Annotated in this window: 57 protein-coding genes (2 of these 57 running past the window's edge); 34 read left to right on the top strand and 23 right to left on the bottom strand. The window is 71.5% G+C overall.

What is annotated here, in order from left to right; all coding sequences use genetic code 11:
- The 3 genes in view from ACYVAQ_RS11315 to ACYVAQ_RS11305 are tightly spaced (each overlapping or abutting the next) and all read left to right on the top strand, a layout consistent with a single transcriptional unit that may run on beyond the window.
- Window positions 1-329: the 3' end of a glycosyltransferase family 4 protein gene (locus ACYVAQ_RS11315; protein ID WP_460789444.1), read on the top strand. 958 nt of this gene lie to the left of the window's left edge; the window shows 329 of its 1287 coding nt (coding positions 959-1287); its start codon lies off the left edge, out of view; it ends in the stop codon at window positions 327-329.
- Window positions 316-1113 carry a class I SAM-dependent methyltransferase gene (locus ACYVAQ_RS11310; protein ID WP_460789441.1) on the top strand — a complete coding sequence of 266 codons (798 nt, stop codon included), beginning with the start codon at window positions 316-318 and terminating at the stop codon, window positions 1111-1113. The genes ACYVAQ_RS11315 and ACYVAQ_RS11310 overlap by 14 nt, the downstream gene beginning before the upstream one ends.
- Window positions 1100-2245, top strand: a complete 1146-nt coding sequence (locus ACYVAQ_RS11305; RefSeq protein ID WP_460789439.1) for a prenyltransferase — start codon at window positions 1100-1102, stop codon at window positions 2243-2245. The genes ACYVAQ_RS11310 and ACYVAQ_RS11305 overlap by 14 nt, the downstream gene beginning before the upstream one ends.
- Window positions 2246-2248: 3 nt before the next feature.
- Here ACYVAQ_RS11305 and ACYVAQ_RS11300 read toward each other — a convergent pair whose 3' ends face one another.
- Window positions 2249-2881: a class I SAM-dependent methyltransferase gene (locus ACYVAQ_RS11300; RefSeq protein WP_460789437.1), complete on the bottom strand. Its 633-nt coding sequence runs from the start codon at window positions 2879-2881 to the stop codon at window positions 2249-2251.
- A gap of 130 nt (window positions 2882-3011) precedes the next feature.
- On the opposite strand from ACYVAQ_RS11300, the gene ACYVAQ_RS11295 reads away from it, so the two are divergent.
- Window positions 3012-5006, top strand: a complete 1995-nt coding sequence (locus tag ACYVAQ_RS11295; protein ID WP_460789434.1) for an acyl-CoA dehydrogenase family protein — start codon at window positions 3012-3014, stop codon at window positions 5004-5006.
- A gap of 6 nt (window positions 5007-5012) precedes the next feature.
- On the opposite strand, the gene ACYVAQ_RS11290 is transcribed toward ACYVAQ_RS11295, so the two are convergent.
- Together ACYVAQ_RS11290 and ACYVAQ_RS11285 are read right to left on the bottom strand one after the other, a co-directional pair.
- Window positions 5013-6206, bottom strand: a complete 1194-nt coding sequence (locus ACYVAQ_RS11290) for an MFS transporter (protein WP_460789432.1) — start codon at window positions 6204-6206, stop codon at window positions 5013-5015.
- A 48-nt stretch (window positions 6207-6254) separates the two neighbouring features.
- Complete coding sequence (locus ACYVAQ_RS11285) at window positions 6255-7496, bottom strand: alpha/beta hydrolase fold domain-containing protein (RefSeq protein WP_460789430.1); 1242 nt, start codon at window positions 7494-7496, stop codon at window positions 6255-6257.
- Between the two features lie 79 nt (window positions 7497-7575).
- On the opposite strand from ACYVAQ_RS11285, the gene ACYVAQ_RS11280 reads away from it, so the two are divergent.
- The 7 genes from ACYVAQ_RS11280 to ACYVAQ_RS11250 are packed head-to-tail and all read left to right on the top strand — an operon-like array spanning window position 7576 to window position 14232.
- Window positions 7576-8985, top strand: a complete 1410-nt coding sequence (locus ACYVAQ_RS11280; RefSeq protein ID WP_460789428.1) for a WS/DGAT/MGAT family O-acyltransferase — start codon at window positions 7576-7578, stop codon at window positions 8983-8985.
- A gap of 45 nt (window positions 8986-9030) precedes the next feature.
- On the top strand, window positions 9031-11238 hold the full coding sequence (locus ACYVAQ_RS11275; protein WP_460789426.1) for an acyl-CoA dehydrogenase: 2208 nt from the start codon (window positions 9031-9033) through the stop codon (window positions 11236-11238).
- Window positions 11235-11831 carry an FAS1-like dehydratase domain-containing protein gene (locus ACYVAQ_RS11270; RefSeq protein ID WP_460789424.1) on the top strand — a complete coding sequence of 199 codons (597 nt, stop codon included), beginning with the start codon at window positions 11235-11237 and terminating at the stop codon, window positions 11829-11831. Before ACYVAQ_RS11275 ends, ACYVAQ_RS11270 begins: the two co-directional genes overlap by 4 nt.
- A complete protein-coding gene (locus tag ACYVAQ_RS11265; protein WP_460789422.1) occupies window positions 11828-12226 on the top strand; it encodes a Zn-ribbon domain-containing OB-fold protein in 399 nt (132 codons plus the stop codon). Before ACYVAQ_RS11270 ends, ACYVAQ_RS11265 begins: the two co-directional genes overlap by 4 nt.
- A complete protein-coding gene (locus tag ACYVAQ_RS11260) occupies window positions 12223-12600 on the top strand; it encodes a MaoC family dehydratase (RefSeq protein ID WP_460789420.1) in 378 nt (125 codons plus the stop codon). Before ACYVAQ_RS11265 ends, ACYVAQ_RS11260 begins: the two co-directional genes overlap by 4 nt.
- Window positions 12597-13766 (top strand): lipid-transfer protein, encoded by a 1170-nt coding sequence (locus tag ACYVAQ_RS11255; RefSeq protein WP_460789418.1) that lies wholly within the window; start codon window positions 12597-12599, stop codon window positions 13764-13766. The genes ACYVAQ_RS11260 and ACYVAQ_RS11255 overlap by 4 nt, the downstream gene beginning before the upstream one ends.
- Window positions 13767-13776: 10 nt before the next feature.
- Window positions 13777-14232, top strand: a complete 456-nt coding sequence (locus ACYVAQ_RS11250; protein ID WP_460789416.1) for an MOSC domain-containing protein — start codon at window positions 13777-13779, stop codon at window positions 14230-14232.
- Here ACYVAQ_RS11250 and ACYVAQ_RS11245 read toward each other — a convergent pair.
- Window positions 14207-14716, bottom strand: a complete 510-nt coding sequence (locus tag ACYVAQ_RS11245) for a macro domain-containing protein (protein WP_460789414.1) — start codon at window positions 14714-14716, stop codon at window positions 14207-14209. The genes ACYVAQ_RS11250 and ACYVAQ_RS11245 overlap by 26 nt on opposite strands.
- Complete coding sequence (locus ACYVAQ_RS11240) at window positions 14713-16350, bottom strand: ABC-F family ATP-binding cassette domain-containing protein (protein ID WP_460789411.1); 1638 nt, start codon at window positions 16348-16350, stop codon at window positions 14713-14715. The genes ACYVAQ_RS11245 and ACYVAQ_RS11240 overlap by 4 nt, the downstream gene beginning before the upstream one ends.
- A 38-nt stretch (window positions 16351-16388) precedes the next feature.
- Between ACYVAQ_RS11240 and ACYVAQ_RS11235 the strand changes: the two genes are divergently transcribed.
- From ACYVAQ_RS11235 to ACYVAQ_RS11225, 3 genes are read left to right on the top strand one after another with little or no spacing between them, the layout of a single operon-like run.
- Window positions 16389-16787, top strand: coding sequence for an MmcQ/YjbR family DNA-binding protein (locus ACYVAQ_RS11235; protein WP_460789409.1), 399 nt, complete (start codon window positions 16389-16391; stop codon window positions 16785-16787).
- A gap of 13 nt (window positions 16788-16800) precedes the next feature.
- Complete coding sequence (locus ACYVAQ_RS11230) at window positions 16801-18525, top strand: sodium:solute symporter family protein (RefSeq protein ID WP_460789406.1); 1725 nt, start codon at window positions 16801-16803, stop codon at window positions 18523-18525.
- 10 nt (window positions 18526-18535) lie between these two features.
- Entirely contained in the window at window positions 18536-18814 is a 279-nt protein-coding gene (locus ACYVAQ_RS11225) for a hypothetical protein (protein ID WP_460789404.1), read from the top strand.
- Here the strand turns inward: ACYVAQ_RS11225 and ACYVAQ_RS11220 are convergent.
- From ACYVAQ_RS11220 to kstD, 3 genes are all read right to left on the bottom strand, one after another.
- Window positions 18783-19226 carry an OsmC family peroxiredoxin gene (locus ACYVAQ_RS11220; RefSeq protein ID WP_460789401.1) on the bottom strand — a complete coding sequence of 148 codons (444 nt, stop codon included), beginning with the start codon at window positions 19224-19226 and terminating at the stop codon, window positions 18783-18785. The two genes, ACYVAQ_RS11225 and ACYVAQ_RS11220, sit on opposite strands and share 32 nt — an antisense overlap.
- A 128-nt stretch (window positions 19227-19354) precedes the next feature.
- Entirely contained in the window at window positions 19355-20227 is an 873-nt protein-coding gene (locus ACYVAQ_RS11215) for a MaoC/PaaZ C-terminal domain-containing protein (protein ID WP_460789397.1), read from the bottom strand.
- Window positions 20217-21875, bottom strand: coding sequence for a 3-oxosteroid 1-dehydrogenase (gene kstD / locus ACYVAQ_RS11210; RefSeq protein ID WP_460789394.1), 1659 nt, complete (start codon window positions 21873-21875; stop codon window positions 20217-20219). The genes ACYVAQ_RS11215 and kstD overlap by 11 nt, the downstream gene beginning before the upstream one ends.
- 25 nt (window positions 21876-21900) lie before the next feature.
- Between kstD and ACYVAQ_RS11205 the strand changes: the two genes are divergently transcribed.
- The 12 genes from ACYVAQ_RS11205 to ACYVAQ_RS11150 all read left to right on the top strand — a co-directional run bounded on the left by ACYVAQ_RS11205 (window position 21901) and on the right by ACYVAQ_RS11150 (window position 33830).
- Window positions 21901-22716 (top strand): 2-keto-4-pentenoate hydratase, encoded by an 816-nt coding sequence (locus ACYVAQ_RS11205; protein WP_460789391.1) that lies wholly within the window; start codon window positions 21901-21903, stop codon window positions 22714-22716.
- Between the two features lie 2 nt (window positions 22717-22718).
- Window positions 22719-23663, top strand: a complete 945-nt coding sequence (locus ACYVAQ_RS11200) for an acetaldehyde dehydrogenase (acetylating) (RefSeq protein WP_460789389.1) — start codon at window positions 22719-22721, stop codon at window positions 23661-23663.
- Window position 23664: 1 nt separating this feature from the next.
- Window positions 23665-24750, top strand: coding sequence for a 4-hydroxy-2-oxovalerate aldolase (gene dmpG / locus ACYVAQ_RS11195; protein ID WP_460789385.1), 1086 nt, complete (start codon window positions 23665-23667; stop codon window positions 24748-24750).
- A 21-nt stretch (window positions 24751-24771) separates the two neighbouring features.
- Complete coding sequence (locus tag ACYVAQ_RS11190) at window positions 24772-25191, top strand: VOC family protein (RefSeq protein WP_460789383.1); 420 nt, start codon at window positions 24772-24774, stop codon at window positions 25189-25191.
- Between the two features lie 172 nt (window positions 25192-25363).
- The gene (locus ACYVAQ_RS11185) at window positions 25364-27016 is read left to right on the top strand and encodes a long-chain fatty acid--CoA ligase (RefSeq protein ID WP_460789381.1); all 1653 of its coding nucleotides are present in this window, start codon (window positions 25364-25366) and stop codon (window positions 27014-27016) included.
- 3 nt (window positions 27017-27019) lie between these two features.
- Window positions 27020-28489: an FAD-binding oxidoreductase gene (locus ACYVAQ_RS11180; RefSeq protein ID WP_460789378.1), complete on the top strand. Its 1470-nt coding sequence runs from the start codon at window positions 27020-27022 to the stop codon at window positions 28487-28489.
- A gap of 212 nt (window positions 28490-28701) precedes the next feature.
- Window positions 28702-29886 carry a 3-hydroxy-9,10-secoandrosta-1,3,5(10)-triene-9,17-dione monooxygenase oxygenase subunit gene (hsaA, locus tag ACYVAQ_RS11175; protein WP_460789376.1) on the top strand — a complete coding sequence of 395 codons (1185 nt, stop codon included), beginning with the start codon at window positions 28702-28704 and terminating at the stop codon, window positions 29884-29886.
- A complete protein-coding gene (hsaD, locus tag ACYVAQ_RS11170) occupies window positions 29886-30779 on the top strand; it encodes a 4,5:9,10-diseco-3-hydroxy-5,9,17-trioxoandrosta-1(10),2-diene-4-oate hydrolase (RefSeq protein ID WP_460789374.1) in 894 nt (297 codons plus the stop codon). Before hsaA ends, hsaD begins: the two co-directional genes overlap by 1 nt.
- Window positions 30776-31675, top strand: a complete 900-nt coding sequence (hsaC, locus tag ACYVAQ_RS11165) for an iron-dependent extradiol dioxygenase HsaC (RefSeq protein WP_460789372.1) — start codon at window positions 30776-30778, stop codon at window positions 31673-31675. The genes hsaD and hsaC overlap by 4 nt, the downstream gene beginning before the upstream one ends.
- 18 nt (window positions 31676-31693) lie before the next feature.
- Window positions 31694-32317: a flavin reductase family protein gene (locus ACYVAQ_RS11160; RefSeq protein WP_460789370.1), complete on the top strand. Its 624-nt coding sequence runs from the start codon at window positions 31694-31696 to the stop codon at window positions 32315-32317.
- Between the two features lie 75 nt (window positions 32318-32392).
- A complete protein-coding gene (locus tag ACYVAQ_RS11155) occupies window positions 32393-33361 on the top strand; it encodes a trypsin-like serine peptidase (RefSeq protein WP_460789367.1) in 969 nt (322 codons plus the stop codon).
- A 58-nt stretch (window positions 33362-33419) separates the two neighbouring features.
- On the top strand, window positions 33420-33830 hold the full coding sequence (locus tag ACYVAQ_RS11150; RefSeq protein WP_460789364.1) for a TetR/AcrR family transcriptional regulator: 411 nt from the start codon (window positions 33420-33422) through the stop codon (window positions 33828-33830).
- Window positions 33831-34234: 404 nt separating this feature from the next.
- Here the strand turns inward: ACYVAQ_RS11150 and ACYVAQ_RS11145 are convergent, their stop codons facing one another.
- The 6 genes from ACYVAQ_RS11145 to ACYVAQ_RS11120 form a co-directional block, all read right to left on the bottom strand.
- Window positions 34235-35587, bottom strand: coding sequence for a helix-turn-helix domain-containing protein (locus tag ACYVAQ_RS11145; RefSeq protein WP_460789362.1), 1353 nt, complete (start codon window positions 35585-35587; stop codon window positions 34235-34237).
- A gap of 71 nt (window positions 35588-35658) precedes the next feature.
- A complete protein-coding gene (locus tag ACYVAQ_RS11140) occupies window positions 35659-36600 on the bottom strand; it encodes an acyl-CoA dehydrogenase family protein (RefSeq protein ID WP_460789360.1) in 942 nt (313 codons plus the stop codon).
- Window positions 36600-37481: an acyl-CoA dehydrogenase family protein gene (locus tag ACYVAQ_RS11135; protein ID WP_460789357.1), complete on the bottom strand. Its 882-nt coding sequence runs from the start codon at window positions 37479-37481 to the stop codon at window positions 36600-36602. The genes ACYVAQ_RS11140 and ACYVAQ_RS11135 overlap by 1 nt, the downstream gene beginning before the upstream one ends.
- A complete protein-coding gene (locus ACYVAQ_RS11130) occupies window positions 37478-38620 on the bottom strand; it encodes an acyl-CoA dehydrogenase family protein (protein ID WP_460789354.1) in 1143 nt (380 codons plus the stop codon). Before ACYVAQ_RS11130 ends, ACYVAQ_RS11135 begins: the two co-directional genes overlap by 4 nt.
- Window positions 38620-40128, bottom strand: a complete 1509-nt coding sequence (locus tag ACYVAQ_RS11125) for a FadD3 family acyl-CoA ligase (RefSeq protein ID WP_460789351.1) — start codon at window positions 40126-40128, stop codon at window positions 38620-38622. Before ACYVAQ_RS11125 ends, ACYVAQ_RS11130 begins: the two co-directional genes overlap by 1 nt.
- A 51-nt stretch (window positions 40129-40179) precedes the next feature.
- Entirely contained in the window at window positions 40180-41592 is a 1413-nt protein-coding gene (locus ACYVAQ_RS11120; protein WP_460789349.1) for an MFS transporter, read from the bottom strand.
- 61 nt (window positions 41593-41653) lie between these two features.
- On the opposite strand from ACYVAQ_RS11120, the gene ACYVAQ_RS11115 reads away from it, so the two are divergent.
- The 5 genes from ACYVAQ_RS11115 to ACYVAQ_RS11095 are packed head-to-tail and all read left to right on the top strand — an operon-like array spanning window position 41654 to window position 45901.
- On the top strand, window positions 41654-42145 hold the full coding sequence (locus ACYVAQ_RS11115) for a winged helix-turn-helix transcriptional regulator (RefSeq protein ID WP_460789346.1): 492 nt from the start codon (window positions 41654-41656) through the stop codon (window positions 42143-42145).
- Window positions 42146-42176: 31 nt separating this feature from the next.
- Complete coding sequence (locus ACYVAQ_RS11110) at window positions 42177-43373, top strand: acyl-CoA dehydrogenase family protein (protein ID WP_460789344.1); 1197 nt, start codon at window positions 42177-42179, stop codon at window positions 43371-43373.
- Window positions 43370-44173: an SDR family oxidoreductase gene (locus ACYVAQ_RS11105; RefSeq protein WP_460789341.1), complete on the top strand. Its 804-nt coding sequence runs from the start codon at window positions 43370-43372 to the stop codon at window positions 44171-44173. The genes ACYVAQ_RS11110 and ACYVAQ_RS11105 overlap by 4 nt, the downstream gene beginning before the upstream one ends.
- Complete coding sequence (locus tag ACYVAQ_RS11100) at window positions 44151-44738, top strand: TetR/AcrR family transcriptional regulator (RefSeq protein WP_460789339.1); 588 nt, start codon at window positions 44151-44153, stop codon at window positions 44736-44738. Before ACYVAQ_RS11105 ends, ACYVAQ_RS11100 begins: the two co-directional genes overlap by 23 nt.
- Window positions 44735-45901: an acetyl-CoA C-acetyltransferase gene (locus ACYVAQ_RS11095; RefSeq protein WP_460789336.1), complete on the top strand. Its 1167-nt coding sequence runs from the start codon at window positions 44735-44737 to the stop codon at window positions 45899-45901. The genes ACYVAQ_RS11100 and ACYVAQ_RS11095 overlap by 4 nt, the downstream gene beginning before the upstream one ends.
- Here the strand turns inward: ACYVAQ_RS11095 and ACYVAQ_RS11090 are convergent.
- Together ACYVAQ_RS11090 and ACYVAQ_RS11085 are read right to left on the bottom strand one after the other, a co-directional pair.
- Window positions 45882-46520, bottom strand: a complete 639-nt coding sequence (locus ACYVAQ_RS11090; protein ID WP_460789333.1) for a PilZ domain-containing protein — start codon at window positions 46518-46520, stop codon at window positions 45882-45884. The genes ACYVAQ_RS11095 and ACYVAQ_RS11090 overlap by 20 nt on opposite strands.
- Window positions 46521-46551: 31 nt before the next feature.
- A complete protein-coding gene (locus ACYVAQ_RS11085) occupies window positions 46552-46920 on the bottom strand; it encodes a hypothetical protein (RefSeq protein WP_460789330.1) in 369 nt (122 codons plus the stop codon).
- A 183-nt stretch (window positions 46921-47103) separates the two neighbouring features.
- Between ACYVAQ_RS11085 and ACYVAQ_RS11080 the strand changes: the two genes are divergently transcribed.
- Entirely contained in the window at window positions 47104-48246 is a 1143-nt protein-coding gene (locus ACYVAQ_RS11080; RefSeq protein ID WP_460789327.1) for a choice-of-anchor P family protein, read from the top strand.
- Here the strand turns inward: ACYVAQ_RS11080 and ACYVAQ_RS11075 are convergent.
- From ACYVAQ_RS11075 to ACYVAQ_RS11060, 4 genes are read right to left on the bottom strand one after another with little or no spacing between them, the layout of a single operon-like run.
- Entirely contained in the window at window positions 48243-49310 is a 1068-nt protein-coding gene (locus tag ACYVAQ_RS11075) for an NAD(P)H-dependent flavin oxidoreductase (protein WP_460789324.1), read from the bottom strand. The two genes, ACYVAQ_RS11080 and ACYVAQ_RS11075, sit on opposite strands and share 4 nt — an antisense overlap.
- Complete coding sequence (locus ACYVAQ_RS11070) at window positions 49303-50082, bottom strand: CoA-transferase subunit beta (RefSeq protein ID WP_460789322.1); 780 nt, start codon at window positions 50080-50082, stop codon at window positions 49303-49305. The genes ACYVAQ_RS11075 and ACYVAQ_RS11070 overlap by 8 nt, the downstream gene beginning before the upstream one ends.
- Window positions 50079-50972 (bottom strand): CoA transferase subunit A, encoded by an 894-nt coding sequence (locus ACYVAQ_RS11065; RefSeq protein WP_460789319.1) that lies wholly within the window; start codon window positions 50970-50972, stop codon window positions 50079-50081. The genes ACYVAQ_RS11070 and ACYVAQ_RS11065 overlap by 4 nt, the downstream gene beginning before the upstream one ends.
- The gene (locus tag ACYVAQ_RS11060) at window positions 50969-51724 is read right to left on the bottom strand and encodes an enoyl-CoA hydratase family protein (RefSeq protein ID WP_460789316.1); all 756 of its coding nucleotides are present in this window, start codon (window positions 51722-51724) and stop codon (window positions 50969-50971) included. Before ACYVAQ_RS11060 ends, ACYVAQ_RS11065 begins: the two co-directional genes overlap by 4 nt.
- Before the next feature lie 65 nt (window positions 51725-51789).
- Here ACYVAQ_RS11060 and ACYVAQ_RS11055 point away from each other — a divergent pair, with 65 nt between their 5' ends.
- Together ACYVAQ_RS11055 and ACYVAQ_RS11050 are read left to right on the top strand one after the other, a co-directional pair.
- Entirely contained in the window at window positions 51790-52566 is a 777-nt protein-coding gene (locus ACYVAQ_RS11055) for an SDR family oxidoreductase (RefSeq protein WP_460789314.1), read from the top strand.
- Window positions 52563-53447 (top strand): SDR family oxidoreductase, encoded by an 885-nt coding sequence (locus ACYVAQ_RS11050; RefSeq protein ID WP_460789313.1) that lies wholly within the window; start codon window positions 52563-52565, stop codon window positions 53445-53447. The genes ACYVAQ_RS11055 and ACYVAQ_RS11050 overlap by 4 nt, the downstream gene beginning before the upstream one ends.
- A 114-nt stretch (window positions 53448-53561) precedes the next feature.
- Here ACYVAQ_RS11050 and ACYVAQ_RS11045 read toward each other — a convergent pair whose 3' ends face one another.
- The 3 genes in view from ACYVAQ_RS11045 to ACYVAQ_RS11035 are tightly spaced (at most 34 nt apart) and all read right to left on the bottom strand, a layout consistent with a single transcriptional unit that may run on beyond the window.
- Entirely contained in the window at window positions 53562-54185 is a 624-nt protein-coding gene (locus ACYVAQ_RS11045; protein ID WP_460789311.1) for a trimeric intracellular cation channel family protein, read from the bottom strand.
- Entirely contained in the window at window positions 54179-55192 is a 1014-nt protein-coding gene (locus ACYVAQ_RS11040) for a zinc-binding metallopeptidase family protein (protein ID WP_460789308.1), read from the bottom strand. The genes ACYVAQ_RS11045 and ACYVAQ_RS11040 overlap by 7 nt, the downstream gene beginning before the upstream one ends.
- A 34-nt stretch (window positions 55193-55226) precedes the next feature.
- Window positions 55227-55287, bottom strand: partial view of a transglutaminase family protein gene (locus ACYVAQ_RS11035; protein ID WP_460789305.1) — the final stretch only. 818 nt of this gene lie beyond the right edge of the window; only the last 61 of its 879 coding nucleotides appear in the window; its start codon lies beyond the right edge, outside the window; its stop codon occupies window positions 55227-55229.

Here is a 55287-nt window from a genome sequence, read left to right as displayed (position 1 = left end):
CGTCCCTCTACGAGGGCTTCTCGCTGCCCACCGCCGAGCTGATGGCGTGCGAGACGCCGCTGGTCGTCTCGCGGGCCGGTGCCATCCCCGAGGTCGTCGGCCCCGACGGCCTGTGCGCGGACGTGGTCGAGCCGGGCGACGTGGGCGCGCTCGTCACCGCGGTCGCCGGCCTTCTCGACGACCCCGAGCGCCGCGCCCGGATGGGTGCCGCCGGCCGGCAGCGGGTCAAGGAGCTGTTCAGCTGGTCGGCCGTCGCGGCCACGACCGCCGATGTTCTCGAAGACGTGATCAAGCAGTACCAGGAGGAGCACGCAGATGCTGACCGTTGATTTCGACCGACTCGGCCTGAAGGCCGGCGAGCGGGTCCTCGACATGGGTGCGGGCGCGGGCCGGCACAGCTTCGAGATGTACCGCCGGGGCGCTGATGTCATCGCCTTCGACATCGACGCCGACGAGCTCGAGGGCGTCCGCGACCTCTTCGTCGCGATGAAGGAGGCCGGCGAGGTCCCCGAGGGCGCCGAGGCCGACGTCAAGCAGGGCGACGCGCTCGCGCTGCCCTTCGCCGAAGGCGAGTTCGACCGGATCGTCTGCTCGGAGGTGCTCGAGCACATCCACGAGGACGTCGCCGCGATCCGCGAGCTGATCCGGGTGCTGCGGCCCGGCGGCACGATGGCGGTCACGGTGCCCCGTTGGCTGCCCGAGGTCATCAACTGGCGCCTGTCGGCGGACTACCACAACGCCGAGGGTGGCCACATCCGCATCTACACCGACCACGAGCTCATCGACAAGGTCACCAAGGGCGGTCGGTTCAACGACGGCACACCCGGCGACGCGATGATCTTCGAGGGCAAGAGCTACACCCACGGCCTGCACGCGCCGTACTGGTGGATCAAGTGCGCGGTCGGCGTCGAGAACGACACCCACCCCCTCGCCAAGGCGTACCACAAGCTGCTGGTCTGGGAGATCATGAAGCAGCCCAAGACCCTGCAGTACGCCGGCAAGGTGCTCGACCCGCTCATCGGCAAGTCGATGGTGCTCTACTTCCGCAAACCGGAAGGTGCTGGGGAGCGAAGCGACCGACAGCTGCCCGAGGCTGCCGATGACGACGCCTGAGTCGCACCAGCCCGAGGTCCCCCTCTCGCGCCTCCCGTACGTCGACGGGCTGCTCACCGCGCAGCAGGTGGCCGACACCGCCCACGCGATCGCAGCGATGCAGGAGTCGTGCGGCGCGGTGCCGTGGACGGTCGGCGAGCACACCGACATCTGGAACCACGTCGAGGCCGCCATGGCGATGCTCGTCGGCGGCCAGGTGACAGCGGCCGAGCGCGGCTACGACTGGGTGCTCACCATGCAGCGGTCGGACGGCTCGTGGCCGATGAAGATCGTCGGCGGCGAGGTCGAGGACGGCCGCGGCGAGAGCAACATGTCGGCGTACCTCGCGGTCGGGGTGTGGCACCACTGGCTGATCCGTCGCGACATCCGCTTCGTGGAGCGGTTCTGGCCCGCGATCCGCGCAGGGCTCGACTTCGTCACCTCGCTGCAGGAGCCGTGGGGCGGCATCCGCTGGACGCCGGTCGACGACTTCTGCCTGCTCACCGGCAACTCCTCGATCTACCACTCGCTCCGCGCGGGCGTCGCGCTCGCGGACCTGATGGACGACCCGCAGCCGGAGTGGGAGCTCGCGGGCGGTCGCCTCGGTCACGCCGTACGACGCCACCGCGACCTGTTCGCCGACAAGTCGACGTACTCCATGGACTGGTACTACCCGGTCCTCGGCGGTGCCGTCCGCGGCGGCGCTGCGCGGGAGCGGCTGGCCGAGCGCTGGGACGACTTCGTGGTGCCGGGCATGGGCATCCACTGCGTCGACACCAACCCCTGGGTGACCGGTGCCGAGACCTGCGAGCTCGCGATGGCGCTCGACGCGCTCGGCGAGCCCGCACGGGCGCGACGGCTCGTCGCCGACATGCAGCTGCTGCGCGAGAGCGACGGTCGCTACTGGACCGGCTGGGTGTACGACGACCCGGCCCGCCCCGCGCCCGCGGGCGAGCCGCGCAACGTCTACTGGCCGCACGAGCAGACGACGTACACCGCCGCTGCCGTGCTGCTGGCGATCGACGCGCTGGGGGAGACCTACGGGCACTCCACCCCGGGCTCGGGGATCATGCGCGGCACCTCGCTGGCCGCGCACTTCGACGAGATCGCGCTCGAGTGCGCGTGCGGGGCCGACGAGCGCGCCCAGCGCTGATCGTCAGCGACGACGCAGCACCCGCAGCGAGCCGACGGCCTCGACCTCCGCGAAGTCGCCGCTGGCGAGCGCGGGCAGGTAGATCCGCTCGTACGGCGGGCGCCCGCCGTCGGCCGGGTCCGGGAACACGTCGTGGATGGCGAGCAGGCCGCCCGGCATGACGTGGTGCGCCCAGCCCTCGTAGTCGTCGGTCGCCGGCTGCTCGCCGTGACCGCCGTCGATGAACAACAGGCTCAGCGGGGCGCTCCAGTGCGCGCTGACGGTGGTGGACCTCCCGACCACGGCGACGACGTGGTCCTCGAGGCCGGCGCGGGCGATGTTCTTGCGGAACTGGCCCAGCGTGTCCATCAGCCCGAATTCCGGGTCGACGACCGAGGCGTCGTGGTGCTCCCAGCCGGCCTGGTTCTCCTCCGAGCCGCGGTGGTGGTCGACGGTGAACACGACGCCGCCGACCTCGCGCGCGGCCGCGCCCAGGTAGATCGCCGACTTGCCGCAGTACGTGCCGACCTCGAGCACCGGGCCGTGCGGGAGTCGCTCCCGCGCGATCCGGTGCAGCACCGCGCCCTCGTCCTCGGGCATGAAGCCCTTCGCCGCGAGGGCGTGGGGGAGCAGGTCGGCGGGCATCTGGGACGTCACGCTGCGATTCTAGTAGAGTTAGAACACGTTCTAATCTCGATACACCGCCTCGTTCCTCGGCGGCACTCGATCACCGACTCGATCGAGTGGCCTCGTTCCTCGGCGGCACTCGACTACCGAAGGATGTGTCATGTCGATCGCGATCACCGACGACCAGGTCGAGCTGGCCGCCAGCCTGCGCAAGTGGGCCGGCAGCCTCGGCGGGATCGAGGCGATCCGCGCCGCCGAGGGCGACCCGGCGGCCACCTTCGCCGACCTGTGGTCGGCGGTGGAGGACATGGGCGTGCACGCGATCGCCGTACCGGAGGCTGCGGGCGGGGGCGGCGGCACGCTGCTCGACCAGGCGGTCGCGCTCGAGGCCTGCGCGTACTCCCTCCTGCCCGGTGGCCTGCTCGGTGCCGCGACCGGCGGGGTGCTGACCGGCGAGCCCGGTCGCCACGGCGTCCAGGTGTACGCCGGCGGCGTGGTCTGGGACGGCGGCGGCTCGCTCGGGCTCGACCTGAGCGCGCGGCACGCCGTCGCGGGTTTCGATACGTCGCTCGCTGGCGCTCGCTCCTCCTCGACCAGCGACCACCGCCGCCGGGTCGCCGTCACCTTCGCCGCGGCCGAGGCCTCCGGGGTCGCCCGCTGGTGCCTGGACACGGCCGTCGAGTACGCGAAGGTGCGCGAGCAGTTCGGGAAGCCGATCGGGTCCTTCCAGGCGATCAAGCACCTGTGCGCGGAGATGCTCGAGACCGCCGAGGCCATCACGGCCGCCGCCTGGGACGCGGCGAACGCGGGTGACGCCGGCGACGAGCAGCAGTGGGACTTCGCCGTCGACGTCGCGCTGGAGACCTGCTTCGACGGCGCCGTCGACATCGCCAAGGCCTGCATCCAGGTGCTCGGCGGGATCGGCTTCACCTACGAGCACGACGCCCACCTCTACCTGCGCCGGGCGCTGTCCCTGCGCTCCCTGGTGGGCGGCTCGGCAGACGCTGCCGAGCGGCTCACGGCGGCCGCCACCTCCGGCGTACGCCGGACCGTGGACGTCGACCTCGACGGACGGGACGAGCTGATCCGGGGGGAGATCCGCGCGACCGTGGAGAAGATCAAGATCCGCCCCGTGCACCAGCGTCGCGCGGCCCTCGTCGAGACCGGCTACCTGACCCCGCACTGGCCGGTGCCGTACGGCCTCGGTGCGGACGCCGTCCAGCAGGTCGTCATCGACCAGGAGTTGGCCGCGGCCGGGGTGGAGCGTCCCGACCTGGTCATCGCCGGGTGGGCGGTGCCGACGATCCTGGCGCACGGCAGCGATGCGCAGCGCGAGAGGTTCGTCCGGCCCTCTCTGCTCGGCGAGCTCGTCTGGTGCCAGCTCTTCTCCGAGCCCGGGTCGGGCTCAGACCTCGCCTCGCTGCGCACCCGCGCCGTCAAGGTCGACGGCGGGTGGGAGATCACCGGTCAGAAGGTGTGGACCTCGGTCGCCGAGCGCGCCGACTGGGGCATCTGCTTGGCGCGCACCGATGCGGACGTCCCGCAGCACCTGGGGATCACCTACTTCCTCGTCGACATGCGCGGCCCCGGCATCGAGGTGCGGCCGCTGCGCGAGATCACCGGCGAGGCGCTGTTCAACGAGGTCTTCCTCGACGCCGTCTTCGTGCCCGACGACTGCGTCGTCGCCGAGCCCGGCGACGGCTGGCGCCTCGCCCGCACGACGCTCGCCAACGAGCGCGTCGCGATGGCCAGCGCCCGGCTCTCCACGAGCGTGGAGCGGGCCGTCGAGCTGGCGGCCACCCGCGGCCTGGGCCCCGTCGAGCGGGTCGAGGTCGGGCGCGCGGTCGCGCTCGCGACGGTCTGCGGCCTGCTCGGGGTCCGCACGACGCTGCGCGCGCTGGGCGGCCACGGGCCCGGGCCTGAGTCGAGCGTGGCCAAGCTGCTCGGCGTACGGTCGCGACAGGACTCCTCCGAGCTCGTCGTACGGCTGCAGGGGGACGAGCTCGCCGTCCTCGGTGCCGTCGACAAGATCTCGCCAGGGCTCGCCGCCGACGTCTGGGAGCAGCTCAACACCCGCTGCCTGTCGATCGCCGGCGGCACCACGCAGATCCTGCGCAACGTCGCGGCCGAGCGGATCCTCGGGCTGCCGCGCTGAGCCGGGTCAGGCCGCGTCGGCGAGCGGGAGCGGCTCCTCGACCCGGGTCGCCCGGCTGGTCACGACCAGGCCCACGAGGCCGATGGCCAGACCGATCAGGCCGGCGGTGAGGAAGCCCCAGCGCCAGCCGCCGCCGTCCAGGGCCACGCCGATGAGCGGCCCCGCGGCGGCGCTGCCGAGCATCATCGCGGAGCCGTGCCAGCCCATCGCCTCGCCGCGGTTGGTCGCGGGGACGAGCTCCGAGAGCAGCGTCGTCATCGCGGTCATCGTGGGAGCGCAGAACGCGCCGCTCACGAACAGGATGACCGTGAAGCCGATCGTCCCCTGCGCGAGCGGTACGGCGATCGTCGAGGCGCCCAGCAGGAGCAACAGCGCCGTCGCGGACGGCCGGGTGTGCAGGGCGCCGTAGAGCAGGCCGCCGACGGCGGAGCCGAAGCCCCACAGCGCCAGCATCCAGCCGATCGAGCCCGGCATGCCCCACTCGCGGAGCGTGGCGACGGTGCCGAGGTCCTCGCCAGTGAGGATGATGACCGCGGCCATCGACATCGCCAGGACGGTGAGGATCGGCAGGGTCATCCGCAGACCCTTCCTGCCGGTCTCGACCGGGGTGGGAGCCGGGTGGGCGTGCAGGGAGGGGTTCACCCACCAGATGAGCACGGCGCCCGCGAGGGAGCACATCTCGCACGCGAACAGCGCGATCGACGTCGGCAGCGCCGTGGCCGCCAGCACGCCGAGGACCGGCCCGACCATGAAGGTCAGCTCGGTGGCGATGGAGTCGATCGACAGCGCGGTCGCGCGCTGGTCCTCGGCGACCGCGCCGATGAGCACGGCGCGGACGATGGAGAACGAGGGAACCGTGAACAGGCCGGCGAGCGCCGCCAGGCCGAGCAGCGGCCAGTAGCCGAGCCACGGAGCGACCGACCACGTCGCCGCGAGCACGAAGAGCGAGGGCGTGATGGCCCGCCGGACACCGAGCCGGTCGAGCAGCCGGCCGCGCCACGGGCCGCTGATGCCGAGGGCCGCGGCCTGGACGGCGGCCACGAATCCGGCATCGGCGTACGAGCCGTGCAGGTGGGTGACGACGTGCAGGGTGAGCGCGATGTTGCCTGCCCACAGCGGCACCCGGACGACCATGCCGAGGATGAGGATCCGGCGGACGGTGGGGATCCGCAGCACATCGGCGTACGTCACGAATCCCATGCGGGAAATCTTCCCGTGATATCGATGAAATCGCCAATCAATATGCGATCAGCTCGCGGGGGAGTGCTCCCGGGTCCAGGTGGCGTGGTGCCAGCTCAGGTAGCGGTCGATCGCGCGCACGATCGCCTGCGAGCGGATGGACGGGAAGACGTCGAACGCGTGCTGGGTGCCGGGCAGCTCGGCGTACGTCACCGAGCGCCGCGAGATCCGCTTCAGCTTGTCCACGAACGCGCGTGCCTGGCGTACGTCGACGAGCGTGTCGTTGGCGCCGTGGATGACGAAGAAGTCCGGCGCGTCCTCGGTGATCCGCAGCAGCGGGGAGGCGGCGGCGAAGGGCTCCGGGTCGTCGGCGTACCTCTTCTTCAGCACCCGGGGCGCCAGGAAGCTGTCGCGCATCGTGACCGCGCTGCGCAGGCCGGTCGCGCCGGCGAAGTCGTAGACGCCGTAGTGCGGGACCGCGACCTGGACCGTGGTGTCGGCCGACTCGAACCCGGGCTGGAACGTGGGGTCGTTCGGGGTCAGCGCGGCCAGGGCGGTCAGGTGGCCGCCGGCCGATCCGCCGGTGATGGCGATGTAGTCGGGGTCGCCGCCGTACTCGGCGATGTTCTCCTTGATCCACGCGATGGCCGCCTTGATGTCGACGACGTGCGCGGGCCAGTCGTTGCGCGGCGAGAGCCGGTAGTTCGGCGCGACGCAGACCCAGCCCTTGGCGGCGAGGTGCTGCATCAGCGGGATGCCCTGCTGGTCCTTGTTCCCGATCGTCCAGCCGCCGCCGTGGATCTGGAGGAGCACGGGAGCGCCCGAGGAGGGCGTGACGGCGGAGGTGTAGACGTCCAGCAGCCCGCGTCGTCCGTACGGCGCGTACTGGATGTTCTTGTGCACCTCGACCCCGGCGCGGCGGCCCTCGTTCGCGAAGCGGAACGGGTTGAGCAGCCGGCGCCACGAGGTGGCTCCGACCAGGTCGGTGGGAGGTACGTCGACGTCGAACCCGCTCGTGAGGCTGTCCTCGAGGGCGGTGGTGACGATCGCGCCGGCGCCCGTGCTCTGCCGGATGACGTAGCCCAGGCCGATCGCGGAGGCAGCCGCGAGAGCGAGGCCCGTCCGCGAGGCGCGGCCGCGCGCCACCTGGATCGCCGTGTCGGCGGTCAGGCCGGCCAGCACGTGCGGGGCGAGCTCGCTGGTGAGCCAGCCTGGGAAGAACCCGAGGGCCCCGCCGCGGTAGCCGGGGAGCGGCCGGATCGCGTTCGCGACGAGTGCGGCGTTGACCAGCTGGCGCCCGGTGAATCCCATGATCCGGATGCTAGCCCTTAGTGTTGACCCAGGTGGAACAGGTTCTAGGCCTGGTCACGACGCCCGAGGGGGATCCGCGATGGAACGGTTGTCGGGGCTCGACGCGAGCTTCCTCTACCTCGAGACGCCCGCACAGCTCATGCACGTGTGCGCGGTGATGGTGCTCGACCCGAGCACCATGCCCACGGCGTACCGCTTCGACGAGATGCTGGCCGAGCTCGACCGGCGGGTGGCGGGCGTGCCCGCGTTCAAGCGCAAGATCCGCTCGGTCCCGCTCGGCCTGGACCACCCGGTCTGGGTCGAGGACAAGAGCTTCGACATCGAACGGCACGTGCACCGGCTCGCGCTCCCCACGCCCGGTGGGTACGCCGAGCTGACGGACCTCTGCGCGCACCTGGCCTCGCTGCCGCTGGACCGCTCGCGACCGCTGTGGCAGATGTGGGTCATCGAGGGCTACCGCCCCGACGGCGAGGACGGCGCGGAGAAGGTCGTCGTCTTCACCAAGATGCATCACGCGACCGTCGACGGGGTGTCCGGCGCGAGCCTGATCTCCTACCTGTGCTCGCTCGAGCCCGATGCGGCGCCGCTCGCTCCCGAGGGTCTGTCCTCGCTGCGCGACCCGGGCCGACGCGAGCTGCTCGGCCGGGCCGTGCTCGGTACGGCGGCGCGTCCGGTCACGCTCGTCAAGGTGCTCAAGCCCTCGGCCGCCCTCGTCACGCGGACCATCGGCCGTGCCCGGCAGGGGACCGCCATGGCGGCGCCCTTCTCGGCCCCGCGCACCTCGTTCAACGGCACCATCACCGGCCACCGCTCGATCGCGGTGGCCGACATGGAGCTGGACGACATCAAGGCGATCAAGAAGGCGACCGGGACCACCGTCAACGACGTGGTGCTCGCGGTCTGCGGAGGCGCCCTGCGCGCCTACCTCGAGGAGCGCGACGAGCTGCCGGCGGCCTCGTTGCTGGCCACGGTGCCGGTGAGCGTGCGCGGCTCCTCGAAGCGAGCCGGTGGCGCGAACAAGGTCTCCGCGCTCTTCACCAAGCTCGGCACCGACGTCGAGGACCCGATGGAGCGCCTCGAGATGATGGCGGAGCGCAACCGCAACGCCAAGGACCACCACAACGCCATCCCGGCCGACGCGCTCCAGGACTGGGCCGAGTTCGCCGCACCGCGGACCTTCGGGCTCGCCGTGCGTGCCTACGCCAACCTGCGGCTCGCCGAGCGGCACCCGGTCGTGCACAACCTGGTGATCTCCAACGTCCCCGGCCCGCCGGTGCCGCTCTACTTCGTGGGCGCGCGCATCGACGCGCTCTACCCGCTCGGCCCGGTGTTCCACGGCGCCGGCCTCAACATCACGGTGATGTCGAACGCCGGTCAGGTCCACGTCGGCGTCATCGCGTGCCGTGAGTCGGTGCCGGACGCCGACGCGCTGATCCGGCACTTCCCCGAGCAGCTGGCGCGGCTGAAGGCGGCCGTCGAGACCGGGTGAGCCGTCCCGTGCGCGCGGTACTAGAACACGTTATAGTTTTGTCTCGTGGACAACGAGGCGATCAGCGCAGTCCGGAGCGTCGTGGCCGAGGTGCTCGACCGTGAGGCGGATGCCGCCTCCTGGTCGGCGTGGGCGGCCGCCGGGCTGACGGCCGCACCCCTGCCCGAGGAGTACGGCGGTGCCGGGCTCGGCCTGCCCGCGGTGGCGGTGCTGCTGCGGGAGAGCGCGCGGCGCGGCGTACGGGTGCCGGCATGGGAGACGCTGTGCTGCGCGGCGCTGACCCTGGCCGACCACGGCACCGACGCCCAGCGCAAGGACCTGCTGCCCGCGATCGCCGACGGTTCCCTGCTGGTCGCGCCTGCGCTGCGGGACGCCCACGGCGCCACCACGACCTTCGACGGCGCAGCCGTCACCGGCCGCAAGGTCGGCGTCACGGGTGCCGCGACCGCGGGCCGGCTGCTGGTACGCGCCGGCGACGTCGCCGTGCTGGTCGACCCGGCCGGACCGGGCGTCACCATCGTGGGGTCGTCCGCCAGCAGCGCCGAGCCGCAGCACACGGTCGTGCTCGACGGTGCGCCCGCCGAGGCGCTCGGTGACGGGTCGGGAGCGCGGCTGCAGGAGCTCGCGACCGCCGGTCTCGCGGTCACCGCGGCCGGCGTGCTCGCCGGTGCGCGGGACCTGACGGCCGACTACGTCAAGGGCCGCCAGCAGTTCGGGCGGGCGCTCGCGGAGTTCCAGGCCGTGAGCCTGCAGATGGCCGACGTGTACGTCACCTCCCGCACCCTCGACCTCGCCGCGGACAACGCGGTCTGGCGGGTGGCCGAGGGGCTGCCGGCCGCCGACGACCTGGCGGTCGCGGCCTACTGGGCCAGCCGCGTGGCGCCGTACGCACTGCGCACCTGCCACCACCTGCACGGCGGCATGGGAGTCGACATCACCTACCCGCTCGTCGGCTACACGACCTGGGGCACCGACCTCGCGCACGCGCTCGACACCCACGGCGCCGAGGTGCCGGTCGAGGACGGCGCGGCCAAGAACCTCGAGCTCACCGAGGACCAGCGAGCGCTGAAGGCCGAGCTGCGCAGGTACTTCGGCGGCGTCGCGGCCGACTTCCACGGCTTGCAGGACCCCGTGGCGCTAGCCGACGGGGAGCGAAGCGACCGACGTCTCCCGGTCGAGGGCGCGTGGAACCGGCACGGACCGACGTACGAGCGGATGATCCGGCGGCTCGGCAGCGACGGCTGGATGGGTGTCGGCTGGCCGAAGGAGTACGGCGGCCACGGGCTCGGCGAGATCGAGCAGACGATCTTCGCCAACGAGGCGCAGTACGCCGACGTGCACCTGCCGTCGGTCACGCTGCAGACCGTCGGGCCGACCCTGATCCGCTACGGGACGCCGAAGCAGAAGGAGCTCTTCCTCGAGCGGATCCTCAAGGGCGACGTGCACTTCGCGATCGGCTACAGCGAGCCGGACGCCGGCACCGACCTGGCGTCGCTGCGCACCACCGCCAAGCTGATCCAGGGCGACGGCGACCCGTACTACCTGGTCAACGGCCAGAAGATGTGGACCACCGGCGGCCACCAGGCCGACTACCTGTGGCTCGCGGTGCGGACCGACCCGGACGCGCCCAAGCACAAGGGCATCTCGATCCTCATCGTGGATACGAAGGACCCCGGCTACAGCTGGACGCCGATCATCACCGCGGACGGCTCGCACCACGTCAACGCGACGTACTTCAACGACGTCCGGGTGCCTGTCGACATGCTGGTCGGCGAGGAGAACGAGGGCTGGAAGCTGATCACCACCCAGCTCAACCACGAGCGCGTCATGCTCGGGCCGGCCGGCCGGATCGAGGGGCTGCGCGACCGCGTCGTGCGGTGGGCCGACGCCGCCGGCGTACGGGACCTGCCGGACGTGCGGGAGCTGCTCGGGAAGACGACGGCGGTGTTCAGGATCAACGAGCTGCTCAACTGGGAGGTCGCGCGCGCCGCCGCCTCCGGCGAGATCAAGGTCGCCGACGCGTCGTCGTCCAAGGTCTTCGCATCCGACCAGGTCCAGCACCTGCTCGCGGACCTGGTCTCGCTCGTCCACCGGTACGGCGACACCTCCGACCCGGACACGCGCGAGCTGGTCGACTACCTCGACGCCCAGGCCAAGCGGAACCTGGTGCTGACCTTCGGAGGCGGAGTGCAGGAAGTGCAGCGCGAGCTGATCGCCATGTTCGGTCTCGGCCTGCCGCGGGTGCCGCGATGACGGACCTGGTGGCACCCGAGGTGCACGAGAAGGTGATGGCTGAGGCCGAGCGGATCAAGGCGTGGGGCGAGGCCGCCGAGCGGACCGCCCGCGACGAGGTCAACCAGCCGACCATCAACAACTGGCTCGAGGCCCTGGGCGTGGACAACCCGCGCTTCACGGCCGGCGAGGCGCCGCCGTCGATGGCGCAGGTGTGGACGATGTACGGACTGGGCGGGAAGCCGTCCGAGGACGACCCGCTGCACTCGATGATGCGGGTGCTCACCGACGCCGGCTTCACGGCCGTGCTCGGCACCAACTGCGAGCAGTCCTACGACCGCTACCTGCGCGTGGGGGAGCGGGTCCGGGTCACCACGGCCCTGGACTCGGTGGTCGGCCCGAAGGCGACCGGCATGGGCGTGGGCTACTTCGTGACGTCGCGCAACACCTGGTACGTCGGCGACGAGCGCGTCGCGACGATGCTGTTCCGGGTGCTGAAGTTCATCCCGAAGGCGACTGAGCGAGCGGCAGCGACCGAGCGAGGAACGAGCTCGGAGGCGCTGGCCGCGAGCGAGGGAGCCGCGCGAGCGCAGCGAGCGCAGGGGAGCTCGTGAGCGGCCCGGTCCGTCCGGTCGTGAACCGGGACAACGCCTACTTCTTCGAGGGTACGGCGATCGGCGAGCTCCGCATCCAGACCTGCAACGCCTGCGGCGTGCTGCGGCACCCGCCCGGCCCGGCGTGCCCGGAGTGCGGTGCCTTCGACCGCGGTCACGTGGTCGCCGCCGGCACCGGCACCGTCTTCTCCTACCTGGTGCACCACGCACCCCAGGTGCCCGGGAAGGTGCTGCCGCTGACGATCGCCCTGGTCGACCTCGACGAGGGCGTGCGGATGGTGGCCGAGATGACGGGGCCGGTCGAGATCGGCGACCGGGTGCGGGTGGGCTGGAACCGCATCGACGACGAGCTGACGCTCCCGCTGTGGAGCCGTGTGGACGAGGAGACGAAGTGAACGTCGGCGACAAGCTCCCCGAGTGGAGCCTCCCGATCACCCCGACGCTGGTGGTCTCCACGGCGATCGCGACCCGCGACTTCCAGGACGTGCACCACGACCGCGACATCGCGCAGGCCGCCGGCTCGAAGGACATCTTCGTGAACATCCTGACCTCGACCGCGCTGTGCGAGCGCTACGTGACCGACTGGGTCGGCCCGGACGTGCAGATCCAGGGCATCGCGATCCGGCTGGGCGCTCCGGCGTACCCCTACGACACGTTCACGTTCTCCGGCGAGGTCACCGAGGTCGAGGACGGCGTCGCCACCATCAAGGTCGTCGGTGCGGTCAGCCTCGGCGACCACGTCATCGGCACCGTGCGGGTCGCCGCATGAGCCGCACGCTGAGCGGCAAGGCCGCGATCGTCGGCATCGGCGCGACCGAGTTCTCCAAGGAGTCGGGTCGGTCCGAGCTGCAGCTCTCGGTCGAGGCGGTCCGGTACGCGCTGGCCGACTGCGGCCTGACGCCCGCCGACGTCGACGGCCTGACGACCTTCACGATGGACAGCTCCTCCGAGATCGCCGTCGCGCGCGAGCTGGGCATCCCCGAGCTCCGCTTCTTCAGCCGGATCAACTACGGCGGTGGTGCGGCCTGCGCCACGGTCCAGCAGGCCGCGATGGCCGTCGCCACCGGGGTCGCCGACGTCGTCGTCGCCTACCGCGGCTTCAACGAGCGCTCGGGCGACCGCTTCGGCCAGGTCTCGCAGTGGGCCGCCGCCCAGGTCAACACCAACGGCCTCGACAACGCGTGGACCTACCCGCTCGGGCTGTCGACGCCCGCGGCGACGGTGGCGATGCAGGCGCGCCGCTACATGCACGAGTACGGCGCCACCTCGGCCGACTTCGGCCGCGTCGCCGTGGCCGACCGGCGGCACGCCGCCACCAACCCGGCGGCGTTCTTCTACGGCAGGCCGATCACCCTGGAGGAGCACCAGGCCTCCCGGATGATCGCCGACCCGCTGCACCTGCTCGACTGCTGCCAGGAGTCCGACGGCGCCGTGGCGATCGTCGTCACCTCGGCCGAGCGGGCGCGCGACCTGGCCCAGGCACCGGCGTACATCACGGCGGCGTCGCAGGGGAGCGGTCGCGACCAGTTCGTGATGACCTCGTACTACCGCGACGACATCGGCATCCCCGAGATGGGTGTCGTCGGCCGCGACCTGTGGCGGCAGAGCGGGCTGACCCCGGACGACATCCCGATGACGGTCCTCTACGACCACTTCACGCCGTACGTCCTCATGCAGCTGGAGGAGCTCGGCTTCTGCGGCCGCGGCGAGGCGCCCGACTTCGTCAAGGACGGCGCCATCGAGATCGGCGGCCGGCTGCCGATCAACACCCACGGCGGCCAGCTCGGCGAGGCCTACATCCACGGCATGAACGGCATCGCCGAGGGCGTCCGCCAGATCCGCGGTACGTCGGTCAACCAGGTGCCCGACCCGCAGCACGTGCTCGTGACGGCGGGTACCGGAGTGCCGACCTCGGGGCTGATCCTCGCGCGGTGACAATGGGGGCGTGAGTGCTCCGGTGGTCGTCTGGATCCACGTCGCGAAGGGGTCGCGCCTGCCGATGCAGGACAAGGCGTCGGTGGAGGTGGAGGCCGGCAAGGGGATCGTGGGGGACCGCTACCACGGCACCCGCCACCGCCACGTGACCGTGCAGAGCCGGGAGAGCCTGGACGAGGCGGCCGCGGTGTTCGGCTCGGACGTCCCGAGCGGGCTGACCCGGCGGAACCTGACGATCAGTGGCGCCGAGGTGCCCCGGGAGCCGGGGTCGCTGCTGCGGATCGGCGACGTGCTGCTCGAGGCCGTGCGTGTCGCGGCGCCGTGCAAGCTCCTCGACGACACCATCGGCCGCGGCGCGCAGGAGGCGCTGCGCCGCCGGGCGGGCACGGTGTTCCGGGTGCTCGAGGGTGGCACGGTGACGGTGGGCGATCCCGTCGAGATCAGCGTGCCTCGAGCAGAGTCCTGACCTCGGCGTACGTCCGGGCACCGAAGCACACCAGCTGGACCTCCTCGAGACCCCGGCCCGCGACCTCCAGCGCGGTGAGGGCGGCGTGCACCGACTCGGCGACGGACCAGCCGTAGACACCGGCTCCGATCAGCGAGCACGCGACGGTGCGGGCACCGATCTCCTCGGCGACCTCGAAGCTGCGGCGGTACGCCGACTCCAGGAGTGCCGGGTCGTCCTGGCCGGCGTGCCGGTTGGGGCCGACGGCGTGGATGACCCAACGACTGGGCAGGTCGCCGGCGACCGTCGCCCCCGCGTCGCCGGTGGCGAGGCCGTGCGGGAACCGGGCGACGCAGTCCTCGAGGATGGCGCGGCCGCCGCGCGAGTGGATGGCGCCGTCGACACCGCCGCCACCGCGGACCCGGGAGTTCGCGGCGTTGACGATCGCGTCCACGGCAAGGGTGGTGATGTCGCCCTCGACGGCGACGATCCTCGGCTCGCTCATTGCTCCACTGTGACCACACCCGCGGCCACCCGCAACGTCCGCGTGGTGTGCACGGCGGCGAGCATCCGCCGGTCGTGGGTGACCAGCAGCAGGGTGCCCGGATAGCTGTCGAGCGCTTGCTCCAGCTGCTCGATGGCCGGCAGGTCGAGGTGGTTGGTCGGCTCGTCGAGGACCAGCAGGTTCACGCCTCGCGACTGCAGCAGGGCCAGGCCGGCGCGGGTACGCTCGCCCGGGCTGAGGCTGTCGGCCGGGCGGGTCACGTGGTCGGACCTGAGGCCGTACTTCGCCAGCAGGGTGCGGATCTCCTCGGGCGCCTGGTCCGGCACGTGCTGCTGGAACGCGTCGACCAGGGGGGTGTCGCCCTCGAAGAGCCGGCGCGCCTGGTCCACCTCGCCCACGACCACCCCGGGGCCGAGGTGCCGGCTGCCCTCGGCGAGCTCGACCCGGCCCAGCAGCGCGGCGAGCAGGGTCGACTTGCCCGAGCCGTTCGGTCCCACGATCGCGACCTTCTCGGCCCATCCGATCTCCAGGTCGACCGGACCCAGCCGGAAGTCGCCCCGGCGTACGACGGCGCCGCGGAGCGCTGCCGTCACCGCACCCGAGCGGGGCGCGGCCGCGATCTCCATCCGCAGCTCCCACTCCTTGCGGGGCTCCTCGACGGCGTTGCGCTCGAGCCGCTCGATCGCCTTCTCCGACTGGCGGACCTTCGAGGCCTGCTTCTCGGCGGAGTCGGCGGCGAAGTGCTTGACGAACTTGTCGCGCTCGGTGGCCTGCTTGCGCCGGGCGTTGCGCACTCCCTGGCTCGCCCAGCTGCGCTGCGTGGTCATCCGGTCACGCAGGTCGCCGAGCTTGCCGGCGTACTCCTCGTAGGCCTCGCGGGCGTGCAGCCGCGCGATCTCGCGCTCCTGCAGGTAGGCGTCGTAGCCGCCGCCGTACAGGTTGACCTGGTGCTGGTGCAGGTCGAGCTCGAGCACCCGGTTGACGCTGCGGGCGAGGAACTCGCGGTCGTGGCTGACCAGCACCACGCCGGCCCGCAGGTCCGCGACGAACCGCTCGAGCCGGTCGAGTCCGTCGAGGTCGAGGTCGTTGGTGGGCTCGTCGAGCAGGAGGACGTCGTAGCGGCTGAGCAGCAGCGAGGCGAGGTTGGCGCGCGCCGCCTGCCCACCGGAGAGGCTGGTCATCAGCGCCTCCTGGCCGACGGTCAGGCCCAGGTCGGCGAGCACCGCCTCCGTCCGCTCCTCGAGGTCCGCCGCACCGAGGGCGAGCCAGTGGTCGAGGGCCTCGGCGTACTCCTCCGGGTCGTCGTCGTACGCCGCCGTGGCCGCGTCGTAGCGCGCCTGGGCCGCGGCGACGCCGGTGCGCCGCGCCAGGAAGTCGCGCACGCTCTCACCCGGCCGGCGCTCGGGCTCCTGCGAGAGATAGCCGATCGACGCGCTCGGCGGGCTCACCGTCACGCTGCCCGCCTCCGGCGCCAGCTCGCCCGCGAGTGTGCGCAGCAGCGTCGACTTGCCGGCGCCGTTGGGGCCGACCAGGCCGACGACGTCCCCGGGGGCGACGACGAGGTCGAGGCCGTCGAAGAGCGCCTTGGCGCCGTACCCGCAGGAGAGATCGTGGACCTGCAGGGTGGCGCTCATGGAGGACAACGCTAGTGCGGGCGGCCTACGCTCGGCACGTGGATATCGATGACGTCGCTCGCATCGTCGCCACCTTCCCCGAGGTCGAGGAGGGGGAGCGGCGTGGCAACCTCGCATGGTCGGTCGCCGGCAAGGGGTTCGCGTGGGAGAGGCCGTACACGAAGGCGGACATCAAGCGGTTCGGCGATCAGCCCTACCCCGCCGAGCCGCTCGTCGGCGTACGCACCGCCGGCCTCGCGGAGAAGGAGGCGCTGCTCGCCACCAGCTCCGATGCCGTCTTCACCATCGAGCACTTCCACGGGTACGCCGCCGTGCTGGTCGACCTCGCCCACGTGACCGAGCAGGAGCTGACCGAGGTCCTCGCCGACGGCTGGCTCGCGATGGCGCCCCCACGCCTGGTCGCCGAGTTCCCGGGAGTCGCGTCCGACGGGGGATAACGTCACGAGGGTGATGCCGCTCACGATCATCCAGGCGAACTCGGTCGACTACCTGATCCTCGCGACGTACTTCGTGTTCGTCCTCGGGATCGGATGGCTGGCGCGGTCCAAGGTCTCGGACTCCGTCGGCTTCTTCCTCTCGGGGCGCTCGTTGCCCGCGTGGGTCACCGGTCTGGCATTCATCTCCGCGAACCTCGGCGCGGTCGAGATCATGGGCATGTCCGCCACCGGCGCCCAGATCGGCCTGCCCACGGTCCACTACTTCTGGGTCGGCGCCATCCCCGCCATGCTCTTCCTGGGCGTGGTGATGATGCCGTTCTACTACGGCTCCAAGGTCCGCTCGGTGCCGGAGTTCATGCTCCGCCGGTTCGGGCCGGGTGCGCACCTGGTCAACTCGTTCTCCTTCGCGCTGGCCCAGCTGCTCATCGCCGGCGTCAACCTCTACCTGCTCGGCACGATCGTGCACGCGCTGCTCGGCTGGCCGCTGTGGATCGCGCTCGTGGTCGCCGCGCTCGTGGTGCTGTCCTACATCACCCTCGGCGGGCTGTCGGCCGCGATCTACAACGAGGTCCTGCAGTTCTTCGTGATCGTGGCCGGCTTGCTGCCGCTCACGATCATCGGCCTGCACAAGGTCGGCGGCTGGAGCGGGCTGATGGACAAGCTCGCCCCGCAGGTCAAGGACGGCGCGGTGGCCGCCACGGTCGCCCAGCAGAGGTCGTCCTGGCCCGGGCAGGCGCTGTCCGGCTTCGACTCGTCGTTCTGGTCGGTGGTCGGGATCGTGTTCGGCCTCGGCTTCGTGCTGTCCTTCGGCTACTGGACGACGAACTTCGTCGAGGTCCAGCGGGCCATGGCCTCGGACTCGATCTCCTCGGCGCGCAAGACGCCGATCATCGGTGCCTTCCCGAAGATGTTCGTCCCGTTCATCACGATCGTCCCGGGCATGCTGGCCGCCGTCCTGGTGACCGAGATCGCCCAGCTCAAGGCGGGCGGGTCACCACGCGGTGGTGCGTCCGGCGACGGCGTCGCGTACAACGACGCGCTGCTCTACCTGATGCGCGACCTGCTGCCCAACGGTCTGCTCGGCGTCGCGATCACCGGCCTGCTCGCGGCGTTCATGGCCGGCATGGCCGCGAACATCTCCGCGTTCAACACCGTCTTCAGCTACGACCTGTGGGGGACGTACGTCGTCAAGGACCGTCCCGGCGCCTACTACGTCACGATCGGCCGGATCGCCACCGTCGCCGCGACCGTGATCGCGATCGCGACCGCCGCGGTGGCCTCCCACTTCTCCAACGTCATGGACTACCTGCAGACCCTGTTCGGGTTCTTCAACGCCCCGCTGTTCGCGACCTTCATCCTCGGCATGTTCTGGAAGCGGATGACCGCCACTGCCGGCTGGGTCGGGCTCGTGGCCGGCACCTGCGGCGCGGTCGTCGTGGCGATCCTGGCCGACGGGACGCTCGGCGGCCTGTCCCAGGGCGTCATCCCCATCAGCGGGCAGGGCGCCGCCTTCCTGTGCGCCTCGACGGCGTTCGTGGTCGACGTCGGGCTGAGCGTGCTGGTCTCGCTCGTCACGAAGCCGAAGCCTGCCGCCGAGCTGCGCGGGCTGGTCTACTCCGAGACACCCCGGGAGGAGCGGACGGATCCCTTGGAGTCGACGTACGCCTGGTACCGCCGACCCGTGCCGCTGGCCGGCATCGCACTGGCCATGGTCATCGTCCTGAACGCGATCTTCTGAGGAGGCTGAGATGAGTGACGACACGAGCCCGCACACCGCCGGCGCCTTCGACATCCGCAACGTGATCGGCGTGCTGCTCGGCGTCTACGGGATCATCCTCGTGGTCACCGGCCTGGTGAGCCACCAGGCGCCGGCGCTCACCGGTCAGCTGCACGCCGACCTGTGGGCCGGTGGCGCGCTGGTCGTGGTGTCGGTGGTGTTCCTGGCCTGGGCGAGGCTGCGGCCGATCGTGGTCGGGCGCAGCCCCGCCGACGGCGCTACGCCGTCTCGAGAGCAGCGTCCAGGCTGATCTCGCCGACGCCCGCGAGGGCGCGGCTGACCGGGCAGCCGGCCTTGGCCGCTGCCGCTGCGGCGGCGAAGCCCGCCTCGTCGAGACCTTCGACCTCGCCGCGGACGGTGATCGTGATGGTGGTGATGGTGGGCGCACCGTCGGCCTGACCGAGCGTGACGTCGACGGAGACGTCGAGTGCCTGGGGCGTGCCGCCGGCCTTCGCGATCTCGTTGGACAGCGACATCGCGTAGCAGGCCGAGTGGGCGGCGGCGATGAGCTCCTCGGGGCTCGTGGTGCCCTGCGCGTCGTCAGCCGCGCGCCGCGGGAAGTCGACGTCGAACGTGCCGGCGCCGGAGGAGGTCAGCTCGACCTGGCCGGAGCCGTCCTGGAGTCCGCCGTTCCAGGCGGTGCGTGCGGTGCGAGTGGGCATGGGGCTGCCTTTCGTGGAGGTCTGCAGATTTCCCAAGGGATGTAGGAAAGCCTGCACCTCCCATGCGTTGCATGGCCAGGGGAGCGCAGAGTTCGCTGCATCCCTTGGGAAATCTGCAGCCGGTCGCGTCAGCGGGCGGTGAGCAGGCAGTCGGCCAGCGCGGGCCGGGCGTCCTCGCCGACGGTCGCCGCGGCCACGATGCCCGCGTCGGTCTCCCAGGCGTTCACCGTCAGGGTCTCGCCCGGGAAGACGACGCCGGCGAACCGGGCGCCCCAGCCGGCGACCCGCGACGCGTCTCCGTCGAGCAGCCCGTCGGTGAGCTCGCGCAGCACGATGCCCCAGGTGCACAGCCCGTGCAGGATCGGGGCGGGGAAGCCCGCGCCCTTCGCGAAGGCCGGGTCGGCGTGCAGCGGGTTGCGGTCGCCGCAGAGGCGGTAGAGCAGCGCCTGCTGCGGCGTCACGGCGTACGACGTGGTGAGGTCGGCCGGCCGCTCCGGGAGCTCGACCGCGGTGCTGGTGCCGCGGTCGCCGCCCCAGCCACCCTCGCCCTTGACGAAGATCGAGGAGCGGACGCGCCACAGCTGCTCGCCGGTGTCGTCCGACGTCGCGACGCCCTCCTGCCAGATCACCGCCGCCTTGGTCTTGTCCCAGATGTCGGTGATCGTGGTGCGGATCGTCGCGGAGCCTGCTGTCGGGATCGGGCCGCTGACCGCGATCGACTGCGAGCCGTGCACGACCTGGGCCAGGTTGATGTCGCAGCCGGGCAGGTCCAGCGGCGGCGGGTCGGTCTCGTGGAAGGTCGGGGCCACGACGCCGAAGGACGGCAGCACCTGGAGCGACGCGTCGTCGAGCGTGTAGCGGAGGGCGGCGGGGGACAGGTTGTCGCCCGGACGCGCGCCGGCGCCGATGCCGAGGTGGTAGAGCAGCACGTCGCTGTCCGACCACGAGAAGGACCGCGCGCCGAGGTCGGCGCCGATGGCGATCGAGGGATCAATGGGCATCGGCGATGTCCTCCGCTGCGAGGTAGCCGAACACGAGGGCGGGGCCGATGGTCCCGCCCGGGCCGGGGTAGGTGTTGCCCATGACGGCCGACGAGACGTTGCCGGCGGCGTACAGGCCGGGGATCACGGCGCCGTCCTCGCGGAGGACGCGGGCCTTCTCGTCGGTGACGAGCCCGCCCTTGGTGCCGAGGTCGCCGGGCACGATCTTGACCGCGTAGAACGGGCCCTTCTCGATCGGCGCGAGCGAGCAGTTCGGCTTGACGGTGGGGTCGGAGTAGTACTTGTCGTAGGCGCTCTCCCCGCGGTGGAAGTCCTCGTCGACACCCGCGCGTGCGAAGCCGTTGAACCGCTCGACAGTGGCGGTGAGGTTCTCGGCCGGCACCCCGACCTTCGCCGCGAGCTCCTCGAGGGAGTCGGCGCGGACGACCACGCCCTCCTTGTACCAACGTCCCGGGAAGGGCTGCCGCCCGGCGACGCCGGCGAAGAGGTAGCGGTTGCGGTAGGTCTGGTCGAAGACCATGTACGACGGCACGTGGCCGACCCCGGTCGCCTCGCCCTTGTAGATCTCGTGCGTGGCCTCGACGTACGGCAGCGCCTCGTTCATGTACCGCTTGCCTGCCGAGTTCACGATGATGGAGCCGGGCAGGTTGCGCTCGGCGAGGCAGAACCAGGCGCGGCCCGGGAGCGGGATCGTCGGGCCCCACCAGGCGTCGTCCATCAGGTCGGTGGCCGCGCCCGCGGCGGTGCCGGCGAGCAGGCCGCCGCCGGTGTTCGACGCCGCGCCGGTGGACCAGGTGGTCGAGGTCGGTGGGGGGAGGAACTTCTCGCGCAGCTCCTGGCTGTGCTCGAAGCCGCCCGAGCCGAGGATGACGCCGCGCGTCGCGCGGACCTCACGTCGCTCCCCGCCCTGCTCCACGACGACACCGAGGACGCGGCCGTCCTCGACGAGCAGGTCCAGGAGCGCGGTCTCGTACTCGACCGGGACGCCCGCGTCGCGCAGCCCCTGGCGCAGGCCGATCGCGATGGCGTTGCCCATCGCGTACATCTTCTTGCCGGTCGCGATGGCGAGTAGGCGCTTGAGCATCACCTTGACCATCGTGAGCGGGCCGCGCAGGGTGCGCAGCCCGAGGCTGATCTTGCGGAAGTCGGCCTGGGTCACGATGAGGTTCGCCGGCGCCTTCGTGTACGGCGGGTGCAGCCGCTCCAGCTCCTCGCCGAGGAACCGCGCGTCCAGCGGCACCGGCTCGACGCTGCGCCCGCGGGGACGGCCGCCGGGCTGCTCGGGCAGGTAGTCGGCGTACTCCGGCACCCAGGTGAAGGTGACCGGGGTGTTGTCGCGGATGAACTCCAGCACCTCGGGCCCGCGGTCGAGATAGGTGTCGCGGCGGACCTTCGGGACGGTGTCGCCGACGATCGCATCGAGGTAGGTCTTCGCGGCCTCCCGGTCGTCGGGATCGACCTGGCCCGCCGCCTCCAGGGCGTAGTTGCCGGGGATCCACACCCCGCCGCCCGAGCGCGCGGTGGAGCCGCCGAAGTACGGGCTCTTCTCGACCAGCACGGTGTCGAGGCCCTTGCGGGCGGCGGCGAGCGCGGCCGACATGCCGGCGCCGCCGGCGCCGACCACCACGACGTCGTAGGAGTCCTTCATGCGAAAAACTGTAACAGGTTCTAGTATGGGTCGCGTGACCTCTCCCGACGTGATCTCTGCCGCCGTCGAGCGGCTGGCCGTTGCCCAGGCGACGCGTACGCCGTGCGCCGCGGTGCGCGACCTGATCGGCACCGACGACCTCCCGGCGGCGTACGCCGTGCAGCAGGGTCTGGTGCAGGCGCGGATCGCCGACGGGGCAGCCGTGGTGGGCCGCAAGATCGGTGCCACGTCGAAGGCGGTCCAGGACCAGCTCGGTGTCGACCAGCCGGACTTCGGCTACCTGCTCGACGACATGGACGTCTCCCACGGCGTCCACGGCGAGCCGATCTCGATGCGCACGCTGGTGCAGCCGCGCGTGGAGGCCGAGGTCGCGTTCCGGCTCGGCGCGGACATCGCGCCGGCCACCGAGGAGGAGATCACCCTCGACCTGGTCCGCTCGGCGGTCGAGGTCGCGCTGCCGGCGTTGGAGATCGTCGACTCCCGGATCGAGAGCTGGGACATCACTTTCACCGACACGGTCTCCGACAACGCCTCCAGCGGCCTGTTCGTCATCGGCACCGACGGCCGCACGCTCGACGAGCTCGAGCCGCGCGGCGTCGAGATGGAGCTCACCATCAACGACGAGGTGCGCTCCAGCGGCAACGGCGCTGCGTGCCTCGGCGACCCGCTCGAGGCGCTGCGCTGGCTGGCCGTGCAGGCCTGCCGGTTCGGCGACCCGCTGCGGGCCGGCCACCTGATCCTGTCCGGGGCCCTGGGCCCGTTCGTGCCGTTCGCCGCGGGGGACCGCGTCACGGCGTCCATCAGCGGCTTCGCGCCCCTGACCGTCACCTTCGAGGAGTGAACATGGTTGCGACCCCTTCGACAAGCTCAGGGACCGAAAGAAGGAGCGGAGGGAAGCTCACCGCAGCGATCGTCGGGCCCGGCAACATCGGCACCGACCTGCTCTACAAGCTGCTCCGGTCCGACGTGATCGAGCCGCGCTGGATGATCGGCGTCGACCCGGCGTCGGAGGGCCTGCGCATCGCGGCCGACAAGGGCCTGGTGTCCAGCCACGAGGGCGTCGACTGGCTGCTCAAGCAGGACGAGCTGCCCGACCTGCTCTTCGAGGCCACGTCGGCCTACGTGCACCGCGAGTACGCCCCTCGGTACGCCGAGGCCGGCATCCGCGCCGTCGACCTGACTCCGGCCGCGGTCGGTCCGGCGGTGATCCCGCCGGTCAACGGCGAGGCCCACGTCGACGCCCTCAACGTCAACATGATCACCTGTGGCGGCCAGGCCACCATCCCGATGGTCAACGCCGTCTCGCGGGTCACCCCGGTCAACTACGCCGAGATCGTCGCCTCCGTCTCGTCGGCCTCGGCCGGCCCCGGCACGCGCGCCAACATCGACGAGTTCACCCGGACCACCTCGGCCGGCGTGGAGTCGATCGGTTGCGCCGAGAAGGGCAAGGCGATCATCATCCTCAACCCGGCCGAGCCGCCGATGATCATGCGGGACACGATCTTCTGCGCGGTCGACCCGGACGCCGACACCGACGCGATCGCCGAGTCCGTGCACCGCATGGAGAAGGCCGTCCAGGAGTACGTCCCGGGCTACCGGCTGCTCCAGGAGCCGCAGTTCGACGGCCCGTCCGACTTCACCCGGGGCATGCGCCGGGTCTCGATCTTCGTCGAGGTCGAGGGCGCGGGCGACTTCCTGCCGCCGTACGCCGGCAACCTCGACATCATGACGGCCGCCGCGACGCAGGTCGGCCAGAACATCGCCCGCTCGATCCTGGGGAGCAACTGACATGAGCATCAACGACCTCGCCCGCACCTGGTCCGGCATCCACGGCGACGAGCCGTTCGGCACGCTCGACCTGCGCCTCACCGACACCTGCCTGCGCGACGGCTCGCACCACAAGAGGCACCAGTTCACCGGCCAGGAGGTCGAGGACATCGTGCGCGCTCTCGACGAGTCCGGCGTCCCCGTCATCGAGGTGACGCATGGCGACGGCCTCGGAGGGTCGTCCTTCAACTACGGCTTCTCCCGCACCCCGGAGCAGGAGCTCATCAGGATCGCCGCCGAGACCGCGCAGCGCGCCAAGATCGCCTTCCTGATGCTGCCGGGCCTCGGCACCAAGGACGACATCCGCGCGGCCCAGGACAACGGCGGCCAGATCTGCCGCGTCGCCACCCACTGCACCGAGGCCGACGTCTCGATCCAGCACTTCGGGCTGGCCCGCGAACTCGGCCTGGAGACCGTCGGCTTCCTGATGATGAGCCACACCCAGCCGCCGGAGGTCCTGGCCAAGCAGGCGCGGATCATGGTCGACGCCGGCTGCCAGTGCGTGTACGTCGTCGACTCGGCCGGCGCGCTGATCATGGAGCAGACCGCCGACCGCGTCGGGGCGCTCGTCGCCGAGATCGGCCGCGACGCCGACGTCGGCTTCCACGGCCACGAGAACCTCGGCCTCGGCGTCGCCAACACCGTCATCGCGGCCCGTGCCGGCGCGACCCAGATCGACGGCTCGGTCCGCCGGTTCGGTGCCGGCGCCGGCAACACCCCGCTCGAGGCCTTCGTCGGCGTCTGCGACAAGCTCGGCTGGACCACCGGCGTCGACTTCCTGAAGATCGTCGACGCCTCCGAGGACGTCATCAAGCCGGCCATGCCCGAGGAGTGCCAGCTCGACCGGATGACCCTGATGATGGGGTACGCCGGCGTCTACTCGTCCTTCCTCAAGCACGCCGGCAACGCGGCCGAGCGGTTCGGCGTCTCGGGCGCGGAGATCCTGCTCGAGGCCGGCAAGCGCAAGCTGATCGGCGGCCAGGAGGACCAGCTCATCGACATCGCGCTGATGCTCAAAGCGGCGCAGGAGCAGCCCGCCGGCGTGTGAGTGGCGTGTGAGAGTAGGGGCATGGCCTCGTTCATCTCGCACACCACCGTCGACTGCCACAACGCCTACGAGCTCTCCGAGTGGTGGAAGCCGCTGCTGGGGTACGTCGACCTCCCGGATGACCCCAACCTGCCCGGGCACGAGGAGTGCATGATCGTCGACCCGGAGGGTGTCGGGCCGCAGGTGCTGTTCATCGAGGTGCCGGACGAGAAGGTGGTCAAGAACCGCGTCCACTTCGACCTGCGGCCGCGCGAGCGGACGCGCGACGACGAGGTGGCGTGGGCGCTCGCGCAGGGTGCGACCCAGGTCGAGGACCACCGCGGCAAGTACGGCCCCGGCACCGGCTGGGTCGTCCTCGCCGACCCCGAGGGCAACGAGTTCTGCATCCTGCGGTCCGAGGCGGAGGTCGCGGCCACCGCACCCGCGAACCCGTCGTCGTGACGCCCGCTCCGAGGCGCGGTCGAGGGAGATGTCTTCCGCACCTCACTCACATGTGAGTGAATCTCGTTCACTCACATGTGAGTGAGGGGACGAGGGCTCGTCCCGGCCTGCCGACACCGCCGCCCCGGCGAGTCCCTCGACGTGACGCGCGCCACGCGGGAGGATCGGCCCCATGCGCAGCACGATGCAGGACGCCCAGCTCACCATCGGCTCGATCCTCGAGCACGGCACCGGCTTCCACCGGGACTCCGAGGTCGTCACCGCCACCGCCGACGGCACCCGCAGCCAGTCGTACGCCGAGCTCCGCGGCCAGGTCGGCCGCCTCGCCAACGGCCTGCGGAGCCTCGGCATCACCGGTGACCAGCGGGTCGCCACGTTCCAGTGGAACAACGCCGAGCACCTGGCGGCGTACCTCGCCATCCCGTCGATGGGCGCGGTGCTGCACACGCTGAACATCCGGCTGTTCCCCGAGCAGCTCGTGTACGTCGCCAACCACGCCGAGGACAAGGTCGTCATCGTGGACGACTCGCTGGTCGGGCTGCTCGCCGCGCAGCTGCCGCACCTGACCACGGTCGAGCACGTGCTGGTCGCCGGCCCCGACGCCGCCTCGGCCGACCTCGACGCGCTGCGGGCCTCCGGCAAGCAGGTGCACCTGTACGACGAGGTCCTGGCCGCCCAGGACGAGGACTTCGCCTGGCCCGACGTGGACGAGCGCGACGCCGCCGCGATGTGCTACACGAGCGGCACGACCGGCAACCCGAAGGGTGTCGTCTACAGCCACCGCTCGGCCTGGCTGCACTCGCAGGCCGTGTCGACCGGCAACGTCGCCGGCCTCACCTGGGCGGACCGGATCCTGCCGATCGTGCCGATGTTCCACGCCAATGCCTGGGGCATGCCGTACGCGGCGCTGATGAGCGGCGCGTCCCTGTGCATGCCCGACCGTTGGCTGCAGGCCGAGCCGCTGGTGCGCTTCATCCAGGCGACGAAGCCGACGTTGTCCGGTGCCGTCCCGACAATCTGGAACGACGTCCTCATCTACCTCGACGCGCACCCCGACATCCGGATCGACACCATCCGGCGGATCCTGTGCGGCGGATCGGCGGTGCCGGTCTCGCTGCAGAAGGCCCTGAAGGAGCGGCACGGGCTGGAGATCCGGCAGGCCTGGGGCATGACCGAGACGTCGCCGGTGGCCAGTGCGGCCGGCGTACCTCTCGGGGTGAGCGGTGAGGACGAGTGGAAGTACCGCGGCGGCCAGGGCCGTCTCGTGTGCGGAGTCCAGGGCCGGATCACCGCCGACGACGGCAGCGTGCTGCCGAGCGACGACGAGGCGGTCGGCGAGGTCGAGGTGCGCGGGCCGTGGATCACGGCCGGCTACTACGAGTCCGACGACCCCGACGTCGACAGCAAGTTCCACGACGGGTGGTTGCGCACCGGCGACGTCGGCCGGATCAGCCCGCTCGGCTACATCACGCTCACCGATCGCGCCAAGGACGTCATCAAGTCCGGCGGCGAGTGGATCTCCTCGGTGGACCTGGAGAACGCGCTGATGGCGCACCCCGACGTCGTCGAGGCGGCGGTGGTCGCGATCCCGGACGAGAAGTGGCAGGAGCGGCCGCTCGCGTCGGTCGTGCTCAAGGAGGGCGCGACGGCGAGCCCCGAGGACCTGCGTGCGTTCCTGGCCAAGGACTTCGCGAAGTGGCAGCTGCCCTCGGCGTGGGCGTTCATCGACCAGGTGCCGCGGACCTCGGTGGGCAAGTTCGACAAGAAGGTCCTGCGCAAGGAGTACGCCGACGGTGACCTCGAGATCCGCACGACCGACGGCTGACCGGTGACCGGCTGGAGCCGTCGGGCGGTCGTGGCTGCGGGTGGGATGGGCGCGCTCGCAGCCTGCGGGAGCCCGACGCCGCGGCCGAGCGCGAGCCTGTCGACACCCCCGGTCGCGCCGCCGCGCTGGGCCCAGCTGCGCCGGCACCTCACCGGCACCCTCGCGCGGCCCGGCGATCCGTCGTACGACCGCGTCCGGCTGCTGCAGAACTCGCGGTACGACGCCGAACGGCCGCTCGCGGTCCTGTCCGCCCGCACGCCGCGCGACGTGGCCACCGGTCTCACCTTCGCCCAGGACCACGCGATCCCCGTCGCGATCCGGTCCGGCGGCCACAGCTACCCGGGTTGGTCCGGCGGGGGCCGGCCGCGTGCCCTGGTCATCGACGTCCGCCCGATGGCGGCGGTCACCTGGGCCGGCACGACCGCGACCATCGGCGCCGGCGCGGCGCTAGCCCACGGCTACGCGCAGGTCGCGAGCCGAGGCCGGGCGATCCCCGGCGGCTCCTGCGCCACGGTGGGCATCGGAGGCCTGGCCCTCGGCGGGGGAGTCGGCGTCCTGACCCGTGCGCTCGGGCTGACCTGCGACGCGGTCCGGTCGATGACCGTGGTGACCGCCGACGGGCACCGGCGTACCGCGTCGGCCGACGTGGAGCCCGACCTGTTCTGGGCGCTGCGCGGCGGGGGAGGCGGCCACCTCGGGGTCGTGACCTCCTTCGACGTCGCGACCTCGGCCGCCCCGACCGTGACGAGCTTCTACCTGGCCTGGCCCTGGGCGCGCGCCGACGAGGTCGTCGACGCCTGGCAGGGCTGGGCTCCGACCGCCGACCGTCGGCTGTGGTCGACGCTCAAGCTGCTCGGCGGCGCCACCCACCCGCAGGGGCCGACGGTGTTCGTCTCCGGCACGTGGACCGGCGCGAGCACGCAGCTGGACGGACGACTCGCACCGTTCCTCCGGCACCTCCCCGCTCCGTCGGCCCGCAGCGTGCACGTGCGCAGCTTCGGCGACGCCATGGCCGCCTACGGCGGCTCGGGCGGCGCGCGCGAGGCGTTCGCCGCCACCTCCCACGTCGCCTACGACGCGCTGGACGCCACCGGGATCGCCGACCTGACGAGTGCCGTGGAGGCGGTCAGCAGCACCGGCCTCAAGGAGGTCGGCGCCTCGATCGACGCCCTCGGCGGGGTGGCGGGGGAGCCGGCGCCGGGCGACACCGCCTTCGTCCACCGTGCCGCCCTGGCGACCGTCCAGTACACGGCCACCTTCCCGCCCGGCACTCCCACGACGGCGGACGCCGCCGTCCACCGGCTCCGCTCGACCATGGCGCCGCACTGGGGCGACCATGCCTACGTCAACTACGCCGACGCGTCGATCCGCGACTACCGGTCGGCGTACTTCGGCGCCAACGCCGCCCGCCTCGCCCAGGTCCGGGCCACCTACGACCCTCACCACTTCTTCACCCAGCCGCAGGACTTCTGACGTCCCTGGTGCGGACCAATCGTGACGCCTGGGGCCGAACGGCAGCCCGAGGGTGTCGTGCAGCCCCACCGGTCCCGATCGGTCCGCCCGAGGGCCGGCCTGTGGCCCGATGTCCCGTTCCACATCGCTGGCGCCCTCGGTCTAAGCGCGACACGCTGACACGATAGAACCGGTTCTCGCGCAAAACGAGAACGTGTTCTAGTATTGGCGACATGACTGATTTCGCCCCCGAGGTACAGGCCGTCCTGGACGGCGTCAGGGACCTGCTGCCGACCTTCCGGGACCGTGCCGACGAGGGTGACCGGCTGCGCGTCGTCCCGGACGCGTCGATCAAGGAGCTGGAGGAGACCGGCTTCTTCCGCCTCCTCCAGCCGAAGCGGTACGACGGCCTCGAGGCGGACCCGGTCGCGTTCTACTCGGCGGTCCGCGACATCGCCGGCGCCGACGGCTCGACCGGCTGGGTCTCCAGCGTGGTCGGTGTCCACCCGTGGCAGGTGGCACTGTTCGCCGACGAGGCGCAGCAGGCGGTCTGGGGCGAGGACACCAAGACCCGGCTCAGCTCCAGCTACGCGCCGACCGGCAAGGCGGTCGTGACCGAGGGCGGCTTCAAGCTGTCCGGCAAGTGGAGCTTCTCCTCGGGCAGCGACCACTGCTCGTGGGTGCTGCTCGGCGGCCTCGTGTTCAACGAGGAGGGCCAGGTCATCGACTTCCGCACCTTCCTCGTCCCGCGCGAGAAGTACCAGGTCGTGGACGTCTGGAACGTCGTCGGACTGCGCGGCACCGGCTCCAACGACATCGTCGTCGAGGAGACCTTCATCCCCGAGGCGTTCACGCTGTCGATGGGGGAGACCGGCGCGTGCAAGGGCCCCGGCCAGGCGGTCAACACCAGCGACCTCTACAAGCTGCCTTTCCACTCGATCTTCACCACCACGATCGCCACCCCGATCGTCGGCATGGCCAGGGGTGCGTACGCCGAGCACGTCGAGATGCAGCAGAAGCGGGTCCGGGCGGCGTACCTCGGCGAGAAGGCGTCGCTCGACCCGTTCGCCGCGGTCCGCATCGCGCGTGCTTCCTCCGAGATCGACGCGGCGTGGGCGCTGCTGATGAGCAACATCCGCGAGGAGCAGGCGTACGTCGCCCGGGGCGAGGCGATCCCGCTCGAGCTGCGGCTGCGGGTGCGTCGCGACCAGGTGCTCGGCACCGCCCGCGCCATCGAGGCCATCGACGCTCTGTTCGAGGCGTCCGGCGGTCGTGCGCTCGCCGAGGGCACGTACCTGCAGCGCGCCTGGCGTGACTCGCACGCCGGTCGCGTCCACGCCGCCAACGACCCCGAGCGCGCGCTGCAGATGTACGGCGCCCAGCAGTTCGGCCACAAGATCGATCCCGGGATGTACTGATGGCCCGAGGTCAGCTCGCGAAGGAAGATGTCCGCCGCTCGGCCAAGGCCGGCGACATCACCCTGAACTATTACGAGGCCGGGCCTGAGGGCGGTTCGACGGTCGGTGGCGGCCTGCCGCTCGTGATGCTGCACGGCGGAGGGCCGGGGGCCTCGTCGTGGAGCAACTTCGGCTCCGCCCTGCCGCGGTTCGCGCAGACCTTCCGCACGCTGCTCGTCGACCAGCCGGGCTTCGGCCAGTCCGACAAGCCACCGGTCACGGCGAACTACTTCCGGCACTCGGCCGACTACCTGGTCAAGCTGCTCGACGAGCTCCAGATCGAGAAGGTCCACCTGCTCGGCAACAGCCTGGGTGGCGGTACGGCGACGCGGTTCGCGCTGTCCTACCCCGACCGGGTCGGCCGGCTGGTGCTGATGGGCCCGGGCGGGCTCAGCCTCAACCTCTTCCACGCCGACCCGACCGAGGGCGTCCAGCGGCTCATGGAGTTCTCGATGGACCCCACCCGCGAGCGGCTGCGCGCCTTCATCTCCAGCATGGTCGTCAACCAGGCCCTCGTCACCGACGAGCTGGTCGAGGAGCGCTTCGCCGACGCCACGGCGCCGGGCTCGCTGGAGGCGATGCGCTCGATGGGCGCCTCGTTCTGGAACCCGGAGTGGGCCGAGGACGGCATGCTCTGGCGCGAGGTCCACCAGATCCGCAAGCACACCCTGCTCACCTGGGGCCGCGAGGACCGGGTCAACCCGCTCGACGGTGCCCTGGTCGCCCTCAAGCAGATCCCCAAGGCGCAGCTGCACGTCTTCCCGAACTGCGGCCACTGGGCCCAGATCGAGGCGGCCGAGGAGTTCGCCCAGGTCTGCACGGCCTTCCTCTCCAACCACCGGGAGCGCGCATGACGATCGACATCAAGTCCATGGGCTACGTCCGGGTCAACAGCACCGACCTGGACGCCTGGACCACCTTCGCCGGCAAGGTCCTCGGCCTGGCCGAGGGCCGCGGCCCGAACCCGGAGCACCAGTACTGGCGCATCGACGAGGTCAGCGCCCGCCTGGTCGTCGTCCCGTCCGACCGCGACGAGCTCGCGGCGACCGGCTGGGAGCTCGCCGACCACCGCGCCCTGCAGGAGGCGCGCGAACACCTGCAGAAGGCGGGCGTCGCGTTCGAGGAGGGTACGCCGGAGGAGCTGGCCGAGCGCCGCGTCCAGGAGCTGATCCGCTTCAGCGACCCGTGGGACAACGTCTTCGAGCTGTTCCACGGCATCACCTACGAGAGCCGGCCCGTCGTCACGCCGTACGCCGCGACGTTCGTCACCGGCGACCAGGGCATGGGGCACATCGTGGTGCCGGTGCTCGACGACGTGGAGGCGCTGCGCTTCTACACCGATGTGCTGGGCTTCCGGCTGCGCGACTCGATGAGCATGCCGGGGGAGTTCGTCGGCAAGGAGCCGGGCTCCAAGGTGTGGCTGCGCTTCCTCGGCGTCAACCCGCGGCACCACTCGCTGGCGTTCCTGCCCATGCCCAACCCGAGCAAGTGCGTGCACATCATGCTCGAGGTCGAGGAGCTCGACGACGTCGGTCGCGCGCTCGAGCGCGTGCGCAAGCACAAGGCGCCGCTGTCGGCGACCCTCGGGCGGCACATGAACGACGAGATGGTGTCCTTCTACGTCAGGTCGCCGGGGGGCTTCGACGTCGAGCTCGGCACCGAGGGCCTGCGTGTGGACGACGACCGCTGGGTCGCCCGTGAGTCGACGGCCGTCTCCTACTGGGGACACAACTTCGGCGGGAACGGCTGAGTCGATACCGTGACGACCATGTCCGACGAGCTGCCCGACGGCATGAGCCCTGACGCCCGTGCCACCTGGCCGCACCCCTCGCTGATCGGGGACTTCCTCGGCGACGCCGAGGTCGACTTCGAGTTCCGGCCCGGCGAGGACGTCGTCGTCCACGACGACCCCGCCGCGCGCGAGGCGGCACGCAGCTTCCGCGACGTCCTCGGCTGCTTCGCCTCCGGCATCACGGTCATCACGACGATGAGCCCCGACGGACCGGTCGGCATGACCTGCCAGTCGTTCTCGAGCGTGTCGCTCGAGCCCCCGCTGGTCACGTTCATCCCGGCCCGGACCTCCCGGGCCTGGCCGATGATCCACCGGGCCGGACGCTTCTGCGTGAACATCCTGTCCGCGGACCAGGAGCACGTGTCGGCCCAGATGGCGACCAAGGGCGCCGACAAGTTCGCCGGCATCGAGTGGACGCCCGCCGAGGTGACGGGCTCGCCGGTCATCGCCGGCACTCTCGCGCACCTCGACTGCACCATCCACACCGTGCACGAGGCGGGCGACCACTTCGTCGTCATCGGACGGGTCGAGCACCTGACCCAGGGCGTCGAGGGCGAGCCGCTGCTCTACTTCCAGGGTCGGTACCGCACCACCGACTGATCCCGGATCCGGGATGAGACGGCCGTCACTGTCGACCGGGTCGCGCGTTGAACCCTTGCTATGGGGGCTCCACACATGCACACGACATCGCACGCCGTACGCCGCACCGTGGCCGGTCTGGCCGCAGCACTCGCGCTGGCGGCCGGCTCGTCGGTCGTCGTACCACCGACGCCTGCGCAGGCCGACGGTGTGGTGCAGCCGCTCGGTCGGATCGCGGCGATCCGGGCGTACTGGACGCCGGCGCGGATGCTGGCCGCCGTCCCGGTCGACTCGCCCACGACGACCGCGCGGACGAGCGGCCGCACCACCGCGGTGACCACGAACACGGTGCAGGCAGACCCGACCGTCTACACCCCCAAGACCGTGGGCAAGCTGTTCTTCTCCGACGGTGGTTCGGACTTCGTGTGCTCGGCCGCGGCGATCATGACGAAGAGCCGCAACCAGGTGCTCACGGCGGGGCACTGCGCGCACACCGGCCCCCACCCCGAGGGCGGGCTGCTCGGTCTCGGCCTGCTGGCCGGCCCGCCGCGCTACTACTCGAACTGGGTGTACGTGCCGCGCTACAACCACGGCCGGGCACCGCTGGGCAAGTGGGTCGTCACGCACGCGTACGTCGCCACCGGCTGGACCGCCGACGAGAGCTTCCAGCAGGACCAGGCCATCCTCACCGTCGCTCGGCGGAACGGGAAGCGGCTCGTCGACGTCACGGGAGGCAACCGGGTCGCGCTCGGCGCGGGCACCACGCACCCAGGGGTGCGGATCTGGGGCTGGCCCGCCGACACCCCCTTCGACGGCGAGACGGCCTGGCGCTGCGACGGCCCGACCCGCGCCTCGTCGGTGTCGACGTCAGGGGACTCCTCGATGACCTGCGGTCTGAACGGGGGTGCGAGCGGCGGCCCCTGGATCCTGCCGGGCGGACGCACGGCCAACGTCGGCACGATCTACGCCGTCACCTCGCGGATCACCACGACCGGCCCGCACCTGATCCTGGCCCAGCCCCTGCCGACCTCGCTGCGCCAGCTGATCAACCGCGCCGGAGGGTAGGCCAGGTCACACCCCTCGTCACCGCGTGACGGGACGCGGCGTCTGCGACGATGCTCGGGTGCACAGCCTGGAGCCGACGGAGGACTTCGCGATCGTCCTCGTCCGGCGGTTCCTGCGGCTGTGCGAGCACCCGCGCACGCAGGCACGGATGCTGCGGATGATCCGCAACGCCACCCGGCACGGTGAGGACAGCCCGCGCCTGTACCGCTGGATCAACCGGGTCGTGCTGCACCCGGCGGCGCCGGCCCGGATGCGGTCGATGTCGGCCATGAAGGCCGAGCTCGTCGCCTCGCAGCTGGTCGGTCTGGCGATGGTGCGCTACGTGCTGGAGGTCGAGCCGCTCGCGTCAGCGTCGGTCGACGAGGTCGTCCGGCTGGCGGCACCCTCGGTGGCCGCAGCGCTCCAGGGCGAGGAGGCGTTCTCGGGCCTGGTCGAGGCGCAGCCGATCGTCGCGACCGACGAGGTGTAGGGCGCGCCCGGAACGAGTTGTGGCCCCTTGCAAGCGCCGACTCGCAAGGGGCCACTACCCGGGTCGTAACCCGACCGTCGAAGTGAAATCCGCGAGTCCGCGGACCGGATCTTCCAGAGCGCTGGGGGTTGTTTCCCTGGACGATCCGATCGTTGAGCTGTTGTCCCCACCCCGACGTACAGATCGTACCAGGAATTTGTCATGAGAATTCGCCAATTTGTGACACGATCGGGCGGAGCGGACCTACCGCGTTCTTGGGGAAGGGACACACCACCATGAAGAACATCAAGCTCGCCATCGCCGCCCTGCTCACCGTCGTCGCCACGTCCGGCGCAGTTCTCGCCGCTCCCGGCGACGCCGGTGCGATCTCTGCGAACGAGGTTCACTGCTGCTGAGCCGAGGGCTCAGCCGACGGGAACACCTGTCGTTCGCAGCTGTCGCTGGAGCCCGGTCGCCTCGGCCGCCTGGCGATAGGCGAAGCGCGCGGTCGTGTGGTCGTCGGCGTCCTCGAGGAGGCCGGCGAGGTCGAACCAGAGCTGAGCCGCGGCCCTGCTTGCACCCATGGCCTCGAGCGCCGCGACGCCGCGGTGATAGCTCAGCAGAGCCGCGTCGGTGTCTCCCTGCGCCGAGCGGGCGCGACCGAGGGTGACCCACCCCTCGATCTGGGCCAGCATCGCGTCCGGCGGACAGGTGGCGAGTGCGCGCTCGGCGATCTCGGCCGCCAGCTCCGCGTCTCCCGCCTGCAGGTGTGCCTGGGCGAGGGTGAGGTCGTTCATCGTCACGTCGGCAGCGCTCGCACTCGTCGTGGTGAGCTCGGCCCGCGCCGTCTGGGCCTGACTCAGGATGAGGTTGGGGTCCGGCTCGTCGGTGCGCAGCATGAGGCGGGTCACCTGGATCCTCAGCCGGGCGAGGTTGCGCCGGTCGTTGCCCTCGGCGAGTAGCGCAAGGGCGCGCCCGGCGAGCTGGCTGGCAGCGGCGACATCGCCTCGACGAGCCTGGACGATGCTGGCCTCCCAGTAGGCGGCGCTGCGGGCAGCGGGCGAGTCGAGCCGCTCCGCAGTCTCGATCGCGCGGTTGCAGCGGCGGGCGGCCTGGTTCAGGTCTCCGCGCTCGTAGAGGGCCGCGGCGATCGTCATCGCCAGCCGCACCGCGTCGTCGGTGCCGTCGAGCCCGCTCGTCGTGATCGTCGCCTCGATCCGCTCGCCCACCTCGATGGCCAGCGCCAGGTCGCCGGACTCCCGGTAGCAGCGGGACAGCGCGATGCCGGCCGCGATCAGGTCCGGTCCGGCAGCGCGCTCGATCGCGCGCTCCCAGATCTCGATGGCCTCGTTGAGCCGGCCCTGGTTCTCCAGGCCGCGGGCGACGAGGGACTCCGCTCGCAGCGCGAGGGCGTCCTGCCCGGCTGCCCGGGCGCGCTCGAGCGCGGAGCGCGCCTGGCTCTCCGCGTCGACGGCCTCACCGTTCTCGAGGGCGAGCTCGGCGTAGTCGAGCGCGAGCCGCAACTCGTCGTACGCGCTGCCCGAGATGCCGCGGAGCAGGTGGTCGACGGTGGTGTCCAGGCGCTGCGCGAGGGTGGTGAGCACGGCAAGGGTCGGGCGGCGCTCGCCGCTCTCGATCCGGGAGACGTAGCCGGTCGAGACACCGTCGCCGCCGAGCTGGCTCTGGGTGAGCCCCCGCGCCACGCGTGCGGCGCGCACGCGCGCGCCGAGCGTCGCCGGGTCCAGGTCATGGAGCAGGGCGGCATGTTCTTCGTGCATGCGCTCCATCATCAAGGAATGTGACCGTCCGCGCACCCCTTGTGGCAAAAATGTTGACAAGGTCCCGGGGATCAGAGGGCGAGGGCCGCCCGGTGGACGTGCGCGGCGCTGAAGAGCTGTCCCAGCGCGTGCGCCCGCTTGAACACCAGGTGGGCGTCGTGCTCCCAGGTGATCGCGATGCCGCCGTGCAGCTGGATGCACTCCCCGGCGAGGTGCTGGGCGCCGTCGAGGGCGTACGACGCCGCGGCGTGCACCTGCTCGGCGGCATCGTCGGCGCCCTCGGCGAGGGCGTACGCCGCCGACCAGGTCACCGAGCGAGCGAGCTCGGTGCGCGCCAGCATGTCGGCCATCCGGTGCTTGAGCGCCTGGAAGGAGCCGATCGGCCGACCGAACTGCACGCGCTCCTTGCTGTACGCGACCGTCATGTCCAGAGCACGCCGGCACAGACCCGCGGCCAGCCCGGCCGACGCCGCCGCGCCCACCAGCTCGGCGCGGGCGAGAGCGGCAGTGGCGTCGCCGATCGGGGTGGTCGTGGCGGTGCCGCGGTCCACGGTCGCGAGCCGGATGGTCTGGTCCATCGACTCGACCCACGTGGTGGCGGCGCCGGTGAGCTCGACCAGGTGGTCGCCGTCGACCGCGAGCAGGATCGAGGCCCGGTCGGCGTCCAGGACCGGTCCGTCGCCGGTCACCAGGGTCGCGACCTCGCCGGCGGCGATCCGGGGGAGCAGCCGCGCCTTCGCCTCCGCCGAGCCGCCCGCGAGCAGCGCCTCGGAGGCCACGGCCGACGCGAGCAGCGGTGTGGGCGCGATGGCCCGGCCGAGCTCCTCGAGGACCACGGCGGTCTCGAAGAAGGTGGCGCCGACGCCGTCGTACTCGTCCGGGATGGCGAGCGCCGGCACGCCGACCTGCTCGCACAGCGTCGACCATGCGACGTCCGGGTCGGCCTGCTTGGCGAGGACCGACCGCACGGTGCCGGCGAGCTCGGCCTGCTCGGGGCTGAGGGCGAAGTCCATCAGCGGCGCTCCGCCAGCAGGGACGAGAGGATGCGCTCGCGGTGGAACGCCGGCGTGCCCCAGGCGGTCACGAGTGCGCGGATCTTGGTGATCCAGACGCTCAGGTCGAGCTCCTGGGTGTAGCCGATGGCGCCGTGCACCTGCAGGCCGTGCCGGGAGGCGAGGTACGCCGCGTCGCCGGCCGCCACCTTCGCCGCCGACACCGCGCGCGGGCTCGGGTCCAGGGCGGCGCCGTGGATCAACGGACGGGCGAAGTCGAGCGCGATCCGGACGTCGGCCAGCTTGTGCTTGATGGCCTGGTAGGACCCGATCTCCCGGCCGAACTGCTTGCGCTGCTTGACGTAGCTGACGGAGTCCGCGAGCACCCGCTCGCCGGCACCGAGCAGCTGGGCGGCCGTCGCCAGCACGGCCAGGTCGAAGGCCGCGTCGTCGACGGTGCCGGCGCCCTCGACGGCGTACAGGCGGCGGGTCCGGTCGACCGACACCAGGAGGTCACCGGTGCGGGTCGCGGGGGTGGTGCCGACGTACGCGTCGGCGATGTCGGCGTCCAGGGCGTACGGGACGACCGGGGGGAGCGCGACGGTGGCGATGCTCTCGACCTCGTGACCGAGTGCGATCGGGAGGTACGCCGCCGACTCGACCCACGGCCCGGGCACGGCGTGCCGGCCGAGCGCCTCGAACGCGATGCAGACCTCGACCGGCGATGCCTCGGTGGCGAGCATGGTGACGCCCTGCTCGGCGAGCCGGTCCCACAGCTTCAGGCCCGGGGCGTGGTCCCCCTCGGCCCAGGCGCGCGCGGCGCCGACGGTGTCGGACGAGGCGAGCAGCGACTCGAGGGAGGCGGCGAAGTCGCGCTGGTCGGTGGTGAGCTCGAACCTCACTTCTGGGCTCCCTTGGGTTCGCGAGGAAGGCCGAGGATGCGCTCGGCGATGATGTTGCGCTGGATCTCGTTGGTGCCCGCGTAGATCGGGCCGGACAGCGAGAACGTGTAGCCGTCGAGCCAGCGCGAGTCGAGCTCGGCCTCGGGACCGAGCAGGTCGAGCGCGGTCTCGTGCAGGGCGACGTCGAGCTCGCTCCACCACACCTTGTTGACCGAGCCGGCGGCGCCGATGTCGCCACCGTCCTTCAGCTTCGAGACCGTGCCCCAGGTGTAGAGCCGGTAGGCCTCGGCGCGGGTCCAGGCGTCGACGACCGCGTCGGCGCGGCGCGGGTCGGGCGCGGCGGCGTACAGGTCGAGGAGGCGGTCGGCGGCGGCAGTGAAGCGGCCGGGGGAGCGCAGCGAGAGGCCGCGCTCGTTGCCGGCGGTGCTCATGGCGACCCGCCAGCCGTCGCCGGGGGCACCGAGCACGTCGGCGTCCGGGACGAAGACGTCGTCGAAGAAGATCTCGGCGAAGCCGGCCTCGCCGTCGAGCTGCGCGATGGGTCGCACCGTGATGCCGGGAGCGTCGAGGGGGAACAGGAAGTAGGTGAGCCCGGCGTGCTTCTGGGCCTCGGGATCGCTGCGGAACAGGCCGAAGCCCCAGTGGGCGAGAGCCGCGCGGGAGCACCAGATCTTCTGGCCGTTGAGCACCCAGCCGCCGTCGGCCCGCCGCGCCGTCGACGTGAGCGAGGCCAGGTCGGAGCCCGCCTCGGGCTCGCTCCAGCACTGCGCCCAGACGACCTCACCGGTCGCCATCGACGGCAGGAGCCGGTCCTGCTGGTCCTTCGTCCCGTGCTCGAAGATGATCGGTGAGAGCAGGAAAATGCCGTTCTGGCCGACCCGCAGCGGCGCGCCGGCGCGGTAGTACTCCTCCTCGAAGACGACCCACTCGACCAGGGACGCGCCCCGGCCGTGGTACTCCTCGGGCCACGAGACGACCGACCACCGGGCAGCGGACAGCTTCGCCTCCCACGCGCGGTGCAGCTCGAAGCCCTCCGCGGTGTCGAGGGACGGCAGCGGCTCGGCCGGGACGTTGGCCGCCAACCAGGCCCGGGCCTCGTCCCGGAACGCCAGCTCGGACGGGGACAGCTCGAGATCCATCAGGAACGCTCCTTCGGTGGTTGAGTAGCGGCCGAGGGACGAGGCCCCGTATCGAAACCCCTCAGCTCACCTTTCAGGACCTTGCCGGACAGGTTCCTCGGCAACGCGTCGAGGTGCTCGACGTACCGCGGCACCTTGAAGTTGGCCAGTCGCTCCTTGGCGAAGGCGATGACGTCGGCCTCGGCGGCCGACCCGACGACGTACGCCTTGCCGACCTCGCCCATCCGCTCGTCCGGTACGCCGACGACGGCCACGTCGGTGATGCCGTCCATCCGCAGCAGTGCCTGCTCGACCTCGGCGGGGTACACGTTGAAGCCGCCGGAGATGTACATGTCCTTGAGCCGGTCGGTGATCCGCAGGTTGCCGCCCTCGTCGAGGACCCCGATGTCGCCGGTGTGCAGCCAGCCGTCGGCATCGATCGCCTCGGCCGTGGCCTGGGGGTCGTCGAGGTAGCCCAGCATCACGAACTCGCCGCGCACCAGCAGCTCGCCGTTCTCGGCGATGCGCAGCTCCATGCCGGGGATGGCGCGTCCGTTGGTGGTCGCGACGGTCTCGGCGGAGTCGTCGGCGCGGCACATCGTGACCACGACGGCCTCGGTCATCCCGAAGGCGGTGACGACGTGCTCGATCCGCAGCTCGTCGCGCATCCGCTCGATGAGCACGACCGGCACGCTCGCCGCGCCGGTGACGGCGAGCCGCAGCGAGCTCAGGTCGTAGCTGTCGCGGTTCGGGGAGGCCAGGATCGACTGGTAGATCGTGGGCGCGCCGGGGAGCAGGGTGATCCGCTCGTCCTGGATCAGCCGCATCGTCTCGTCGACGTCGAAGGCAGCGACGGGGTAGAGGGTGGCGCCGGTCAGCAGGCCGACCAGGATGCCGATCTTGTAGCCGAAGGAGTGGAAGAACGGGTTGACGACCAGGTAGCGGTCGTCCGCGGTCACCCCGCCCAGCTCGGCCCAGGCCCGCGCGACGCCGATCGACTGCCGGTGCGCGCTCATCGCGCCCTTGGGCTTGCCGGTGGTGCCGGAGGTGAAGAGGATGTCGGCCACGTCGTCGGGAGAGACGTCGCCGTGGCCCCCGCCCTCGCTCGGGTCGGCCGCAGGCCCCACCAGGTCGGACAGCCGGGTGATGCGGCGGTCCTCGACGCCGGCGGCGATCAGCTCGCCGACCTGGTCGCGTCCCAGGAAGCCGTCGTGGACCACGACCAGCGCTGCGTCGGTGCGCTCGATGATGTCGGCGACCTCGGTGCCGAGGTAGCGCGAGTTCACCGGGATCAGCACGTTGCCCGCATAGGTGACGGCGAGCGCCGCGACCACCCAGTCGATGCTGTTCGGACCCCAGACCACGATCTTGTCGCCGCAGCAGGCCCCGGCGTCGACGTACTTCCAGCTGGTCTCCTCGACCAGGTCGAGCAGCTCTGCGTAGGAGACGGTGCGGTCGTCCTCGACGTACGCCGGCTTGTCGCCGTACGTCGCTGCCGCGTGCCGGAGCAGGGCCGGGATCGTGTCCATGCCGACACCCTACCAAGCATTTGCTTGGTAGGGTGTCGGCGAGGCGGAGGATCAGCCGGCGAGCTCGGGCACGGGCTCCTCCGGCACCGGAGCGCGGACCCCCTCGATGGTCAGGGCGGCGAGGACCGAGACGCCGGAGGCGAGGGCGATGAAGAGCCAGCCGTTGCGCACGTCGTCGAGCCCGACAGCGCCCGTGCCGAGGATCCCGATCAGGATGCTGACGCCGAGCGCCATGCCGACCTGGCGGGCCATGCTGGCGATGCCGCTGCCGGTCGAGGCCTGCTCGGGAGGCAGCCCCGCGGTCGCGGCGGCGACCAGGTTCGGCATCGCGAGGCCGACGCCGATGCCGCCGAGTAGCCAGCCGGGGAGGTAGGTCGTGGCGTACGCCGGCGTGGCCGAGATGACGGCCGCCTGCCACAGGGCCGAGATGCCGAGCAGGAGGCTGCCGGCGGCGATGAGCCGGCCGGGGCGGACCCGGGGGAGCAGACGCGCGGCCAGGATCGAGGTCGGCGGCACCATCAGCGGGCCGGCGGCCACGGCGAAACCCGTGCGCAGCGCCGAGTAGTCCCAGGCGTGCTGCATCCACAGGATGCCGAGCAGCAGCGAGGAGCCGAACGCGGTGTTGTAGGCGAGCGCGGCGAGGTTGGCCCAGCGGACCTGCCGTACCCGGAGCAGCGCCGGGTCGATGACCGGTGCGGTGTGCCGGGCGCTGACGAGGACGAACCCCGCGAGAAGGGCGGCCGAGGCGGCGAACGACCCCAGGACGGCGGCCGAGGTCCAGCCCCAGTCGTTGCCCTGGACGATGCCGAGGATGAGGGCCGCGATGCTGCCCGCGACCAGGGTGGCGCCGAGCAGGTCGGGCCGCGGGGCACCGTCGTTGTGGCGCACGTCCGGCACGAAGCGGATGGCGGCCAGCGCCAGGGCGGCGCCGATCGGGACGTTGATCCAGAACGCCCAGTGCCAGGAGATCTGCACCAGGCTCCCGCCGGCGGCCGGGCCCAGCGCGGCGGCGACCGCGCTGGCGAGCGCCCAGATCCGGGCTCCGGCGGCGCGACGCTCCGGCGGCAGGGCGCCGAGCAGGAGGCCGAGGCTGGAAGGCGTCATCGCGGCGGCGCCGACGGCCTGGAGCACCCGGAACGCGACCAGCGCCCACACGTTCTCGGCCAGGCCGCAGGCCAGGCTCGCCAGCGCGAAGACCGCGATGCCGGCGACGAATCCCGCCTTGCGCCCGTAGCGGTCGGTGAGCCGGCCCATCGGGATGAGCAGGGCGGCGAAGACCACGGCGTACCCGTTGAGGACCCAGCTGAGCTGGCCGAGGGTCGGAGCCGAGTCGTGGGCGGCGAAGTCGCGGCCGATGTCGTCGAAGGCGACGTTGACGATGAACAGGTCGAGCCCCGCGAGGAAGGTCGCGCCGGTGAGGAGGGCGGTGACGAGACCGAGTCGGGTCTGGCTTCGGGTGGACATAGCCAGACCGTACGACTCTGGCTATGGAAATGACAAGCCAGATGTCGATAAGATCGCGGCCATGAGCATGCGGATGGGTGGGCGGCTGGCCGAGCGGGGCGACGTACCGCTGGGAGAGGCGTGCCCCATCGACCGGGCCATGGGGCTGCTCGGCAACCGCACGGCGATGCTGCTGCTGCGCGAGGTGTTCTACGGGGCGAACCGTTTCGACCAGCTCGTCCGCCGCGTCGGCGTGACCGAGGCGGTCGCGTCCCAGCGGCTGCGCGAGCTGGTCGCCGCGGGGGTGCTGGAGAAGCAGCCCTACCGCGAGCCGGGACAGCGCACGCGGCACGAGTACGTCCTCACGGAGTCCGGCACGGCCCTCGCGCCGGTGCTGATCGGGCTGCTCGAGTGGGGTCGCACCTACCTCCCGGACGACCGGAGCCGCCTGGCCCTCACGCACGCCGACTGCGGCGCGCCGGTCCACGTGGCGCTCTGCTGCGCGTCCGGCCACGAGGTGCCGGAGTCCGACCTGGTCGTGACGGGTCGGCGGACGAGACCTGGTTCCGACTGATCACCAAGCAAATGCTTGGTAGGGTGGCCTCGTGGACCTGACCGAGAGCCCCACCGACCGCGCCTTCCGTGACGAGGTGCGGTCCTGGCTCGCCGACAACCTCGCCGGTGAGTGGGGTGCGCTCAAGGGCCTCGGGGGGCCGGGGCGCGAGCACGAGGCGCACGACGAGCGGCTCGCCTGGAACCGGCACCTCGCGCAGCACGGCTGGACCGCCGTCGGGTGGCCCGAGGAGCACGGTGGGCGGGGGCTGTCGCTGTGGCAGCAGGTGATCTTCCACGAGGAGTACGCCCGCGCCGACGCGCCCGCGGGGGTCAACCACCTCGGGGAGCAGCTGCTCGGCCCGACCCTGATCGCGTTCGGCACCGAGGCCCAGCAGCAGCGCTTCCTCCCGAAGATCGTCGCGGTCGAGGAGCTCTGGGCCCAGGGCTACTCCGAGCCCAACGCCGGCTCCGACCTTGCCAACGTCCAGACCCGTGCCCGGCGCGACGAGGCGACCGGCGACTGGGTCCTCGACGGCCAGAAGGTGTGGACCTCGATGGCCCACGTGGCCGACTGGTGCTTCGTCGTGGCGCGCAGCGAGCCCGGCTCGCAGCGCCACCACGGCCTGTCCTTCCTGCTCGTCCCGTTGCGCCAGGACGGCGTCGAGATCCGCCCGATCGAGCAGCTCACCTCCGGCTCGGAGTTCAACGAGGTCTTCTTCACCGGGGCCCGTACGACGGGCGACCTGGTCGTCGGCGAGCCCGGCTCCGGCTGGGGCGTGGCCATGGGCCTGCTCGGCTTCGAGCGCGGTGTCTCGACGCTCGGCCAGACCGTCGGCTTCGCCCGCGAGCTGCACAGCGTCGTGGAGCGTGCCCGGGCCAACGGCACCATCGACGACCCCGTCGTCCGGGACCGGCTCGCGAACCTCAAGGCCGAGCTGACCGCGATCCGTGCGTTCGCGCTGCGTGCCCTGAGCACCGTCGAGGGCGGCCAGGACTCGGCGGCCGGTGGCGGCGCCGGCTCCATCTTCAAGCTGGCCTGGGCCAACTGGCACCGCCGGCTCGGCGAGGTCGCCATGGACGTAGCCGGCCGCGAGGGCCTGCTCGCCGGGCCGGGCTACGACCTGGACGCCCACCAGCGCCTCTTCCTCTTCTCCCGCGCCGACACCATCTACGGCGGCAGCGACGAGGTGCAGAAGAACATCCTCGCCGAGCGCGTGCTCGGCCTACCCCGAGAGGCCCGCGCATGACGGTCACCCGCCCCGAGCAGCCCACGCCCGACTACGTCCCTGGTCACGACCTGCTGGCCGGCAAGGTCGTCGTCGTGACGGCCGCCGCCGGGGCCGGCATCGGCGCTGCCGTCGTACGACGTGCCCTGGAGGAGGGCGCGAAGGCCGTCGTCTTCTCCGACACCCACGCGCGGCGGCTCGCCGAGGCCGAGGAGGCCCTGGCCGCGGAGTTCGGCAAGGAGAGGGTCCGCCAGCTGGTCTGCAACGTGACCCAGGAGGCCGACGTCCAGGCGCTCCTCGACGCGGCCGAGGAGTTCGGCGGCGTCGACGTCATGATCAACAACGCCGGCCTCGGTGGCACCGACGACATCCTCGACGTCACCGACGAGACCTGGAACCGGGTCATCGACATCACCCTCACCGGCACGATGCGCTGCACCCGTGCGGCCGGCCGGCGGTTCGTGGCGGCGGGCAAGAAGGGCGTCATCGTCAACAACGCCTCGGTCATCGGCTGGCGTGCCCAGGAGGGCCAGGCCCACTACGCCGCCGCGAAGGCGGGCGTGATGGCGCTGACCCGCTGCTCGGCGCTGGACCTGGCCCCGCACGGCATCCGCGTGAACGCCGTGTCCCCGAGCCTGGCCATGCACCCGTTCCTGGAGAAGGTCACCTCGCCCGAGCTGCTCGTCGAGCTCAAGCAGCGGGAGGCGTTCGGGCGCGCCGCCGCGCCGTGGGAGGTCGCCAACGTGATGGTGTTCCTCGCGAGCGACTACTCGTCGTACCTGACCGGAGAGGTGATCAGTGCCAGCAGCCAGCACGCCTAACCGCCGCGAGGAGCTCCTGCGGATCGCGGGGGAGCAGTTCGCGTCCAAGGGCTTCAAGAACACGACCGTCCGCGACATCGCCGACGCCGCCGGCATCCTGTCCGGCAGCCTCTACCACCACTTCCCCTCCAAGGAGTCGATGGTCGACGAGCTGCTGCGGGACTTCCAGGAGCAGCTCTTCGGTCAGTACGACGAGATCCTGGCCAGCGACGACGACGCGCGCACCAAGCTGGAGCGCGCCTTCCGGGTCTCCTTCGAGGCCATCGAGAACCACCCGGCCGAGGTCGCGATCTTCCAGAACGACGCCGACCACCTGGGCCGGCTCGAGGGCTTCGGCTACCTGGCGGACCGCAACGCGCAGTCCCGCCAGGTGTGGGTGACCCTGCTCGAGGAGGGCGTGGCCTCCGGGGTGCTGCGCCAGGACCTCGACATCACGCTGACCTACCGCTTCATCCGCGACACCGTGTGGGTCGCCGTCCGGTGGTACCGCCCCGGCGGCGGCCTGACCCACACCGAGGTCGCCGACCAGTACGTCCGCATCCTCCTCGACGGGATCTCCCAATGACCACTGCGTACATCATCGACGCCGTCCGCACCGCGGTCGGCAAGCGCGGGGGAGCCCTCGCCGACGTCCACTCCGCCGACCTCGCCGCCCACACGCTGAGCGCGCTCGTCGACCGCACCGGTATCGACCCCGGCGCCGTCGACGACGTGATCCTGGGCTGCTGCGACACGATCGGCTCGCAGGCCGGCGACGTCGCCCGCACCGCCTGGCTGGTCGCGGGCCTGCCCGACCACGTCCCGGGCGTGACGATCGACCGCCAGTGCGGCTCCTCGCAGCAGGCCGTGCACTTCGCGGCCCAGGGCGTCATGTCCGGCACCCAGGACCTCGTGGTCGCCGGTGGGGTGCAGAACATGAGCGCCATCCCGATCTCCGCCGCGATGATCGTCGGTCAGCAGTACGGCTTCTCCACGCCGTTCGCCGAGTCCCCTGGCTGGGCGAAGCGGTACGGCGACCAGGAGGTCAGCCAGTTCCGGTCGGCCGAGATGATCGCCGAGAAGTGGGACATCAGCCGCGAGGAGATGGAGGCGTTCGCACTCGCCTCCCACGAGCGGGCCCGTACGGCGATCGCGGAGGGCCGGTTCACCGGCCAGATCGCGCCGTACACGCTCGCCGACGGGACCGTCTTCGACACCGACCAGTGCCCGCGCGAGACCTCGCAGGAGTTGATGGCGGCGCTGCAGCCGCTCGCGCCCGGCGGCCGGATCACCGCGGGTGTGGCCTCCCAGATCTGCGACGGCTCGGCGGCCCTGCTCGTCGCGTCCGAGCGGGCGGTCAAGGACCACGGGCTGACACCGCGTGCCCGGATCCACCACCTCTCGGTGCGCGGCGACGACCCGGTCTGGATGCTCACCGGGCCGATCGAGGCGACGAAGCACGCGCTGGCCCAGGCCGGCATGGCGATCGACGACATCGACCTGTTCGAGTGCAACGAGGCGTTCGCGTCGGTCGTGCTCGCCTGGATGAAGGAGACCGGCGCGCCGCACGAGAAGGTCAACGTCAACGGCGGCGGCATCGCCCTCGGTCACCCGATCGGCGCGACCGGCGCCCGCCTGATGACGACCCTGCTCGACGAGCTGGAGCGCACCGGTGGCCGCTACGGGCTGCAGACGATGTGCGAGGGCGGCGGCCAGGCGAACGTGACCATCATCGAGCGCCTCGGTTGACCTGCCTGCGCTCGGCGTCGAAGGCGGCGCGCCGCAGCGTGTCGGCGTTGGCGTTGGCCTCGGGGAACATCACCCCGATGCCGACGCCGCCCGGATAGGGCACGTGGCGTACGACGGTGCCGGGGCCGGTCAGCTCCGCGCCGTCGACCGCCAGCGTCGTGTCCACGACGCTGCCGACTGCCGGGGGATCGTCGCGCAGCAGGGCCAGCACGCCGCCCTCGCTCACATCGACCGTGAACGCCTCGCTGTGCACGTCGTCCCAGCTCAGCCGCAGCGGCACGGACATCCGCACCCGGAAGTGACGGCGCTCCTGGACCCGGCGGGCAGGCCCGCGCGGCGAGAGCACCCAGACGGCTCCGTACGGACGACGACCGGGCCGGGTGGCCACCGGGCAGCTCACCCGGCCCAGCGGGTGGGTCCAGGACAGCTCGGCCTCGAAGTGGTGCTCGGAGGCGTCGACGTCGGCCGGGCACGCGACGATCACCACGGCCGCGTCCGCCCGCCGCTCGAAGTCGAGGACCCGCGTCGGTGCCACCACGACCACGCCGCTGGTGCGCTGGACGCGCACGGTCACCGGTTGCAGGACATCCAGCAGGTCGTCGATCCCGTCGTACGCCATGCCCTGCCCATCGGCAGGAACGGGATCGGGATTAGCGCAGGACGAGCCAGAGGCCGACGGCCAGCGGCAGCACAGCGGTGAGGTGCCACCAGGACGTCAACGGGCGCTTGTTGATGCCGAGGACCGCGGCGACGCCGACGTTCCAGAACAGGACGCCGATGACGACGAGGCCGATCTGCACGCCGACGGCGGCGTGGTCGGCGTCGAGCACGGCAGCCAGGATCATGCCCGCCGTCAGGTGCGCGATGGTGGTCATCGCGAGCACGGACACGACCCGGCGCTGCACCTTCTCGAGCCGCTTCACGGCCTCGGGGTCGCGCTGGACGCGGGGTGCGTTCGGGTCCATCAGGTGCCGACGCCGCGGCGCCGTCGAGCTGCCCGAGGTCGTCTTCGCATCCATGGGGCCAGGGTATCGACAACGGCTGCGTCGCCCCCAACCACGGAGCGTGGTCGGACCTACGTCACAGGTCTATACCGATGGACGCTCGACCCGCGATTTCGCCGGATGGCGGGGTCGAGAACGGCGCCGCTTCAATGGAGGGGCGACTCGGGCGCACGGCTCCCAACGACGAGAGGCTTCCCGATGTCGCACCGCATCCCCATCTTCCGCATGCCCACGCTGATCGCGTTCAGCCTCGCCGCGGCACTCGCGCTGCCCACCACCGCGGTGGCCAAGCCACCCGGTGGGCCGACCGGCGGTACGACGACCACGATCGCCACGGCGTACTCCGGGCACGCCTACGGACTGTCCGCCGCGGCGACCGCCCTCGCCGACCTGGTCAAGGTGGGGCCGGTGGTCGTGTCCGACACCGGTGAGCTGCCGAGCACCGGCGGCGAGGTGGAGCGTGCCCTCCTGACCGCCAACGTGGCGCTGTCCGGCGTCGCGCTCGACGCCGACGTCGTCGACGCGCTCGTCGTGGGGTCCGGCCTGACGACCGACGCCAACGCCGAGACCGTCGGCCTGACCGGGGGCGTGGACGGGCTGCTCACCATCAGTGCCGGAGTCATCCAGGCGCAGTCGACGGCGAGCTGCCCGACGACCGGGACGACCCCGGTCTTCGCCGGCCACGCGAGCCTCGCCAACGTGGCCGTGACCCTGCTCGGCCTGCCCGTGGCGATCGCGGCCAACCCGGCCCCGAACACCACCATCAACCTGCTCAACGGTGTCGTGAAGATCGTCCTCAACGAGCAGATGATGGTCGGCGGACGGCTGGTCGTGAACGCCCTGCACATCACCGTGAACGGCCCGCTCAGCCTGCTGAGCACCGTGGCCAGCGCGGACATCGTGGTCTCCCACGCCGAGGCCGGCATCACCTGCGCGACCAGCACCACGGGTGGCGGCCAGTGCCCGGTGAAGGACTTCATGACCGGCGGTGGCCAGCTCCGCTCCAGCACCGGCGCGGGCGTCAGCTTCGGCTTCGTGGGCGGGATGAAGAACCCCGGTCTGATGGGGCACTTCAACGCCGTCGACCACGGCACCGGCCAGCACATCCAGGGCTCCACGGTGAGCGCCTACACGGCCACCGGGCCGACGTCGCGGCAGATCACCTACGACAACGGCGCGCTCGTCGCCAATGCCGCCGACAACGGGGAGCCGGGCACCAACGACACCCTGTCGTTCACCGGTGGCTACAACGGCAACCCGATCGCCTACGGCAACATCCAGCTGCACCACCCGGCGGGCTGCCCGGCCATGACCACCTCGGGCGGTGGCAAGAACCACTAGTGGCGGTACGCCGCCGCGCGGCCGAGCTCCACGGCCGCGCGGCGCACCACCCGGTCGATGAGCTCCTCGCAGGTGGGCAGGTCGTCGATGACACCGACGACCTGCCCCGAGGCGAGGACTCCGGCGTCGGTGTCGCCGTCCACCAGGCCGGCCTTCAGCATCATCGGCGTGTTCGCGGCCAGGGTCATCTGGGCCAGGGTGCGGCCCTGCTGCTTCTTCATCTCGCGGCCGTCCCTGGCGAGCTGCGTCCAGCTCATCCCGGACTCGCGCTTGAACGCCAGCGTGCGGCGCAGCGTCGGGCCCATCCGGCGTACGGCGCTGGTCTCCTCGAGCTCCTCGACGAGGTCGGTGCGCAGCATCCGGTGGGGCATGCCGTCGACCTTGGCGGTGACGACGGTGTCGGTGAGGCTCTTCGACAGGTAGAGCTGCTTGACGGCGTCCGGGACGGCGGAGTCCTGAGTCAGCAGGAACCGGGTGCCCATGCCGACCCCGGCTGCGCCGTACGCGAGCGCGGCCGCGAGGCCGCGGCCGTCGAAGAAGCCGCCCGCGGCGATGACGGGGATGTCGACCGCGTCGAGCACGGTCGGCAGCAGCAGCGTGGTGGGCACCGGGCCGGTGTGGCCGCCGCCCTCGCCGCCCTGGACCATCACCGCGTCCGCGCCCCAGCTCGCGACCTTCACCGCGTGCTTGGCCGCGCCGATCGACGGCATCACGACGATGTCGTGCTCCTTGAGCATCGCGATGAGGTCGGGCTTCGGCGCGAGCGCGAACGAGGCGACCTTCACGCCGTGGTCGATGAGCAGCCGGCAGCGGTCCTTGGCGTCGCCCGCGTCGGCCCGCAGGTTGACCCCGAACGGCTCGTCGGTGCGGCTCGTGACCTCGATGATCGCCTTCTCCAGCTCGGCGAAGGTCATCGTGGCCGAGGCCAGGATGCCCAGGCCGCCGGCGTTGGCGGTGCCGGAGACCAGCCGCGGTCCGGAGACCCAGCCCATACCGGTCTGGACGATCGGGTGGCGAACGCCCGTCAGCTCGGTGAAGGGTGTTCGCAGAAGCTGCTCAATCACGGGGCACGTCCCGGAAGCGCAGGCCCTTCGGGTCCAGCACCTCGTTGATGATCGTCAGCTCGGCGACGCTCGGCTCGCGGGTGGTGGGGACGCCGGCGGGGACCTCCAGCGTGAAGCCGGTGTTCTCGACGATCTCGTCGACCGTCACCCCGGGGTGGACCGAGAGCAGGCGCACGGTGTCGTCGGCACCCTTGACGTCGAAGACCCCGAGGTTGCTGACGATCCGGTGGATGTCGTTGTACCTGCTGGCGCCGGGCCCGGCAGCCTTCGCTCGCTTCGGGCCGACGCCGGTGACGATGTCGACCTGCTCCACGAAGACACGGGTGCTGTGCTTCGGCACCCAGTACGACGTGCGGTTGTTGACTGTGTTGCCGGGAGCGCCCCGACTGCCGAGCAGCTGCCGCTTCGGCTGGGCGAAGTCGCCGATGGCGGAGATGTTCTGGTTGCCGTCGCGGTCGACCTGGGTGGCGCCCATCATCACGTGCCGCTTGCCGTGGGCGACGACGTCGAACACACGGCGGAACGGGATCCACCCCTCGACCACGTCCGCCTTCGCGAACAGCGGTGGCACGCCGCCGAGGAAGAGCGACTCACCGTCGGAGATGACGAGGTCGGGGTTGCTCGTGAGCCTCGCGAGCCGCACCCCGAGCATCGGCAGCATGCCCATCGGACTGGCGAAGATCTCGCCGTCGTCCTTGAACGCGTCGGCGATGGCGGCGGCGCAGACGTCGGCGCGCTCCACGCCGGTTGTCGAGCTTGTCGAGACACTCACTGGGCCGCCTCCTCGGCGAAGGCCGCGACCGCGGCCTGGTAGGCGTCCTCGTCGCCCTCGAGGAACCGTGCCGAGAACGAGGCCCAGTCCTCGTCGGAGCCGGAGGCCGCGGCGGCGTACGCCTTCTGGAAGGGCTCGTCGCGCTCGTAGTCGGGTGTGCAGGTGGTGAAGTGGGCGCCGTTCGGGGTCTCGACGACGCCGGTGACGTCCATCCGGCTGATCAGCAGTCGCTGGACCGGCGCGTCCACGGTCAGGCCTGCGGTGTCGACGACCTGCTCGCAGCTCACGTAGGCGCGGTCGGCCGCCTGGACGAACAGGTCGTCGAAGTACGGGTCGGGCCCGAGGTAGGTGGCGTTGCCGTGGGCGTCGGCACGGTTCATGTGCACCAGCGCCACGTCGAGCTTGAGCGCCGGGACGGCGGTGAGCTCCTCGAACGCGCCGTCCTCGTCGGCGTACGGGCTGGTCACGGTCCTGATCCAGGGGTTGTTGACCAGCACGTCCGAGCCCAGGCCCGCGCGCATCGGCAGGAACGGCAGTCGCTGCGCGGCGGCGTACAGGCCGGTCTGGAACATGCCCTCGTCGAGCTCGACCACCTCGGGGATCGACTTCTCCTGGCGAGCCTTCTGGAAGCTCGGCTCGAGCGGGATCGAGTCCAGCGAGACGAAGGCGTAGACCAGCTTGCGGATCTTGCCCGCGCGGGCCAGCAGGCCGACGTCGGCGCCACCCCAGCTGACGATGGTGAGGTCCTTCAGGTCCGACCGGAGGATCGCGCGCACCAGCGCCATCGGCTTGCGCCGCGGGCCCCAGCCGCCGATGCCGATGGTCATGCCGTCCTCGAGCGTGGCCACGACCTCGTCGATCGTGATCCGCTTGTCGCGGGGTTTCGTCACTTCTTTGCTCCCTTGTCGGTGCCCGCGAAGTCGTCACGGAGCTCGTCGGACACGCCCATCAGGTTCAGCTCGAAGGTGAACCCCTGCTCCCAGCGGTAGGACTTGTTGACGTCGATGGGGTCGATCCCGTTGAGCGCCTCCTTGGCGGCGCGGATGACCAACGTGTTCTTGGCGGCGATCTCGCCGGCGACCTTCAGGGCGGCGTCGAGCAGCTCCTCCTTCGGCACCACCTCGAGCACCGAGCCGAACTGCACGAGGTCGGTTGCCGGGATCGTCCGCGCGGTGAAGTAGAGGGTGCGCATCATGTGCTGCGGCACCAGGCGCGCCATGTGGGTCGCGGCGCCGAGGGCACCCTGGTTGACCTCCGGTACGCCGAAGAAGGCGTCCTCGCTCGCGACCACGATGTCCGCGTTGCCGACCAGGCCCACCCCGCCACCCACGCAGAACCCGTTGACCGCGGCGACCACGGGGACGCTGCACTCGTAGACCGCCTTGAACGCCGCGTAGCAGCCCTTGTTGGCGCCGAGCAGGGCGTCGAATCCGGTCGTGTTCTGCATCTCCTTGATGTCGACGCCCGCGTTGAAGCCCTTGCCCTCGGCGCGGAGCACCACGACCTTGGTGGCCAGGTCGGCACTCGCCTCGTCGAGGGCGGCGGCCACGTCGAACCAGCCCTGCACGGTCAGCGCGTTGACCGGGGGAGCGTCCATGGTGACGACGCGGATCCCGTCGGGCCGCAGCTCGCTTGTGATCACGTGACCTCCGTTGGTTGACCTTGTCGAAGCCACCCTACCAAGCATTTGCTTGGTAGGGTGGTGACATGCCACTCAGCATCGACCTCACCGGCCGCGTCGCCCTGGTCACCGGGGGAGCTCGCGGGATCGGGCGTGGGATCAGCGAGGTCCTGCTCGCCGCCGGCGCCACGGTCGTGACCTGCGGCCGATCCGAGGCGACGCCGCCCGAGGGTGCCGAGCACCGGCGGTGCGACGTCCGCGAGGCCGAGTCCGTCGCCGCGCTGGTGGACGGGATCGTGGCCGCGCACGGACATCTCGACGTCGTGGTGAACAACGCCGGGGGAGCGCCGTACGCGCTCGCGGCGGAGTCCTCCGCCCGCTTCCACGACAAGATCGTCGGTCTCAACCTGATGTCGACGCTGTTCGTCAGCCAGGCTGCGAACCGGGTCATGCAGCAGCAGCCCGCCGGCGGCGCCATCGTCAACATCTCCTCGGTCTCGGGTGTCCGGCCCTCACCCGGGACCGCGTCGTACGGCGCTGCGAAGGCCGGTGTCGACTCGTTGACCACCTCGCTCGCGCAGGAGTGGGGGCCGCGGGTGCGCGTGAACGCGGTCGACGTCGGTCTGGTGCGGACCGCCGACACCGCCGACCACTACGGCGGCGACGCGACCGTTGCCGCGATCGAGGCCACCATCCCGGTCGGCCGGATGGCCGACGTCGTCGAGATCGGTCAGGTGGTGGCGTTCCTGGCCAGCGACCTGGCGTCGTACGTCTCCGGGGCTCGCGTCGCCTGCCACGGCGGCGGCGAGCAGCCCGTCTTCCTCCACATCGCCCAGAACGCAGCACAGAAGGAGCACCAGTGAGCAGGTTGCTGGAAGGTCGCGTCGCGATCGTCACCGGAGCGGGCCGCGGCATCGGCCGGGCGCACGCGCTCGAGCTCGCCCGGCACGGCGCCAAGGTCGTCGTCAACGACTACGGCGTGTCGAACAACGGCGAGAAGACCGACTCCCCGGCGCACGAGGTCGTCGCCGAGATCGAGGCGATGGGCGGCGAGGCCGTCGTCAACGGTGCCGACGTCGCCGACTTCGAGCAGGCGGCGGCGATGGTGCAGCAGGCGATCGACGCCTTCGGGGGCCTCGACATCCTCGTCAACAACGCCGGCTTCGTGCGCGACCGGATGCTCGTCAACGCCACGGAGGACGAGTTCGACGCCGTCGTGCGGGTGCACCTCAAGGGCCACTTCGCCCCGCTGCGGCGCGCGGCGGCGTACTGGCGGGCGGAGGCGAAGGAGGGCCGCCAGCGGGTCGCCCGCGTCATCAACACGACCTCGGGCGCCGGCCTGCAGGGATCGATCGGCCAGGTCGTCTACTCAGCCGCCAAGGGCGGGATCGCGACCATGACCCTGGTGGCCGCCGCCGAGCTCGGCCGCATCGGCGTGACCGTCAACGCGATCGCGCCTGTGGCGAAGACCCGCATGACGGAGGGCGCGTTCGACACCTCCGCGATGGCGCTGCCCGAGGACAACTCGCCGATCGTCGCGTGGCTCGCCTCCGAGGAGGCCGGCGACGTCACCGGTCGGGTCATCGAGGTCGACGGCTCGACGATGACCGTCGAGAACGCCTGGTCCCACGGCCCCGCCGCGACCGCCGACGGCCGCTGGGACGCCGAGAAGGTCGGCCCCGCGCTCGTGGAGCTGATCGCCGCGGCGCCGAAGCCCGAGCCCGTCTACGGCACCGGCTCCTGAGTCGCCGAGACCCGGGTTTGTCGCGTCCGAGCCTCGGGCTTGTCGCGCTCCAGACCCCGGGTCTCGGCGGTGACCAACCCGGGTCTCGGCGGTGACAAACCCGGGTCTCGGCGATCAGGTGCGGCGGCGCCAGAGGGTGGTGTCGTCGGGGTCCGGGGAGGTCCAGCCGCGCCAGATGGCGAGGAGGCGCCAGCCGATCGTGACGGCGGCGGCGACCGGGACCACCAGCGCGTCCGGCTGGTCGGTGCGGTGCCCGAGCACGGCCAGCCCCGCACCGACCGCGGCCGGGATGGCGTAGAGCTCGCTCTTGCGGAGGACCAGCGGCACCTGGCCGGTCAGCACGTCGCGGAGCACCCCGCCGCCCACGCCGGTGACGACGCCGAGCGCGATGGCACCGATCGGCGTCACCCCGTGGTCGGCCGCCTTCAGGGCACCGGCGACGCTGAACAGACCGAGACCGAAGGCGTCGAAGACGTTGATCGGCCGGCCGAGCCGACCGAGCTGCGGGTGGAAGAGAAAGGTGGCGAGACCGGCCACGATCGGGACCACGACGTACCGCCAGTCGGTGAGGGTGACCGGGGGAGTCGCCCCGATGAGGACGTCGCGGATCAGCCCGCCGCCGATGCCGGTCACCGCGGCCAGCACCATCACCCCGACGACGTCCATCCGGGCCCGGACCGCGGTCAGCCCGCCGGACACCGCGAAGACGAGCGTCGCGAGGAGGTCGACCGTCAGCACGAAGGGCCGGTGCCGTCGGCGGCCGAGCGCACGAGGTCGGCCACGAAGTCGAGCTTGTCCAGCACCGGGGGCGCGATGACGAAGGGGTAGAGGTCGTCGCGCCCCATGCTGCGGTTGATGACGTTGAGCGCGAGCGACAACGGCACCCAGACGCCGGTGACCACGTCGCGGAACAGCGTGAAGGCGCTGGGCGCCGCCACCGGGGTGAGCCCGTGGGCCGCCGCGGACTCGAGGGTGTCGGTGATGTGCAGGTAGTGCGCCCAGGTCTCCGCGAAGTCCTCGAACGGGTGCATCGTCGCGTACGTCGAGATGTACGACGTCTCCCAGTCGGCCGGCGGGCCCTGTGAGTAGTGGCGCTGGAGCGCCTCGTCGTACGACGCCTCCTCGTCGCCGAAAACGGCGCGACACCGCTCGATGAGGTTCCCGCCCCGGACCAGCTGCCACTCGTAGTAGTGCCCGATCTCGTGCCGGAAGTGGCCGAGCATCGTGCGGTACGGCTCGGCCAGGCGGGCGCGGATCTTCTCCCGGTACGCGTCGTCGCTCTCGGCGAGGTCGATGGTGATGACGCCGCCGTCGTGGCCGATGGTGACGTCGGCGGAGACGCTGGAGAGCAGGTCGAAGGCGAGCCCGTCGGTCGGGTCCTCCTCCTTCGTGCGGATCGGCAGCCCGAGGGTGTCCAGCTCGACGACCAGGTGGCGCTTGGCCTGCTCGGCCTCGGGGTAGTTCGCCAGCCCGACCGGGTCGTCGTCGCTGGGCCGGGTCCGGGTGAGGTCGCAGCTGAAGCACTGCCCGCCCTCGACGGTCGACAACCAGGTGCACCCGGACAGGTTGAGGTTGCGGCAGACCCACCACACCAGCCCGCCGGCGTCGACATAGCGTCCCTGGGCGTCGACGGGGACGATCGCGCCCTCGCCGCGCGAGTAGCCCAGCGCGGTCCCGCACGAGACGCACACCGAGTTCTCGAAGAACAGCCGGTTGCCGCAGGCGCGGCACGAGAAGGCCTTCACGGTCACGAGCGTGCCATGCGCCGCGAAGCCCGGTCTAACCCACGGGCGCGACGTCGACGGACACCTGCAGCGTCGACTTGCGGGCGTCGGTGAAG

This window comes from Nocardioides maradonensis, from assembly GCF_054777115.1.
The sequence above is the reverse complement of the archived record's forward strand: the minus strand, read 5'-3'. Positions and strand labels throughout refer to the sequence as shown.

Coding starts and splice junctions, on each gene's coding strand:
- ACYVAQ_RS11310 (WP_460789441.1), top strand. CDS start 316: ATGCTGACCGTTGATTTCGACCGACTCGGCCTGAAGGCCGGCGAGCGG.
- ACYVAQ_RS11305 (WP_460789439.1), top strand. CDS start 1,100: ATGACGACGCCTGAGTCGCACCAGCCCGAGGTCCCCCTCTCGCGCCTC.
- ACYVAQ_RS11295 (WP_460789434.1), top strand. CDS start 3,012: ATGTCGATCGCGATCACCGACGACCAGGTCGAGCTGGCCGCCAGCCTG.
- ACYVAQ_RS11290 (WP_460789432.1), bottom strand. CDS start 6,206: ATGGGATTCGTGACGTACGCCGATGTGCTGCGGATCCCCACCGTCCGC.
- ACYVAQ_RS11285 (WP_460789430.1), bottom strand. CDS start 7,496: ATGGGATTCACCGGGCGCCAGCTGGTCAACGCCGCACTCGTCGCGAAC.
- ACYVAQ_RS11280 (WP_460789428.1), top strand. CDS start 7,576: ATGGAACGGTTGTCGGGGCTCGACGCGAGCTTCCTCTACCTCGAGACG.
- ACYVAQ_RS11270 (WP_460789424.1), top strand. CDS start 11,235: ATGACGGACCTGGTGGCACCCGAGGTGCACGAGAAGGTGATGGCTGAG.
- ACYVAQ_RS11255 (WP_460789418.1), top strand. CDS start 12,597: ATGAGCCGCACGCTGAGCGGCAAGGCCGCGATCGTCGGCATCGGCGCG.
- ACYVAQ_RS11245 (WP_460789414.1), bottom strand. CDS start 14,716: ATGAGCGAGCCGAGGATCGTCGCCGTCGAGGGCGACATCACCACCCTT.
- ACYVAQ_RS11240 (WP_460789411.1), bottom strand. CDS start 16,350: ATGAGCGCCACCCTGCAGGTCCACGATCTCTCCTGCGGGTACGGCGCC.
- ACYVAQ_RS11230 (WP_460789406.1), top strand. CDS start 16,801: ATGCCGCTCACGATCATCCAGGCGAACTCGGTCGACTACCTGATCCTC.
- ACYVAQ_RS11225 (WP_460789404.1), top strand. CDS start 18,536: ATGAGTGACGACACGAGCCCGCACACCGCCGGCGCCTTCGACATCCGC.
- ACYVAQ_RS11220 (WP_460789401.1), bottom strand. CDS start 19,226: ATGCCCACTCGCACCGCACGCACCGCCTGGAACGGCGGACTCCAGGAC.
- ACYVAQ_RS11215 (WP_460789397.1), bottom strand. CDS start 20,227: ATGCCCATTGATCCCTCGATCGCCATCGGCGCCGACCTCGGCGCGCGG.
- kstD (WP_460789394.1), bottom strand. CDS start 21,875: ATGAAGGACTCCTACGACGTCGTGGTGGTCGGCGCCGGCGGCGCCGGC.
- ACYVAQ_RS11205 (WP_460789391.1), top strand. CDS start 21,901: ATGGGTCGCGTGACCTCTCCCGACGTGATCTCTGCCGCCGTCGAGCGG.
- ACYVAQ_RS11200 (WP_460789389.1), top strand. CDS start 22,719: ATGGTTGCGACCCCTTCGACAAGCTCAGGGACCGAAAGAAGGAGCGGA.
- dmpG (WP_460789385.1), top strand. CDS start 23,665: ATGAGCATCAACGACCTCGCCCGCACCTGGTCCGGCATCCACGGCGAC.
- ACYVAQ_RS11190 (WP_460789383.1), top strand. CDS start 24,772: ATGGCCTCGTTCATCTCGCACACCACCGTCGACTGCCACAACGCCTAC.
- ACYVAQ_RS11185 (WP_460789381.1), top strand. CDS start 25,364: ATGCGCAGCACGATGCAGGACGCCCAGCTCACCATCGGCTCGATCCTC.
- hsaA (WP_460789376.1), top strand. CDS start 28,702: ATGACTGATTTCGCCCCCGAGGTACAGGCCGTCCTGGACGGCGTCAGG.
- hsaD (WP_460789374.1), top strand. CDS start 29,886: ATGGCCCGAGGTCAGCTCGCGAAGGAAGATGTCCGCCGCTCGGCCAAG.
- hsaC (WP_460789372.1), top strand. CDS start 30,776: ATGACGATCGACATCAAGTCCATGGGCTACGTCCGGGTCAACAGCACC.
- ACYVAQ_RS11160 (WP_460789370.1), top strand. CDS start 31,694: ATGTCCGACGAGCTGCCCGACGGCATGAGCCCTGACGCCCGTGCCACC.
- ACYVAQ_RS11155 (WP_460789367.1), top strand. CDS start 32,393: ATGCACACGACATCGCACGCCGTACGCCGCACCGTGGCCGGTCTGGCC.
- ACYVAQ_RS11145 (WP_460789362.1), bottom strand. CDS start 35,587: ATGCACGAAGAACATGCCGCCCTGCTCCATGACCTGGACCCGGCGACG.
- ACYVAQ_RS11140 (WP_460789360.1), bottom strand. CDS start 36,600: ATGGACTTCGCCCTCAGCCCCGAGCAGGCCGAGCTCGCCGGCACCGTG.
- ACYVAQ_RS11130 (WP_460789354.1), bottom strand. CDS start 38,620: ATGGATCTCGAGCTGTCCCCGTCCGAGCTGGCGTTCCGGGACGAGGCC.
- ACYVAQ_RS11125 (WP_460789351.1), bottom strand. CDS start 40,128: ATGGACACGATCCCGGCCCTGCTCCGGCACGCGGCAGCGACGTACGGC.
- ACYVAQ_RS11120 (WP_460789349.1), bottom strand. CDS start 41,592: ATGTCCACCCGAAGCCAGACCCGACTCGGTCTCGTCACCGCCCTCCTC.
- ACYVAQ_RS11115 (WP_460789346.1), top strand. CDS start 41,654: ATGAGCATGCGGATGGGTGGGCGGCTGGCCGAGCGGGGCGACGTACCG.
- ACYVAQ_RS11105 (WP_460789341.1), top strand. CDS start 43,370: ATGACGGTCACCCGCCCCGAGCAGCCCACGCCCGACTACGTCCCTGGT.
- ACYVAQ_RS11095 (WP_460789336.1), top strand. CDS start 44,735: ATGACCACTGCGTACATCATCGACGCCGTCCGCACCGCGGTCGGCAAG.
- ACYVAQ_RS11090 (WP_460789333.1), bottom strand. CDS start 46,520: ATGGCGTACGACGGGATCGACGACCTGCTGGATGTCCTGCAACCGGTG.
- ACYVAQ_RS11085 (WP_460789330.1), bottom strand. CDS start 46,920: ATGGATGCGAAGACGACCTCGGGCAGCTCGACGGCGCCGCGGCGTCGG.
- ACYVAQ_RS11080 (WP_460789327.1), top strand. CDS start 47,104: ATGTCGCACCGCATCCCCATCTTCCGCATGCCCACGCTGATCGCGTTC.
- ACYVAQ_RS11055 (WP_460789314.1), top strand. CDS start 51,790: ATGCCACTCAGCATCGACCTCACCGGCCGCGTCGCCCTGGTCACCGGG.